The 55,585-nt window shown below is 64.9% G+C and carries 53 protein-coding genes and 1 pseudogene (2 of these 54 only partly in view); 34 read left to right on the top strand and 20 right to left on the bottom strand.

Annotation, left to right across the window (positions count from 1 at the left end; translation table 11 throughout):
- The 6 genes from ACVIYL_RS36980 to ACVIYL_RS36955 all read left to right on the top strand — a co-directional run.
- A protein-coding gene (locus tag ACVIYL_RS36980; protein WP_456780882.1) for an Mrp/NBP35 family ATP-binding protein crosses the window boundary here: on the top strand, positions 1-767 show its 3' portion. Its footprint begins 364 nt before the window's first position; only the last 767 of its 1,131 coding nucleotides appear in the window; the start codon falls outside the window, past its left edge; its stop codon occupies positions 765-767.
- 293 nt (positions 768-1,060) lie between these two features.
- Positions 1,061-1,210, top strand: coding sequence for a hypothetical protein (locus ACVIYL_RS36975; protein ID WP_229160782.1), 150 nt, complete (start codon positions 1,061-1,063; stop codon positions 1,208-1,210).
- A gap of 306 nt (positions 1,211-1,516) precedes the next feature.
- Positions 1,517-2,605, top strand: a complete 1,089-nt coding sequence (locus ACVIYL_RS36970; protein ID WP_092084399.1) for a TRAP transporter substrate-binding protein — start codon at positions 1,517-1,519, stop codon at positions 2,603-2,605.
- Between the two features lie 343 nt (positions 2,606-2,948).
- Positions 2,949-4,037: a TRAP transporter substrate-binding protein gene (locus ACVIYL_RS36965; protein WP_028334238.1), complete on the top strand. Its 1,089-nt coding sequence runs from the start codon at positions 2,949-2,951 to the stop codon at positions 4,035-4,037.
- A 383-nt stretch (positions 4,038-4,420) separates the two neighbouring features.
- Positions 4,421-5,095 carry a response regulator transcription factor gene (locus ACVIYL_RS36960; protein ID WP_057017251.1) on the top strand — a complete coding sequence of 225 codons (675 nt, stop codon included), beginning with the start codon at positions 4,421-4,423 and terminating at the stop codon, positions 5,093-5,095.
- A gap of 2 nt (positions 5,096-5,097) precedes the next feature.
- Positions 5,098-6,426, top strand: coding sequence for a sensor histidine kinase (locus ACVIYL_RS36955; protein WP_456780881.1), 1,329 nt, complete (start codon positions 5,098-5,100; stop codon positions 6,424-6,426).
- A 33-nt stretch (positions 6,427-6,459) separates the two neighbouring features.
- On the opposite strand, the gene ACVIYL_RS36950 is transcribed toward ACVIYL_RS36955, so the two are convergent.
- The 6 genes from ACVIYL_RS36950 to ACVIYL_RS36925 form a co-directional block, all read right to left on the bottom strand.
- Positions 6,460-7,740 carry a M20/M25/M40 family metallo-hydrolase gene (locus ACVIYL_RS36950; RefSeq protein ID WP_456780880.1) on the bottom strand — a complete coding sequence of 427 codons (1,281 nt, stop codon included), beginning with the start codon at positions 7,738-7,740 and terminating at the stop codon, positions 6,460-6,462.
- Positions 7,741-7,819: 79 nt separating this feature from the next.
- On the bottom strand, positions 7,820-9,421 hold the full coding sequence (locus tag ACVIYL_RS36945) for a TRAP transporter large permease (RefSeq protein ID WP_253609181.1): 1,602 nt from the start codon (positions 9,419-9,421) through the stop codon (positions 7,820-7,822).
- Positions 9,418-9,957, bottom strand: a complete 540-nt coding sequence (locus ACVIYL_RS36940) for a TRAP transporter small permease subunit (protein WP_028334243.1) — start codon at positions 9,955-9,957, stop codon at positions 9,418-9,420. Before ACVIYL_RS36940 ends, ACVIYL_RS36945 begins: the two co-directional genes overlap by 4 nt.
- 342 nt (positions 9,958-10,299) lie before the next feature.
- On the bottom strand, positions 10,300-11,334 hold the full coding sequence (gene moaA, locus ACVIYL_RS36935; protein WP_456780879.1) for a GTP 3',8-cyclase MoaA: 1,035 nt from the start codon (positions 11,332-11,334) through the stop codon (positions 10,300-10,302).
- A gap of 255 nt (positions 11,335-11,589) precedes the next feature.
- Positions 11,590-12,078 (bottom strand): PEGA domain-containing protein, encoded by a 489-nt coding sequence (locus ACVIYL_RS36930; protein ID WP_253609180.1) that lies wholly within the window; start codon positions 12,076-12,078, stop codon positions 11,590-11,592.
- Between the two features lie 161 nt (positions 12,079-12,239).
- Entirely contained in the window at positions 12,240-12,920 is a 681-nt protein-coding gene (locus tag ACVIYL_RS36925) for an HAD hydrolase-like protein (RefSeq protein ID WP_076826449.1), read from the bottom strand.
- 76 nt (positions 12,921-12,996) lie between these two features.
- Between ACVIYL_RS36925 and ACVIYL_RS36920 the strand changes: the two genes are divergently transcribed.
- The 6 genes from ACVIYL_RS36920 to ACVIYL_RS36895 all read left to right on the top strand — a co-directional run bounded on the left by ACVIYL_RS36920 (position 12,997) and on the right by ACVIYL_RS36895 (position 17,883).
- Positions 12,997-13,830, top strand: a complete 834-nt coding sequence (locus tag ACVIYL_RS36920) for an SDR family NAD(P)-dependent oxidoreductase (RefSeq protein ID WP_456780878.1) — start codon at positions 12,997-12,999, stop codon at positions 13,828-13,830.
- A 113-nt stretch (positions 13,831-13,943) separates the two neighbouring features.
- Positions 13,944-14,636 (top strand): ribose-5-phosphate isomerase RpiA, encoded by a 693-nt coding sequence (gene rpiA, locus ACVIYL_RS36915; protein ID WP_456780877.1) that lies wholly within the window; start codon positions 13,944-13,946, stop codon positions 14,634-14,636.
- Positions 14,637-14,659: 23 nt separating this feature from the next.
- Positions 14,660-15,190, top strand: coding sequence for a DUF2059 domain-containing protein (locus ACVIYL_RS36910; protein ID WP_057017260.1), 531 nt, complete (start codon positions 14,660-14,662; stop codon positions 15,188-15,190).
- Positions 15,191-15,405: 215 nt separating this feature from the next.
- Positions 15,406-16,791, top strand: a complete 1,386-nt coding sequence (gene gor / locus ACVIYL_RS36905) for a glutathione-disulfide reductase (RefSeq protein WP_456780876.1) — start codon at positions 15,406-15,408, stop codon at positions 16,789-16,791.
- A gap of 471 nt (positions 16,792-17,262) precedes the next feature.
- A complete protein-coding gene (locus ACVIYL_RS36900; RefSeq protein WP_092084379.1) occupies positions 17,263-17,472 on the top strand; it encodes a DUF2934 domain-containing protein in 210 nt (69 codons plus the stop codon).
- 57 nt (positions 17,473-17,529) lie between these two features.
- A complete protein-coding gene (locus ACVIYL_RS36895) occupies positions 17,530-17,883 on the top strand; it encodes a cupin domain-containing protein (protein WP_456780875.1) in 354 nt (117 codons plus the stop codon).
- 530 nt (positions 17,884-18,413) lie between these two features.
- On the opposite strand, the pseudogene ACVIYL_RS36890 reads toward ACVIYL_RS36895, so the two are convergent.
- Positions 18,414-19,341: pseudogene (locus ACVIYL_RS36890) on the bottom strand (alpha/beta hydrolase family protein).
- A 151-nt stretch (positions 19,342-19,492) separates the two neighbouring features.
- Between ACVIYL_RS36890 and ACVIYL_RS36885 the strand changes: the two are divergent.
- The 3 genes from ACVIYL_RS36885 (at position 19,493) to ACVIYL_RS36875 (ending at position 23,184) form a co-directional block, all read left to right on the top strand.
- The gene (locus ACVIYL_RS36885; protein WP_028334252.1) at positions 19,493-20,881 is read left to right on the top strand and encodes a class II 3-deoxy-7-phosphoheptulonate synthase; all 1,389 of its coding nucleotides are present in this window, start codon (positions 19,493-19,495) and stop codon (positions 20,879-20,881) included.
- 49 nt (positions 20,882-20,930) lie between these two features.
- Positions 20,931-21,284: a diacylglycerol kinase gene (locus ACVIYL_RS36880; protein WP_028334253.1), complete on the top strand. Its 354-nt coding sequence runs from the start codon at positions 20,931-20,933 to the stop codon at positions 21,282-21,284.
- Between the two features lie 148 nt (positions 21,285-21,432).
- Positions 21,433-23,184: an NAD+ synthase gene (locus ACVIYL_RS36875; protein ID WP_057017264.1), complete on the top strand. Its 1,752-nt coding sequence runs from the start codon at positions 21,433-21,435 to the stop codon at positions 23,182-23,184.
- Between the two features lie 7 nt (positions 23,185-23,191).
- Here the strand turns inward: ACVIYL_RS36875 and ACVIYL_RS36870 are convergent, their stop codons facing one another.
- Positions 23,192-24,358 carry a DUF2865 domain-containing protein gene (locus ACVIYL_RS36870; RefSeq protein ID WP_375167093.1) on the bottom strand — a complete coding sequence of 389 codons (1,167 nt, stop codon included), beginning with the start codon at positions 24,356-24,358 and terminating at the stop codon, positions 23,192-23,194.
- Between the two features lie 143 nt (positions 24,359-24,501).
- The gene (locus ACVIYL_RS36865; protein WP_253610037.1) at positions 24,502-24,825 is read right to left on the bottom strand and encodes a hypothetical protein; all 324 of its coding nucleotides are present in this window, start codon (positions 24,823-24,825) and stop codon (positions 24,502-24,504) included.
- Between the two features lie 294 nt (positions 24,826-25,119).
- Between ACVIYL_RS36865 and cysS the strand changes: the two genes are divergently transcribed.
- From cysS to ACVIYL_RS36845, 4 genes are all read left to right on the top strand, one after another.
- Positions 25,120-26,535: a cysteine--tRNA ligase gene (cysS, locus tag ACVIYL_RS36860; RefSeq protein ID WP_253609176.1), complete on the top strand. Its 1,416-nt coding sequence runs from the start codon at positions 25,120-25,122 to the stop codon at positions 26,533-26,535.
- Positions 26,532-27,038: a GNAT family N-acetyltransferase gene (locus tag ACVIYL_RS36855; protein ID WP_141340545.1), complete on the top strand. Its 507-nt coding sequence runs from the start codon at positions 26,532-26,534 to the stop codon at positions 27,036-27,038. Before cysS ends, ACVIYL_RS36855 begins: the two co-directional genes overlap by 4 nt.
- Positions 27,035-28,633 carry a citramalate synthase gene (gene cimA, locus ACVIYL_RS36850; RefSeq protein ID WP_253609175.1) on the top strand — a complete coding sequence of 533 codons (1,599 nt, stop codon included), beginning with the start codon at positions 27,035-27,037 and terminating at the stop codon, positions 28,631-28,633. Before ACVIYL_RS36855 ends, cimA begins: the two co-directional genes overlap by 4 nt.
- A 109-nt stretch (positions 28,634-28,742) precedes the next feature.
- A complete protein-coding gene (locus ACVIYL_RS36845) occupies positions 28,743-29,120 on the top strand; it encodes a VOC family protein (protein WP_253609174.1) in 378 nt (125 codons plus the stop codon).
- Positions 29,121-29,281: 161 nt separating this feature from the next.
- Here the strand turns inward: ACVIYL_RS36845 and ACVIYL_RS36840 are convergent, their stop codons facing one another.
- Positions 29,282-29,887, bottom strand: coding sequence for an LOG family protein (locus ACVIYL_RS36840; RefSeq protein ID WP_253609173.1), 606 nt, complete (start codon positions 29,885-29,887; stop codon positions 29,282-29,284).
- 213 nt (positions 29,888-30,100) lie between these two features.
- Between ACVIYL_RS36840 and ACVIYL_RS36835 the strand changes: the two genes are divergently transcribed.
- The 4 genes from ACVIYL_RS36835 to ACVIYL_RS36820 all read left to right on the top strand — a co-directional run bounded on the left by ACVIYL_RS36835 (position 30,101) and on the right by ACVIYL_RS36820 (position 34,896).
- A complete protein-coding gene (locus ACVIYL_RS36835) occupies positions 30,101-32,089 on the top strand; it encodes an ABCB family ABC transporter ATP-binding protein/permease (protein ID WP_253609172.1) in 1,989 nt (662 codons plus the stop codon).
- 53 nt (positions 32,090-32,142) lie between these two features.
- Positions 32,143-32,841, top strand: coding sequence for a phosphatidylserine decarboxylase (locus tag ACVIYL_RS36830; protein ID WP_016846296.1), 699 nt, complete (start codon positions 32,143-32,145; stop codon positions 32,839-32,841).
- A gap of 77 nt (positions 32,842-32,918) precedes the next feature.
- The gene (gene pssA, locus ACVIYL_RS36825; RefSeq protein ID WP_253609171.1) at positions 32,919-33,800 is read left to right on the top strand and encodes a CDP-diacylglycerol--serine O-phosphatidyltransferase; all 882 of its coding nucleotides are present in this window, start codon (positions 32,919-32,921) and stop codon (positions 33,798-33,800) included.
- Between the two features lie 376 nt (positions 33,801-34,176).
- Positions 34,177-34,896 (top strand): RraA family protein, encoded by a 720-nt coding sequence (locus ACVIYL_RS36820; RefSeq protein WP_028344569.1) that lies wholly within the window; start codon positions 34,177-34,179, stop codon positions 34,894-34,896.
- Positions 34,897-34,960: 64 nt separating this feature from the next.
- Here ACVIYL_RS36820 and ACVIYL_RS36815 read toward each other — a convergent pair whose 3' ends face one another.
- Positions 34,961-35,593, bottom strand: a complete 633-nt coding sequence (locus ACVIYL_RS36815) for a TerC family protein (protein ID WP_253609170.1) — start codon at positions 35,591-35,593, stop codon at positions 34,961-34,963.
- Between the two features lie 178 nt (positions 35,594-35,771).
- Complete coding sequence (locus ACVIYL_RS36810) at positions 35,772-36,065, bottom strand: hypothetical protein (RefSeq protein ID WP_229159760.1); 294 nt, start codon at positions 36,063-36,065, stop codon at positions 35,772-35,774.
- Positions 36,066-36,385: 320 nt separating this feature from the next.
- Here ACVIYL_RS36810 and ACVIYL_RS36805 point away from each other — a divergent pair, with 320 nt between their 5' ends.
- The gene (locus tag ACVIYL_RS36805; protein WP_253609169.1) at positions 36,386-37,213 is read left to right on the top strand and encodes an SDR family NAD(P)-dependent oxidoreductase; all 828 of its coding nucleotides are present in this window, start codon (positions 36,386-36,388) and stop codon (positions 37,211-37,213) included.
- Here the strand turns inward: ACVIYL_RS36805 and pdxR are convergent.
- Complete coding sequence (gene pdxR, locus ACVIYL_RS36800) at positions 37,191-38,645, bottom strand: MocR-like pyridoxine biosynthesis transcription factor PdxR (protein ID WP_253609168.1); 1,455 nt, start codon at positions 38,643-38,645, stop codon at positions 37,191-37,193. The two genes, ACVIYL_RS36805 and pdxR, sit on opposite strands and share 23 nt — an antisense overlap.
- Positions 38,646-38,733: 88 nt before the next feature.
- Between pdxR and ACVIYL_RS36795 the strand changes: the two genes are divergently transcribed.
- Together ACVIYL_RS36795 and ACVIYL_RS36790 are read left to right on the top strand one after the other, a co-directional pair.
- The gene (locus ACVIYL_RS36795) at positions 38,734-39,141 is read left to right on the top strand and encodes a cupin domain-containing protein (RefSeq protein WP_253609167.1); all 408 of its coding nucleotides are present in this window, start codon (positions 38,734-38,736) and stop codon (positions 39,139-39,141) included.
- Positions 39,138-39,608 (top strand): carboxymuconolactone decarboxylase family protein, encoded by a 471-nt coding sequence (locus ACVIYL_RS36790; RefSeq protein ID WP_168855732.1) that lies wholly within the window; start codon positions 39,138-39,140, stop codon positions 39,606-39,608. The genes ACVIYL_RS36795 and ACVIYL_RS36790 overlap by 4 nt, the downstream gene beginning before the upstream one ends.
- 15 nt (positions 39,609-39,623) lie before the next feature.
- On the opposite strand, the gene ACVIYL_RS36785 is transcribed toward ACVIYL_RS36790, so the two are convergent.
- Entirely contained in the window at positions 39,624-40,964 is a 1,341-nt protein-coding gene (locus tag ACVIYL_RS36785; RefSeq protein ID WP_092085594.1) for an MFS transporter, read from the bottom strand.
- Between the two features lie 92 nt (positions 40,965-41,056).
- Entirely contained in the window at positions 41,057-42,070 is a 1,014-nt protein-coding gene (locus ACVIYL_RS36780; protein ID WP_456780874.1) for a methyltransferase, read from the bottom strand.
- Between the two features lie 28 nt (positions 42,071-42,098).
- Here ACVIYL_RS36780 and ACVIYL_RS36775 point away from each other — a divergent pair, with 28 nt between their 5' ends.
- On the top strand, positions 42,099-42,359 hold the full coding sequence (locus ACVIYL_RS36775; protein ID WP_143029653.1) for a hypothetical protein: 261 nt from the start codon (positions 42,099-42,101) through the stop codon (positions 42,357-42,359).
- A 79-nt stretch (positions 42,360-42,438) separates the two neighbouring features.
- Entirely contained in the window at positions 42,439-44,052 is a 1,614-nt protein-coding gene (locus ACVIYL_RS36770; RefSeq protein WP_253609165.1) for a winged helix-turn-helix domain-containing tetratricopeptide repeat protein, read from the top strand.
- Between the two features lie 110 nt (positions 44,053-44,162).
- Here ACVIYL_RS36770 and ACVIYL_RS36765 read toward each other — a convergent pair whose 3' ends face one another.
- The 3 genes from ACVIYL_RS36765 to ACVIYL_RS36755 form a co-directional block, all read right to left on the bottom strand.
- Positions 44,163-44,759, bottom strand: coding sequence for a DUF2889 domain-containing protein (locus tag ACVIYL_RS36765; RefSeq protein WP_253609164.1), 597 nt, complete (start codon positions 44,757-44,759; stop codon positions 44,163-44,165).
- Between the two features lie 194 nt (positions 44,760-44,953).
- Positions 44,954-46,510 carry an acyl-CoA synthetase gene (locus ACVIYL_RS36760; protein ID WP_253609163.1) on the bottom strand — a complete coding sequence of 519 codons (1,557 nt, stop codon included), beginning with the start codon at positions 46,508-46,510 and terminating at the stop codon, positions 44,954-44,956.
- Positions 46,440-47,234 (bottom strand): TetR/AcrR family transcriptional regulator, encoded by a 795-nt coding sequence (locus ACVIYL_RS36755; RefSeq protein ID WP_141340558.1) that lies wholly within the window; start codon positions 47,232-47,234, stop codon positions 46,440-46,442. The genes ACVIYL_RS36760 and ACVIYL_RS36755 overlap by 71 nt, the downstream gene beginning before the upstream one ends.
- Positions 47,235-47,329: 95 nt before the next feature.
- Between ACVIYL_RS36755 and ACVIYL_RS36750 the strand changes: the two genes are divergently transcribed.
- The 5 genes from ACVIYL_RS36750 to ACVIYL_RS36730 all read left to right on the top strand — a co-directional run bounded on the left by ACVIYL_RS36750 (position 47,330) and on the right by ACVIYL_RS36730 (position 51,580).
- Positions 47,330-48,514: a lipid-transfer protein gene (locus ACVIYL_RS36750; protein WP_076826483.1), complete on the top strand. Its 1,185-nt coding sequence runs from the start codon at positions 47,330-47,332 to the stop codon at positions 48,512-48,514.
- 7 nt (positions 48,515-48,521) lie between these two features.
- On the top strand, positions 48,522-48,977 hold the full coding sequence (locus tag ACVIYL_RS36745) for a MaoC family dehydratase N-terminal domain-containing protein (protein ID WP_253609162.1): 456 nt from the start codon (positions 48,522-48,524) through the stop codon (positions 48,975-48,977).
- A complete protein-coding gene (locus ACVIYL_RS36740; protein WP_225641440.1) occupies positions 48,974-49,378 on the top strand; it encodes a MaoC family dehydratase in 405 nt (134 codons plus the stop codon). Before ACVIYL_RS36745 ends, ACVIYL_RS36740 begins: the two co-directional genes overlap by 4 nt.
- 216 nt (positions 49,379-49,594) lie before the next feature.
- Positions 49,595-50,422, top strand: coding sequence for an SDR family NAD(P)-dependent oxidoreductase (locus tag ACVIYL_RS36735; protein ID WP_253609161.1), 828 nt, complete (start codon positions 49,595-49,597; stop codon positions 50,420-50,422).
- 12 nt (positions 50,423-50,434) lie between these two features.
- Positions 50,435-51,580 (top strand): acyl-CoA dehydrogenase family protein, encoded by a 1,146-nt coding sequence (locus tag ACVIYL_RS36730; protein ID WP_057019698.1) that lies wholly within the window; start codon positions 50,435-50,437, stop codon positions 51,578-51,580.
- Between the two features lie 150 nt (positions 51,581-51,730).
- On the opposite strand, the gene ACVIYL_RS36725 is transcribed toward ACVIYL_RS36730, so the two are convergent.
- Complete coding sequence (locus tag ACVIYL_RS36725) at positions 51,731-53,221, bottom strand: methyl-accepting chemotaxis protein (protein ID WP_253609160.1); 1,491 nt, start codon at positions 53,219-53,221, stop codon at positions 51,731-51,733.
- A 595-nt stretch (positions 53,222-53,816) separates the two neighbouring features.
- On the bottom strand, positions 53,817-53,972 hold the full coding sequence (locus tag ACVIYL_RS36720; protein ID WP_253609159.1) for a hypothetical protein: 156 nt from the start codon (positions 53,970-53,972) through the stop codon (positions 53,817-53,819).
- 137 nt (positions 53,973-54,109) lie between these two features.
- Here ACVIYL_RS36720 and ACVIYL_RS36715 point away from each other — a divergent pair, with 137 nt between their 5' ends.
- Positions 54,110-55,585, top strand: partial view of a thiamine pyrophosphate-binding protein gene (locus ACVIYL_RS36715; RefSeq protein ID WP_253587145.1) — the 5' portion only. It continues 186 nt past the right edge of the window; only the first 1,476 of its 1,662 coding nucleotides appear in the window; its start codon is at positions 54,110-54,112; its stop codon lies off the right edge, out of view.

Raw genomic sequence — 55,585 nt, 5'->3', positions numbered from 1 at the left:
GCATCTCCGCCGTCATCGCCGTCGCCTCCGGTAAGGGCGGCGTCGGCAAATCGACCACGGCGCTCAACCTCGCGCTCGGTCTGCGCGACCTCGGCCTGCGCGTCGGGCTGCTTGACGCCGACATCTACGGCCCGTCGGTGCCGCGGCTGACCGGCATCCGCGAGAAGCCGCAGCTCAATGACGACAAGAAGATGGTCCCGCTACAGCGCTTCGGCCTGTCGATCATGTCGATCGGCTTCCTGGTCGAGGAAGACACCGCGATGATCTGGCGCGGGCCGATGGTGATGTCGGCGATCACCCAGATGCTGCGCGACGTCGCCTGGGGCACGCTCGACGTGCTCGTGGTCGACATGCCGCCCGGCACCGGCGATGCCCAGCTCACGCTGGCGCAGAATGTCCCGCTCAAGGGCGCCGTCATCGTCTCGACCCCGCAGGACCTCTCGCTGATCGACGCCCGGCGCGGGCTTGCGATGTTCAAGAAGGTCAACGTGCCGGTGCTCGGCATCGTCGAGAACATGAGCTATTTCCAGTGCCCGCATTGCGGCACCCGCTCGGATATCTTCGGCCATGGCGGCGCCCGCCACGAAGCCGAGAAGCTGGGGGTGCCGTTCCTCGGCGAAATCCCCCTGCACATCGCGATCCGCACCGCCTCCGATGCCGGCAACCCGGTGGTCGAGAGCGAACCGGACGGCCCGCACGCGGCGATCTACCGCGCGATCGGCGGCAAGGTCCGCGAGCAGCTGCAAGGCGTCATCGCGGCAGCCTGAGCCTGCGCTGCTGGGCCGATTGGTCGCGAAGCGTCGGGAGCCCGGCGGGCTTTCTTCACAGGCTCGTGGCCTTTGGACGATTGCTGAATCGGTTCCGGCCTGTATGTTTATGCAGGAGTGGCCGAATCGTACCACCCTTCGATCAGCGGAAGGCGGCCACGGGTGAAGCCAAAACTGCGGGAAGGGGCCGTGAGGCGACCATCGACATGGCAGCATCACGCGAAGCAAACAAGCAGCACCGCAAACATCTGACGCGGGAGAAGCGCGCAGAGGCCTCCCGGCTGGCGTTCAACATGGCCAAGAAATCCGACTCGATCGGCGAGGCCGCCGAGGTGATCGCCAAGACGTATGGTGTCAGCAAGACAACCGCGCAAAGCTGGATCCGGCGCGGGCGGTATTTGGCTGATCAAGCCAAGAAGGCGCGGGCGACGACGCGGCGCTGATTGCTCCCGTAACCCGGTGGTTGAGAGCGGACCGGACGGCCGCACGCGGCGATTTACCGCGCGGTCGGCGGCAGCTCCGCGGCCACCTGCCAGGCGTCATCGTCGCTGCTTGAAGGCGCATTTTCCGGCTGATTTCCAGCCTCATCAGACTTTCGTTTAATTGGCGCGGTCATGCCATTGTCGCGTTTCCGTGAAGCCACCTTCCGTGTTAAAGGGCCGACCCAGAGCGCCTCGGCAAGCCTTCATGCGCCTGCCGGAGAACTGCTTGCGGTCACTGGGAAACGCCCCTGAAGGAGAAGTCTTACGATGAAGCGTCGTGATTTTTTGAAAGTTTCTGCGGCCGGTGCTGCCGCGACGGCGGTTGCCGCGCCGGCGATCGCGCAGTCATCGCCTGAAATCAAGTGGCGCCTGACCTCGAGCTTCCCGAAGTCGCTCGACACCATCTATGGCGGTGCCGTCGAGCTGTCGAAGTACGTCGCCGAAATGACCGACAACAAGTTCCAGATCCAGGTGTTCGCGGCGGGCGAAGTCGTCCCCGGCCTGCAGGCGCTGGACGCGACCTCCAACGGCACGGTCGAGATGTCGCACACCGTCGCCTACTACTATGTCGGTAAGGACCCGACCTTCGCGATCTACGCGTCGGTGCCGTTCGGTCTCAATGCCCGCATGCAGAACTCCTGGTGGTATCAGGGCGGTGGTCAGGAGCTCGGCAACGAGTTCTTCAAGAAGTTCGGCGTGATCGGTTTCCCGACCGGCAACACCGGCACCCAGATGGGCGGCTGGTTCCGCAAGGAGATCAAGACCGTCGCCGACATGTCGGGCCTGAAGATGCGGATCGGCGGCATTGCCGGCCAGGTGCTGCAGAAGGTCGGCGTGGTGCCGCAGCAACTCGCCGGCGGCGACATCTATCCGGCGCTCGAAAAGGGCACCATCGACGCGGCCGAGTGGGTCGGTCCCTATGACGACGAGAAGCTCGGCTTCCAGAAGGTCGCCAAGTACTACTACTATCCGGGCTTCTGGGAAGGCGGTCCGACCGTGCACTCCTTCGTCAACCTGGAGAAGTGGAACGCGCTGCCGAAGAACTACCAGGCGATCCTGGCCAACGGCGCCGCCAACGCCAACAGCTGGATGGCCGCGCGCTACGACATGCAGAACCCCTCCGCGCTGAAGCGGCTGGTTGCCGGCGGCACGCAGCTGCGTCCGTTCACCAACGAGGTGCTTGAGGCCTGCCTCAAGGCGACCAACGAGCTGTGGGGTGAAATCTCGGCCAAGAATGCCGACTTCAAGAAGTCGATCGAGGCCATGCAGGCGTACCGCTCCGACCAGTATCTGTGGTGGCAGGTCGCCGAATACACCTTCGACAGCTTCATGATCCGCTCGCGCACCCGCGGCTGATCGGCGTCTAGAGCTTTTCCCGTTCCGATGGAATCGGAACGGGGCTCTAGATTCTTGTTTTGACGCGTTTTCTTCACGCGAACCGGTATCCACTTCGCTCGAAAACGCTCTAGCCTTTTGGACGAGCGTTCGCGCGACGCGAACGCATTGCCCGGCCTCCGCAAGGAGGCCGGGTTTTTTTGCGTCTGGCATTCGTGAAGGGGATGTTCCATGCTCGCATCCGAAGCCTCGGCACGAAGGCGGCGTGTGATCGGTCACCGGTCATGACGGCAAAAAGAAAAGCGGCGCGACGATCGAAAGCAGTCGACGCTCGGACAACACAATCGAACAGGGCAGGATTCAAATGAAGCGAAGAGATTTCATCAAGGTCACGGGTCTGGGCGTCGCCGGCGCCGCCACGGTCGCAGCTCCCGCGATCGCGCAGTCGATGCCGGAGCTCAAGTGGCGCTTGACGACGAGCTGGCCGAAGTCGCTCGACACGCTGCACGGCGGCGCCGAGCTGATGGCGAAGGCGGTCGGTGAAGCCACCGACAACAAATTCCAGATCCAGACCTTTGCCGCGGGCGAGATCGTGCCGGGCCTGCAGGTGCTCGACGCCGTGCAGAACGGCACCGTCGAGATGGGGCACACCGCGCCTTATTATTATTTCGGCAAGGACCCGACCTTCACCTTCGGCTCGGCGGTGCCGTTCGGGCCCAACATGCGCCTCAACCAGGCCTGGTTCATGCTGGGCGGCGGCAAGGACCTGCTCAACGAGTTCTACAAGAGCTACAACGTCACCTCGCTGCTCGCCGGCAACACCGGCTGCCAGATGGGTGGCTGGTTCCGCAAGGAGATCAACAGCGTCGACGATCTCAAGGGCCTCAAATTCCGCATCGGCGGCTTTGCCGGCAAGGTGATGCAGAAGCTCGGCGCGGTGCCGCAGCAACTCGCCGGCGGCGACATCTATCCGGCGCTGGAGAAGGGCACGATCGATGCGGCCGAGTGGGTCGGTCCCTACGACGACGAGAAGCTCGGCTTCTACAAGGTCGCGCCGAACTATTACTTCCCCGGCTGGTGGGAGGGCGGCCCCATGCTGGTGGCGATGATCAATCTCGACAAGTGGAACGCGCTGCCGAAGCATTATCAGTTCGTGCTTGAGCAGGCCGGCCATCTCGCCAACAACTGGATGATGGCGCGCTACGACCAGGCCAATCCGATCGCGCTGAAGAAGCTGCTCGCGGTCGGCACCAAGCTGCGCCCGTTCCCGCCTGCGGTGATGGAAGCTTCCTTCAAGGCCGCCAAGGAGCTGCATGCCGAGGTTTCCGCGACCAATGCCAACTTCAAGAAGGTCTATGACTCGCTGACCTCGTTCTCCAACAACGGCTATCAATGGTTCCAGGTCGCCGAGGTCGGCTACGACAATTTCATGGCGCGCCACTCGCAGGCGTGACCGCTGCGAGTTGGACAGGAAATCAGCCTCGGAGCGAAAGCGCCGGGGCTTTTCCATGCCGCGATCGCGGCCGCGGCGCGACTTGCGAAGACGCATGACCGCCGGTCGCTGGCCGTGGCGGCAGCTGCCAGTTCTCGATCTCCGGGCGCGAACGCGCAATCCGTTATGTTATCATGGCTAGCTGACGTCAGCCTTACACGGGCGCAATCAAAGGCGCCTGGCGTAGATTTTGATTGCAGCGGCGAGGCGGTATCTGTTTTCAGGGCAGTAACACGAGCTGGAGCAACATGCGCTTGTGTCGCCATCGAGACGTCACCTTCGCATGCGTCTTGTTTTGACGACAGCAAGCAGAAGATCGATTGAATGAAGTCAGGATTGCTGCGATGCGCCTTCTGATCGTCGAGGACAATGTCGAGCTCTCGCGGCTGCTGGCCAGCGGGCTGATGGCGGCGGGATATGAGTCCGATGTCGTCAACAGCGTTGCCGAGGCGCGCGATGCGCTGCGCAGCGTCAGTTATGCCGCCATGATCCTCGATCTCGGTCTGCCCGACGGCGATGGCTTGTCGGTGCTGTCGGAGCTTCGCCGCAAGACCGATCCGCTGCCGGTGCTGGTGCTGACCGCGCGGGGCGGCCTGCAGGATCGGGTCAGCGGCCTGCGCAGCGGCGCGGACGACTATCTGGCGAAGCCGTTCGCGCTGGAGGAGCTGGTGGCGCGGCTCGAAGCCATCCTGCGCCGGCCCGGCCAGCTGCTCGGCTCCTCGCTGAAGCTCGCCAATCTGGTCTACGACACCGAGAGCAAGCAGGTGTTCGTCGACGGCGCTCCACACGTGTTCTCGGCGCGCGAGACGTCGGTGCTGGAGATCCTGTTGCGACGGCAGGGGCGGGTGGTGCCGAAGAAGAATGTCGAGGACCACATCTTCGGCCTCGCCGGCGAGGTCGCCTCGAACGCGGTCGAGGTTTACGTGTCGCGGCTGCGCAAGCTGCTCACGGAGCACCGCGCCAGGGTCATCATCCATACCATTCGGGGCGTCGGTTATCTGATGGCGGAGGAGAAGTAGGCGTGTTCCGCTTCAAGTCGCTGACGTCGCGGATCGTGTTCCTGCACATCGTGGCGGTCGCGGTCGCGGCGATCTTCCTGCCGCTGCTGCTGCTGTGGCTGTTGAATTCGGAGATCAATCAGCTGCATCGCGAAGCGATGCGCGACCAGGCCGCCGATCTCGGCCAGAACCTCTCGGTCGATGCCGCGGGCAAGGTGCAGCTCAACCTGCCGGACAGCCTGAGGGGGCTCTATTCCGACGCCTATGGCCGCTATCGCTACGACATCTACGATGCCGACTGTCATCTGCTGTTTTCGTCGCATCGCGAGGCGCCGCGACTTCCGGCGTCCGCCAACCGGATTTCCGGTGCCAGTGTCACCAAGCTGCTCGGCGGCCAGACGCTGCGCATCCTGGTCGCCGAGGACCTGTCGCATCGCGACGTCATCATCGACGACATCGTCTCCAATTTCTTCCGGCGGGTTGGCTGGATCACCATCCCGATCCTTCTGATCCTGCTTGCCACCGATATCCTGATCTTCCGCCGCGCGGTGATTCCACTGTTGCGGGCCTCGGAGGAGGCGAGGAGCATCGGACCGGCAAGGACCGATATCCGCCTTCCGACGGAGGGGATTCCGAGCGAGATCCTGCCGCTGGTGACCGCCGTCAACCAGGCGTTCGATCGCCTTGAGGAAGGCTTTCACGTGCAGCGCCAGTTCACGGCCGATGCCGCGCATCAGCTGCGCACGCCGCTTGCGATCCTCAGGACCCGGATCGAGACGCTCGATGCGGCCAAGGGGACCAGGGAGTTGCATGCCGACATCGAGAGCATGAGCCGCATCGTCAGCCAGCTGCTGGAGATCGCCGAGCTCGACACGCTGGTGCTGGATCCCGGCGAGACCGCGGATTTGCGCGCGGTGTGCGCCGAGGTGGTCGGCTCGATCGCGCCCTATGCGCTGGCGCAGCAGAAGGACATCGCGTTGCGCGGCACTGACAGTCCGGTGCAGGTCAGGGGCAATGCGGAGATGCTGCAGCGGGCGATCTTCAATCTGGCGGAGAACGCCATCAAGTACACCGCCGAGAGGACCTCGGTCGATGTCGAGGTGCACGACAACGGTTCGGTGCAGGTGCGCGACTGCGGGCCGGGGATTGCGCCCGCCGAGCAGGGGCTGATCTTCCAGCGCTTCTGGCGCAGCGATCGCCAGCGCACCGACGGCGCGGGGCTCGGGCTCTCGATCGTGCGCGGCGTCGTCGACGATCACGATGCGACGGTGAGGGTGGAGAACCTGCCGTCCGGCGGCGCCCAGTTCACGCTGCGCTTCCGCCTCGCCAAGGCGGAGCCGGCGGCGTCCTGAGCCGGCCCGCGAACGTGCCGCGGCCTTGCCGGTCTACTTCACCTTGCCGTCGGACAGGTCCATGATCATGCGTGTGGTCAGCACCAGGCGCGGCACGATGCTGTTGATCTGCACGTATTCGGCATCGTTGGAGTGCGCGCCGAAGCCCGACAGGCCCATGCCTTCCACCACGGCGCCCTTGGTCTTGAGGGCGGCAAATGCGGCGTCGGTGCCGCCGCCGGTGGCCCGCTCGGCGACGTTCAGCGACATGCCGAGCTCCTGATAAATCGTCTTGCCGTGGCCGGCCACGCGGCGCGAGGCGTCGCTCGCTTCGAGCGGCGGGCGGCGCACCTCGAACTTCACGTCCACCCTGGAGTCCGGCAGCAGGCGATTCTTGATCTTGTCCTGCAGGGCTTTCTCGAGCTCGTCGAAATCCGCCACCTTGAGCGCGCGCGCGTCGGCCTGGGCGGTGGCTTCGGCTGGGATCACGTTGCGGTTGGTGCCGGACTTGGACACCGTCCAGTTCAGCTTCAGGCCCTGCTCCGGCTTGGACAGGTCCTTCATCTGCAGCACCTGGTGTGACAGCTCATAGAGCGCATTCACGCCGCCTTCGGGCCTGGCGCCCGCATGCGACGACTTGCCGTGCACCGTGAGATAGGCCGAGCCGATGCCGCTGGTGGCGAGGCGCAGCGTGCCGTCGGTGCCGCCGCCCTCGAACGAGAACACGGCATCCTGTTCCGCGGCGAGACGGGTGATGGTGCTGCGCCAGCCGGGCGAAGAGATCTCCTCGTCGCCATTGATCAGCACGGTGAGCGTGCCGTAATTTTTGAAGTTCAGCTTCTGCAGCAACGCCACGGCGTGGATGATGGTGGCGACGCCCTGCTTGTCGTCGGCAATGCCGAGCCCGTAGGCCTTGTCGCCATCGATGCGGAAGGGTTGGTCCTTCAGCATGCCCTTGAGATACACCGTGTCCATGTGCGCGATCAGCATGATCTTCGCGCTGCCGGTACCCTTGAAGACGGCCTGCACGGCGGGACCGATCTTCTCGGGCGTGTCGTCGAGGCGGTAAATATCGGTGGTCTGCAGGATTTCGACCGTGCCGCCGAGCTGCTTGAGCTGGCCGGCGACGCGCTCGGCGAGCTGGTTCAGGCCCTCGATGTCCTTGCTGCCGGATTCGATCTGCACGAGGTCGCGCAGGGTGTCGAGCAGCGGCTGCTGTTCCTGTTGCGCCAGCGCGCGAAGGTCGGCTGCATGCGCTGCGGGCGCGGCGAGCGCCAAACCAAACGACAGCATCAGCGGGCGAATGAACGAGCGGGCGGGACGCATTTGGGGCATGGCGGCGATCTGTGAGTTGGAGGACGATCCGTATCCCCGTCTTCACAGGCTCTGGGCACGCCGAATGCGCTGATGCCGGCTACTGCTTCGGTTGTCCGAAGTCGAGCGGCGGCAGGTCGATCTGCGGCACCTCGATCTTGACCTTGTTGAGGTCGACATCGAGCGGCTTGTCGAGCAGTCCGGTGACGACGACCGGGAACGCGATCACCAGCGCCACCATGATCGCCTGCAGGCCGATCCACGGCATTGCGCCCCAGTAGATGTCCGAGCTCTTCACTTCCTTGGGCGCCACGCCGCGCAGATAGAACAGCGCGAAGCCGAACGGCGGATGCAGGAACGAGGTCTGCATGTTGACGCAGAGCATCACGCCGAACCAGATCAGCGCGGCGTCGGGGCCGACCACCGGCGCCAGCACCTTCTGCGCGATCGGCGCGACCATCGGCAGGATGATGAAGGCGATCTCGAAGAAGTCGAGGAAGAACGCCAGGAAGAAGATGAACAGGTTGATGAAGATCAGGAAGCCCCAGACGCCGCCGGGCAGCGAGGTCAGATGGTGCTCCAGCCAGGTGCCGCCGGATACGCCGAGGAACACGACCGAGAAGCAGGTCGAGCCGATCAGGATGAAGGTGACCATGCAAGTGATCCGCATGGTGGTCTCGTAGCCCTGCTTGATCAGGTCGCGCAGGTCCGGGATCTTGACGGCCTCGAGGCAGATCCAGACCACCGCGGCGTAGGTGATCGCGAAGGCGAGCTTGAAGATCAGGTTCTCGCTGTAGAGCATCGCGATGATGGTGCCGATGCCGCCGGCGATCACGCCTGTTATCAGCACCTTGTTGCCGGTGGCGCTGAAATCCTTGTGGTGGATGGCGGCGAGCACGATGGCGCCGACCGCGCCCATGGCGCCGGCCTCCGTCGGGGTCGCAAGGCCCATCATCATGGTGCCGAGCACGACGAAGATCAGTACCGCCGAGGGGATGATGCCGAGCAGGCACTTCTTCCACAGCGCCCACCCGGTCAGCGTGCGCGCCTCGATCGGCACCGCGGGGACATGGCTTGGCTTGAAGATGCCGAGCAGGAAGGTGTAGCCGGCGAACAGCAGGATCTGGAACACCGATGGGCCCCAGGCGCCGAGATACATGTCGCCGACCGACTTGCCGAGCTGGTCGGCGAGCACGATCAGGACGAGAGAGGGAGGGACAAGTTGCGTGATGGTGCCGGAGGCGGCGAGCACGCCCGTGATGTAGCGGATGTTGTAGCCGTAGCGGATCATCACCGGCATCGAGATCAGCGCCATCGCGATCACCTGCGCCGCCACCGTGCCGGTGATGGCGCCGAGGATGAAGCCGACGATGATCACGGAATAGCCGAGGCCGCCGCGGATCGGGCCGAACAGCTGGCCCATCGAATCCAGCATGTCCTCGGCGAGCCCGCATCTCTCCAATATCGCGCCCATGAAGGTGAAGAACGGGATCGCCAGCAGCAGCTCGTTGGACAGCACGCTGCCGAAGATGCGGCCCGGGATCGCCTGCAGGAAGTTGAGGTCGAAGAAGCCGAGATAGATCGAGAGGAACCCGAACGACAGGCCGACCGCGGCGAGCGTGAACGCCACCGGATAACCGATCAGCATCGCTACGATCAGGCCGCCGAACATCAGTGGCGGCATCATCTCCAGCGTGATCATTGAGTCGGCCTCTCATACTTCGCGTCGATGGTCACGTAGCCCTGCAGCGCGGCGATCCGCTTGATCACCTCTGAGACGCCTTGCAGCGCAAGCATCACGAAGCCGGACGGGATAACGAACTTGATTGGCCAGCGCAGCAGGCCGCCGGCGTTGCCGCTCATCTCGCCGACCGCATAGGCCTGGTAGAAGAACGGCCACGACAGATATGCGAGCAGGAGGCAGGCCGGGATCAGGAAGAACAGCGTTCCGATCAGGTCGAGCCAGAGCTGGCCGCGTTCGGACAGCATCAGATACATGATCTCGACGCGGACATGCTCGTTGCGCTTGAAGGTGTAGGAGGCGCCGAACATCACGAGGATCGCGAACATGTACCACTGCGCCTCGAGCCAGCCGTTCGACGAGTAGCTGAACGCGTAGCGGATCATGGCGTTGCCGGCGCTGACCAGGCACGAGATCAGCACCAGCAGGTTGCAGATGTAGCCGATCTTCTCGTTGAGTTGGTCGATGGCCTGACTTAATGCCAACAATGGGCGCATCACGATCTCCACGGTCGCGCCATCCGCGCGCCGAATATCTCTTCAAGCATCATCTGGCCGCCGCGCGCATGCGCACGGAGCCACGGCCCACTTTCAGGAGCAGTTGCAAACGTTCGTCCTCCCCCGAAATCCGCTTCAGCCGTTCTTGGCTGCCGGGGATCGTCGGCAGGAGCCGACGGAGGGCAGCGGCCTATGCTGGCCAGACTAGCGTGAAAGCTGATTCACCAAATCAGCGCCGTGGAACGCCGTCAATCGGAAAATGGACAAATTGACGCCGCGGCAAACTGTTGTCCCGCCTTGGTAATCGGGGGACAGGCCGCGCGTCGGGAGGGAGCTTGAAGACTAGCCGCCGGTCACGCTCATGTGGCGGCTGACGCTCGGACGGTTGTGGCGGCGGTCGATGATGAAATCGTGCCCCTTCGGCTTCAGTCCGATGGCCCGGTCGATGGCCGCCGCCAGCAAATCGTTGTCGGCGGAGGCACGCAGCGGCCGGCGCAGGTCGGAGGCGTCCTCGTGGCCGAGGCAGGTGTGCAGCGTGCCGGTGCAGGTGATCCGCACCCGGTTGCAGGATTCGCAGAAATTATGGGTCATCGGCGTGATGAAGCCGAGCTTGCCGCCGGTCTCGGCGACCCGGACGTAGCGGGCGGGGCCGCCGGTGTCGTCGGACAGATCGGTCAGCGTGTAGTGTTTCTCGAGCCGCGCGCGCATCAAGGACAGCGGCACGTACTGATCGATCCGGCCTTCGCCGATGTCGCCCATCGGCATCACCTCGATCAAGGTGAGGCCCATGCCCTTGCCGTGCGCCCATTCCATCAGCGCCGGTATCTCGTCCTCGTTCAGGTTCTTCAGCGCGACCGCGTTGATCTTGACCGCGAGTCCCGCCGACCGCGCCGCCTCGATGCCCGACAGCACCTTGTCGATGTCGCCCCAGCGGGTGATGGCCCGGAATTTTACGGGGTCGAGGGTGTCGAGCGAGACGTTGACGCGGCGCACACCGCAATCGGCCAGCTCCTGGGCGAAGCGCGCCAGCTGCGAACCGTTGGTGGTCAGCGTCAATTCGTCGAGTGCGCCCGTGGTCAGATGCCGCGACAGCGAGCGCACCAAGCCCATCACGTTGCGGCGGACCAGCGGCTCGCCGCCGGTGAGGCGGATCTTGCGCACGCCCTTGGCGACGAACGCCGAGCAGAGCCGGTCGAGCTCTTCCAGTGTTAGCAGATCGGCCTTCGGCAGGAAGGTCATGTCTTCCGACATGCAGTAGAAGCAGCGCAGGTCGCAGCGGTCGGTGACGGAGACGCGCAAATAACGGATGGTCCGGCCGAACGGATCGGTCATCGGACGAAACAGCGTGTCGGAATGCGCTTGCGTGGATCCGTTCATTCAGTTCCGGCCTTGCAATCTGTTTCCTGCCTGCCGCGCCGTGATCGGCTCCGGCATCCGCAATCTATGCATGTTGGCGCGTTGTCACAATGCGTCCCAAGGGATGATCGTATGGATGATCCGCAACATGCAAAGCGATAGGCGAGGCATATCGCGCGATGCATGATCGCAATCGCGGATGTGTCTCGGCCAAATACAAAAACCCGGCTTTGGGCCGGGCTCTTGTGCAGTGCAAACGCGGTTCGGCCGCCCGCGCTAGCGCGACGGCGCGGCGGCCGGCGCCGGCGCAGCCGCGCTCGGGGCGGGGAACGCGGAGTCCGGAGCGGCGGCGGCAGGCGCCGCAGCGGCAGCCGGTTTCGGCTTCTTCTTCCGTATCGGCTTCTTCGCCGCGCGCGGCGGCGGTCCGGCCGGCTGCAGCTCGGCGAACACCGGACTCGGATCCAGCGTCGTGGTGGCCGGCGTGGTGAAGTCGCCGGGAACGCGGGTCACGGTGACCGGAACCGTCGCCGGCTGGAACTTCGGCATGTTGAAGGTGACGGAGAAGTTGGTCTCCGGCGCCGGGATCGACACGGTGCAGGGCGTCTTGCAGCCCGGTCCGAGCGAGGTCACCGCGTCGGCGCCCGGCGGGTTCGAATCCAGCTGCACCGGCATCGGCGGTGGCGCCGACTTGAACGAATCCAACGAGAAGGAGGAGCAGCCGGCCAGGCTCAGCCCGGCGGCCGCAATTACGATGATACGACGCATGATCCACACTCTACTGCGGCAATCAGCCACAATCCCCGGAGCGGACCATAGGTGCGTCGGAACAGAGGCGCAACAGCGGGGGCCCTGTTCGTTAGCGGATGGTTAATGGCAGAATCGCATGGCTGAATATTGCCTAGCGATATCAGTGCGTTGCGGAAAGTTTATGCCGCGCTCAGGCTGGCGACGGCGTCCGGCAGATCGCGCATATGGCTGATCAGCCGGTCCGGCTTCAGCTCGGTCATCGGAACGTCCGTATAGCCAAAATCGACGCCGATCACCGGGACCTGGGCGCGCCTTGCGACCCCGACATCGGGGCCGGCATCGCCGACCATGATGGCGCCGGGCAGCCGGCCGCCGGCGCGGGCCACCGTCTCGCGCAGGAACGTCGGATCGGGTTTTGCAATACCGAACGTATCGGCGCCGCAGATCGCGGCGAAGCGCTTGGTCAGGCCGAGCCGGTCGAGCAGCAGCTTCGACAGCCATTCCAGCTTGTTGGTGCACACCGCAAAGCGATGGCCCTTTGCCTCGAGCCGGTCTAGCGCGGCCTCGAGCCCGTCGAACGGGCGCGAGCCGTCGGCGATATGCTCGGCATAATAGTCGACGAAATCCGCGGTTAAGCGGTCAAGGTCACCGACGCTGACCGCGCGTCCTTCCACCTCGAGCCCGCGTTCCAGCAGCTTGCGGGCGCCGGCGCCGATCATGCTGCGCGCGGCCGCCAGCGGCACCGGCCGCAGGCCCTCGCGGTCGAGCACATGGTTCAGCGCGCCGATCAGATCGGGCGCGGTGTCGACCAGCGTGCCGTCGAGATCGAATACGACGATGGGGGGAGAGGCGGCGGACATGATGCTTTTGGCTATCGGGCCAGGCGCTGCGATGCAAGAGTAGATGTGGGCACGTCATGAGATAGGGGAGGCTGAGATGCGGGAACTTGCCGGAAAAGCCGCTTTTGTCACCGGCGCGGCCAGCGGAATCGGACTTGCGATGGCAACCGCCTTTGCTCGCGAGGGCATGAAGGTGATGCTCGCCGACATTGAAACCGGTCCGCTGGACAAGGCCGTCGATGCGCTGCGCGCAGGCGGTGCGGATGTTCACGGCGTGGTCTGCGACGTTGCCGATCCCCTAAGCGTCGATCGCGCGGCGGAGGCGTCGTTCCGCGCCTTCGGCAAGGTTCATGTCCTCTGCAACAATGCCGGCGTCGCGGCCGGCGGCGGCATTGACCCGATCTCGGTCGACGACTGGCGCTGGGTGATCGACGTCAATCTGATGGGCGTCGTGCACGGCATCAGGAGCTTCCTGCCGCACATTCGCGGGCACGGCGAGGGTGGCCATATCGTCAATACGGCTTCGATGGCCGGGATGAATGCCGGGCTTGGCTTGAGCCCGTATTCGGCGACCAAGTTCGCCGTCGTCAGCCTGTCCGAAGGGCTCGCCATGCAGCTCAGGCCGCTCGGGATCGGCGTCAGCGTGCTCTGTCCGAGCTTTGTGCGGACCCGGATCGGCGAGAGCGGGCGCAACCGCGGCGAGCAGTACGGCCCGACCCGTCCGCTCGATCCGGCAAGCCCGATGGCCGCTGTCGTCGCCGAGATCGCGCGACGCCTGGAGACCGGTCTCGATCCGGCGTCGGTTGCAGGACATGTGCTGGCCGCGATCCGCGACGACCAGTTCTACATTTTCACCCAACCCGGGATGCGGGCCGAGGTCGAACAGCGTTTTTCGGCGATTTTGGCCGCGATGGACGCCGTTTCGGCCTAAAGACTGGCCCGCTTGCCGCTATTCCTGCCTGCAAAACGACGCTAGATATGCGCCCGCCGGGCCACCCGATGGCGGCCCGTAACGGACAACCGAGGGGCTATCGGCACGTGGACATGGACGCACTGAAACGCCAGGCGGCGGCGCGCGCGCTCGAAGAGGTGCGCGACGGCATGAAGCTCGGGCTCGGCACCGGATCGACCGCGAAGCATTTCGTCGAGCTGCTCGGCGAGAAGGTCCGGTCGGGCATGAAGGTGATCGGCGTGCCGACCTCGGAAGCGACCCGCGCGGATGCGATCCGCTGCGGCATTCCGCTGACCACGCTGGACGAGATCGACCATCTCGACCTCACCATCGACGGCGCCGACGAGATCGACCCGGCGCTCAACCTGATCAAGGGCGGCGGCGGGGCGCTGCTGCGCGAGAAGATCGTCGCGGCCGCCAGTGATCGCATGATCGTGATCGCCGACGACAGCAAATGGGTCGACGTGCTCGGCCGCTTTCCGTTGCCGGTCGAGGTGATCCCGTTCGGGCTCGCCGCGACCCAGGCCGCGATGGCGCGGGCATTCGCCGAGGCCGGCGTGTCAGGCGAAATCCTGATCCGGAAAGGCAAGGACGGTCACGTTTTTGTCACCGATGGCGGCCACTGGATCGTCGATGCCCATCTCGGCCGGATCGGCGATCCGCCGCGTCTTGCCGGTTTGCTCAGCGTGATTCCGGGCGTGGTCGAACACGGCCTGTTCATCGGGCTTGGCAGCGTCGCCGTGCTGGCCGGCGCGCAGGGAATTCGGGTTGTTGAACGGCCATGAGGCCGCAAGCAAGGAGACTTGGAATGAATCGTTTTTCGGGACTTTTGTCGGCTGCGGCCCTGGCGGCTGGACTGGCGCTCGCACCGGCGATGGCGCAGCAGCCGCAGCTGCCTCCCATGCCCCAGGTCAAGCAGTCGACCCCCGCGGCGATTGGGTACGCCAAGGAAATCCTTCAGATGAAGAACGTGCAGGTGATGTATGCCGGCGCCGTTCCTGGAATCATCGAGAAGACCAAGACCGGTCTGCTCCAGCAATACCTCAACTACCAGAAGGACCTCAACGAGGTCGCGCTCGTCATCGCCAAGAACCTGGGTGGCAGTGAGAAGGAAATCGGCGAAGGCATGGCGCAGCTCTACGCCGCCGAGTTCACCGAGCAGGAGCTGAAGGATCTCGTGATCTTCTACAAGACGCCGCTCGGTCAGAAGCTTCTGACCTCCGAGCCCAAGGCAATCAACGATTCGCTGCAATATATGCAGCAGTGGGCGCAGCAGTTTGGCGTGATCGTCAACGCCCAGTTCAAGGCCGAGATGAAGAAGCGCGGCAAGGATATCTAAGCGACGCCTCAGCATGACGGGCGTCAAGTTGAGTGCGCCGCACTATCTACGTCATTGCGAGCGAAGCGAAGCAATCCATTGTCCCACAAGCGGAGAGATGGATTGCTTCGTCGCTATCGCTCCTCGCAATGACGGCGGTGAAAGACTAGATGCCCTCAAGATGAGGGAAAGCAGTTGATCAAGCCGAATTCCGGCGATTAGAGCTGAGATTTACCATGGCCGAGTTTGACGTCGACCTGTTTGTCATCGGTGGTGGTTCGGGCGGCGTTCGTGCCGCCCGCATCGCCGCGGGTTACGGTGCGAAGGTCATGGTCGCCGAAGAGTACCGGATGGGCGGCACCTGCGTGATCCGCGGCTGCGTGCCGAAGAAGCTGTTCGTGATCGGCAGCCACGTCCACGACGAGATCGAGGACGCGGCCGGCTTCGGCTGGAGCATCGGGCAGGTCTCGTTCGACTGGGCCACTCTCGTCGCCAACAAGGACAAGGAGATCGCCCGGCTCGAGGGCGCCTACACCACCAACGTCGAGAAGTCGGGCGCACGGATCGCGAAGACCCGTGCGGTGCTTGAGGATGCCCACACCATCAGACTCGCCACCGGCGAGAAGGTGACGGCGAAGTACATCCTGATCGCGACCGGCGGCGCGCCCAATCACGGGCCGATCGTGCCCGGCATCGAGCACGTGATCTCCTCCAACGAGGCTTTTCACCTCAAGGAGCTGCCGAAGCGGATCGTGATCCAGGGCGGCGGCTACATCGCGCTGGAATTCGCCGGCATCTTCGCCGGCTTCGGCTCCGACGTCACGGTGATCTATCGCGGCGACAACATCCTGCGCGGCTTCGACGAGGACGTGCGCAAGCATGTCCGCGCCGAGATGGAGAAGCGCGGCATCACCATCATCACCGGCTGCACGGTGGCGAAGGTCGACAAGCACGGCCGTGACTTCACCACGCATCTGTCGAGCGGCTCGAGCATCGCCACCGACCAGGTGATGTTCGCGATCGGCCGGCATCCCAATGTCGCCAATCTCGGGCTGGAGACCGCCGGCGTCGCCATCAATCCGGCCAATGGCGGCATCCAGGTCGACGGCTGGTCGAAGACCTCGGTCGACAACATCTACGCGGTTGGCGACGTCACCCACCGCACCAATCTGACCCCGGTGGCGATCCGCGAGGGCCATGCCTTCGCCGACACGGTGTTCGGCAAGCGCCCGGTCGAGGTCGACCACGCCACGATCCCGACCGCCGTGTTCTCGCAGCCGGAGGTCGGCACCGTCGGACTCACGGAAGAGGAGGCGCGGGCGCAGTTCAGCCACGTCGACATCTACAAGACCGATTTCCGCCCGATCAAGGCGACGATGTCTGGCCGCGACACCCGCGTGCTGATGAAGCTCGTGGTCGACGGCGCGAGCGACCGCGTGCTCGGCTGCCACATCGTCGGCGATGGCGCCGCCGAAATCACCCAGGCCGTCGCGATCGCCGTCAAGATGAAGGCGACCAAGGCCGATTTCGACGCCACCATCGCGCTGCATCCGACCGCTTCCGAAGAATTGGTGACGATGCGCACCCCGACCGCGCGTCACGTGCGCCAGGCGGCGGAGTAGCGGTAGCCCGCGGGCCGGCGCTGCCGTCCTGGTGCTCTCCTGGCGATGGGGAACGGGAATGAGCCCTGCCTGACAGCCCAACGCCGCCCGCTTAAAATGCATGCGGACGGCGCTGTCTCTAGCCCCAGGAAGGTTGGCAAAATCCTGATGAGTATTTGTCTGCGGAAGCGGGCAAAGGTTGCATACCTCAGAAGGGGTAGCGCGCCTCCGCAAGACCGGCGCCGACGGCCGCGCTTCGTGCCCGGGAATTAGGGCACCCTTGTTGACGTGCACATCCGCCCGGGACTTTTCCTCAGGGCCGCTTCGTGCCCTCAAATCGAACGCGGTTTCCGGCGAATGGTCTGCGCAACGGCGCTTGTGCACAGGCGATGCGCCATCGGCGCGCGGCCGTCTCGCGCACCCTGGAACCTTGCGCTATGCTGTCCGTTCCACTCTCAAACAGTTTGATGTCTCAAATTGAGGGAGCCGCGCATGAGAGGCCCAACCGAGCAGGAGATCCGGACCCGCGCCTACGAATTGTGGAAGGACGCCGGCGAGCCGCCGGGCAAGATGGATCAGCTCTGGTATCAGGCCGAAAAGGAACTGCTGGCGCGGCGGGCCACCAACGGCGAAGCGCCTTGCGACATCAATAGGCACAATGGGCCGAGTGCGTATCCGGAGAGGCTAAGGGGCGTGCATTGAGTGCGTCGCACGGCTGAGCTAACGAGTCCGGCAGGCTGGCCCGGACCCGGAGGCATCATGAGCGGCGCGATCGATCTTTCGCAGAAACTGTCGACATTCAGCGATCACTGGTCGCCGCGCACCGTGGCGCAATTCAATACCTGCGACGTGATGGTGGTGAAGGTGCAGGGCGAGTTCGTCTGGCACAAGCACGACGACACCGACGACTTCTTCCTCGTCCTGAAAGGCATCCTCGACATCGAGCTGCGCGACAGCACCGTGACGCTAACGCCCGGCCAGATGTACATCGTGCCGAAGGGCGTCGAGCATCGGCCTGTCGCAAGGGGAGAGGTGCATCTGCTGCTGATCGAACCGACCGGGACGCCGAACACGGGTGACGCTGCGACGGCTGCGCCGCGGAAGGTGGTGTGAGACTGGTAGGACGGGTGGAGCGAAGCGATACCCATCATCTTGACCGCGAATCCGAGTTGAAGAGCAAAGCTCGGGCGATTCATGTCGCGAGAATGCGAATGTATGACTCACCGGCAGCGCAATACATGCGGTGTCGTCCCTGCGAAAGCAGGGACCCATAGCCGCCGACGTCAGTTGGCTTGCAGCGCTGGAGCCACAACCTGTTTCAACAACGCAGCCCTGTGGTTATGGGTCCCTTGCTTTCGCAGGGACGACGTGTGGAAAGAGCAGCGACCTCTCATTGTGTCATCGCCCGCGCATGCGGACGATCCAGTACGCCGCGGCTTCTCGGTTCAAGATGAGCTACGCATCAGCGGTGCATCGCATCGCGCGAGAACCATCCTCATCGTCGTCCTGGCGCAGGCCAGGACCCATTACCCCAAATCTCAATTGTTGCGCGGCGCTGGAACGACGAGTCCCGACGACAACAAAGGCCGCGGCGTATGGGTCCCTGCTTTCGAAAGCAGGGACGACGCCGGAGAGTGCTGTGCTTACCCCTCCACCTCAATCCACTCCGCGGCGCCGCGCCACAGCGCATCGCGGTGGTCGCTGCGGAAGAAGCCGAGATGGCCGATCGCTTTTGCGCCGGCGTCGGCGGGACGGATCGAGATGATCTCCGGCGTGATCGACGTGAAGGCGGAGCACAGCAATTCGACCGCCGGCCGCGTTGCCCAGGTGTCGTCGGTCATGACAAGCGCGCGGAGCTTGCCCTTGAACTTCGGAAAATTCTCGCGCGCTGTCAGCGTGGCATCATCGAGCAGATAGCGCTCCCGCATCACCCAGCTCCGCCATTGCTCGAACGCGCCAATCGGCAGGTCCATGCCGACGCCGGCCCAGGCGGGGAGGTAGCCGAGCGTGCGCGCCAGCGGCAGGCCGACGCCGTTCATGAAGGCGATGACGCGGTAGCGTTCGGGCGAGGCCATCAGCTTCCAATAGGCAGCCTGCGATGCGATCAGGAGCGCGCGCGGGATCTCGGCATTGTTGGCAAGCAGCCCGAGCGCCTGGCCGCCGAAGGAGTGGCCGACATAGGCGAAGGGGAGGTTGCGGTATCGCTCGCGCATCCAGCTCACCGCCGCGGTGGCATCGAGCGAGGCCCAGTCGGCCATGGTGGCCTTGAAGCCGGCCAGCGATTTCGGCTTGTTGAGGCCGGTCGCCGCCATCGGCCGGCTATCGCCGGTGCCGCGGTAGTCGTAGGTCAGTACCGCGGCGCCGCGGCGGGCGAGGTAGCCGGCGAAACCACGATAGACCTTGCGGGGCACGGCGGTCGCCGAATTGATTAGCACGGCCTGGCGCCGCGTGCCGCGCGGGCAGGAACAACGTCGCGGCGAGCGGATAGCCGTCCGCGGCCGGCACGACGATGTCGTCGCTAAAAACGTCGTCCAGCGCGGCGGAGGCCACGGCGATTTCCCCGGCATTCATGCTATGCTCTACCAAATGCGAATTCGGATTTCCCTGCAAGGGCTTGACCAGATTGCAGGAATCCTTCTAGCGGGAAAGCGGGGGCCTGTGTATAAGCCGGGCTTTCCTCATGCCGTGATTAAGTCGCGGTTTTTGCTCAGGAGTTGACCTCATGTCCGAGCGGTGGACACCCGATAGCTGGCGCGCCAAGAAGGTGCTGCAGGTGCCGGATTATCCCGATGCCAAGGCATTGGCCGATGTCGAGGCCCAGCTGGCGACTTTTCCGCCGCTGGTGTTCGCGGGCGAGGCGCGCAGCCTGAAGAAGGCGCTGGGGCGGGTCGCCGCCGGCGAGGCCTTCCTGCTGCAGGGCGGCGACTGCGCCGAGAGCTTTGCCGAGCACGGCGCCAACAACATCCGCGACTTCTTCCGCGTCCTGTTGCAGATGGCGGTCGTGCTGACCTATGCCGGCGCGCTGCCGGTGGTGAAGGTCGGCCGGATCGCCGGCCAGTTCGCCAAGCCGCGCTCGTCGCCGACCGAGAAGCAGGGCGACGTCGAGCTGCCGAGCTATCGCGGCGACATCGTCAACGACATCGCCTTCACCCCGGAAGCGCGCATTCCCGATCCGCAGCGCCAGCTGATGGCTTATCGGCAATCCGCCGCGACGCTGAACCTGCTGCGCGCGTTCGCCACCGGTGGTTTCGCCAATCTCGGCAGCGTGCACCAGTGGATGCTCGGCTTCCTGAAGGATTCGCCGCAATCACGCCGCTACAAGGAGCTGGCCGACCGCATCTCGGATGCGCTGAACTTCATGCGCGCCTGCGGCCTCGATCTCGAGAGCCATCCCGAGCTGCGCGCCACCGATTTCTACACCAGCCACGAGGCGCTGCTGCTCGGCTACGAGCAGGCGATGACGCGGGTCGATTCCACCACCGGCGACTGGTACGCGACCTCCGGCCACATGATCTGGATCGGCGACCGAACCCGTCAGCTCGATCACGGCCATGTCGAATATTTCCGCGGCATCAAGAACCCGATCGGCCTGAAATGCGGCCCGTCGCTGAAGCCGGACGAACTGTTGAAGCTGATCGACATCCTCAATCCCGACGATGAGCCGGGGCGCCTCACCCTGATCAACCGGTTCGGCGCCGACAAGGTCGGCGACCATCTGCCAGGCCTGATCCGCGCCGTGCAGCGGGAAGGGCGCAAGGTGGTGTGGTCGTGCGATCCGATGCACGGCAACACCATCACCTCGACCTCGGGCTACAAGACGCGGCCGTTCGATCGCGTGCTGTCGGAGGTGAGGTCGTTCTTCCAGATCCACGCTGCTGAAGGCACCCATGCCGGCGGCGTGCACCTGGAGATGACCGGACAGGACGTCACCGAATGCATCGGCGGCGCGCGCGCCATCACCGATGAGGACCTCAACGACCGCTACCACACGGTCTGCGATCCCCGTCTTAATGCCGAACAGTCGATCGACATGGCCTTCCTGATCGCCGAACTCCTGAAGCAGGAGCGCGCCGGCAAGGTCAAGCCGATGCCGGCCGCTGCGGGGTTGTGATTGGGGCTGTGGCTTGGGCAGGCAGTGACTTGGACTTGGGGGCCGTGACTTGTTGAGGTTCTGGCGAGCCACCATCAACTCGCGCAACGGGCTGGCATTCGCCATTCGCTCGGAGCAGGCGATTCGCGAGGAGGTGGTGGCGCTGGCGCTGTCGCTGCCGCTGGCCTGGCTGGTCGGCGCCACCGTGATGCGCCGGGTCGAATTGGTCGCGACCGTGGTGCTGGTGCTCGTCATCGAGCTGCTCAACACCGCGATCGAGAAGCTAGCCGATCGCCTGACCATGGATCACGATCCGCAGATCGGGCGGGTCAAGGACATGGGCTCGGCCGCGGTCGGCGTCGCGCTCGTCATGGCCGGGCTGTTCTGGCTGTTCGCCCTCGCTGAACGCATGGGCGCGTTCTGATTCCCGAGCATGATCCGGAAACGTGGGACCGGTTTTCCGATCAGATCATGCTCAAAAGAAGCTCCCGCCGGTCATGGCGCGATTTCTGCAATCGCACCATGACTGGAAGGTGATTGAAGTTTGCTGTTGTGCAGGACAACTTAAGCGTATGAGCGAACAACAGATCAAGATTACCCTGGCGCAACTCAATCCGACGGTCGGTGACGTCACCGGCAACGCCGCGAGGGCGCGCGCCGCGCGCGAGAAAGCCAAGGCCGACGGCGCCGACCTCGTGGTGCTGTCGGAACTGTTCATCGCCGGCTACCCGCCGGAGGATCTGGTGCTCAAGCCGGCGTTCCAGTCGGCCTGCCGTGCCGCGATCGAGGAACTGGCGCGCGAGACCAGGGATGGTGGCCCAGCGATGCTGATCGGCACGCCGTGGGTCGAGGACGGCAAGCTCTACAATGCCTGCGCGCTGCTCGACGGCGGCCGCATCGCCGCGCTGCGCTTCAAGGCCAATCTGCCGAATTACGGCGTGTTCGACGAGAAGCGGCTGTTCGCGCGCGGCCCGGCGCCGGGCCCGGTGACGGTGCGCGGCGTGCGTATCGGCGTGCCGATCTGCGAGGACATCTGGCTCGAGGAGTCCGAAGAATACGAGAACGTCGTCGAATGTCTCGCCGAGACCGGCGCCGAGATTCTCGTGGTGCCGAACGGCTCGCCCTATGCCCGCGACAAGGCCGACCTCAGGCTGTCGATCGTCGTCGCGCGCGTCACTGAGAGCGGGCTGCCGCTGGTCTATCTCAACGAGGTCGGCGGCCAGGACGAGCTGATCTTCGACGGCGCCTCGTTCGCGCTGAATGCCGATCTTTCCGTCGCGGCGCAGCTTCCGGCGTTCGAGGAGAACATCACGACGCTGACCTGGCGCAAGACCGCCGACGGCTGGCGCTGCAACGGGCCGATCACGGCGCAGCTCGAGGGCGACAAGGCCGATTACGCGGCCTGCGTGCTCGGTCTGCGCGACTATGTCCGCAAGAACGGTTTTCCCGGCGTGCTGCTCGGCGTCTCCGGCGGCATCGACTCGGCGCTGTGCGCGGCGATCGCGGTCGATGCGCTCGGCGCCGACAAGGTGCGCGGCGTGATGCTGCCGTTCCGCTACACCGCGCAGGTGTCGCTCGACGATGCCGCCAAGCTCGCCGCGGCGCTCGGCATCCGCTACGAGATCCTGCCGATCGCCGATGCCGTGAACGGCTTCGAGACGATTCTGGCGCCGGTGTTCAAGGGGCTGGACCGCGACATCACCGAGGAGAATTTGCAGGCGCGCGCCCGCGGCACGCTGTTGATGGCGATCTCCAACAAGACCGGCGCCATGGTGGTGACCACCGGCAACAAGTCGGAGATGTCGGTCGGCTACGCCACGCTGTACGGCGACATGAACGGCGGCTTCAATCCGATCAAGGACATCTACAAGACCGAGGTGTTTCGCCTGTCGAGCCTGCGCAATGGCTGGAAGCCGGACGGCGCGCTCGGGCCGTCAGGCGAGGTGATCCCGGTCAACATCATCATCCGGCCGCCGACCGCCGAGTTGCGCGAGAACCAGACCGACCAGGATTCGCTGCCGCCCTACGACGTGCTGGACGCGATCCTCGAGCGGCTGGTGGAGCGCGAGGAGCCGCTGGCGACCATCATCGAAGCCGGCTTCGACCGCGACGTGGTGGCCCGGGTCGATCGCCTGCTCAACATCGCCGAATACAAGCGGCGGCAGGCGGCGCCGGGGGTGAAGGTGACGCGGAAGAACTTCGGCCGCGACCGCCGCTATCCCATCACCAACCGCTTCCGCGATTTCGGCAAGGCGCTGCCGGCGCCCGACGAGACGCTGGTGGCGCGCACCTCGCGCGCGTCGGCGGAAGCGTTCGAGGGCTGAACTCTTCTTACCGCTTGGGAATGAAGGTCGGGCCGACGGTGCGGATCTGGCCGTCGCTCGCCGGCGCGGCCGGTGCCGCGGCGTCAGCGGCGGCGGGCTGCTGTTGAGCTGCGGCTGCGGGCGCGCCCTTCTTGCCGGCGGCGGCCTTGGTCTGGGCGCGCTGCTGCATCTTCCGCGCGCTCTCCTCGGTGACGATGATGTCACCCTGCTGCTCGGCGGACGCCTTGTCGTCGACCGCCTTCAGCGCCTCGGCCCAGCTCTGGCCGGCCGGCTTGCAGGAGCAGGACGGATTGAACTCGGTGCGGTACTTGAAGGCGTTCGGCAGCGACGAGTAGGACACGCCGCTGATCGAGACCGCCTGGTTGATGTCCTCGCCGGGATTTCGGTAGGTGAACAGGCTGGCATCCGCGGCAGGGCACTGCGCCTTGCAGATCTGCTCGTCGGCGGCGAAGCGCGCCTGCACGGTCGCGAACGAGATCGGGAAATAGGCGCCGTCGCAGGTGCGGACGCAGACGGTGCGGAAGGTGCCGGACTGGGCGCCATACTGCGCATCGGGCGGGGGCAGCGGATTGTTGGGATTGCCGCCGCCACCGCCGCCGAACAGGTTCTCGAGGAAGTTGCCGGGGCCACGCGCGGCCGCGGCATATTGCGGGCCGCAATTATTCTGCGCCAGAGCGGTCAGGACCGAACGGCGCTGGTTCTCGCGGTCGGCGCCGCCGAGCCCGCCCGAGCGCAGCCGCTCGAGATTGGCGGTGATCTGGTCGAGATTGGCGCGCATCTGCTGGATCTGGGTGTTGACCGGACCGCACTGCGCCGAATTGTTGTTGAAGAGCGAGAAGAATCCGGAGCTGTCGCAGCCCATGCGCCGGGCCTGCGCCGTCACGCGATCGAGCTCGCCCTGCTGGCGGGTTGCCGCGTCCTGATAGCGGCGGATCTGCTCGTCCTTGGCCGGGTCGCCGGAGCCGCCGCCGCGGTCGATCGCCGCCAGCTGGCCTTCGAGCCGGCCGCACATCGGATTGGCCTGCGGATTGGGCTGTGGCGCGCCTTGCGGAGCCGGACCGGGCGGGCCGGGCGGCACTTGCGCCAGGGCATGCATGGCGGGCAGGGACATGCCGGCCAGCACGGCGCAACTCAGAAACCAGCGGGAGAAGCGAGAACGGGAGCTATTGGGCATATCCGGCCATTAAAACGACGCCGCGCGGCGATCAACGCCAAAGCGCGCGGGCAAGGCCGCTGCAATAGCCGTTTCTCGGGGCAGCGTCACGTCGTTTCCGGGGCGCCGGTGTGGCAATAACCCCGTCTGGCCAGCGGCTTGGCTCAGCGCTGGCAGGTGATGGCGACGAATTCACCACAGCTGTTGCCGTTGCATTTTTCATTCGCGGCGTGCGGAACCGCACCGGTGATCTCGTCGGGATCGACGCGGCGGTAATTGGTGGCCTGCGCAAAATCGCGTGACCGGCAATAGGCGCGGGCGGCGGAGGCACCGCAGCGATCGCCGCGGGCGAGGCACTGGTCGATGCCGTAGCCGTCGGCCTGGTTGGCGACGATGAAGACGCGGCTGTCGGCCAGCGCGGCCGAGGAAACAAGGAAGGACGGAGCAATAAAGAGCGTGCAGGCAATCAATGCTGAAACAGGCCGCATGGTGCACCAGTGAAAATGGCGGGGAATCCGCAAGCGACCGGATACGCCCAAATCCTTAATAATGATTAACCATGAGGGCGTTGACGTGATTTCGGTGCGGAGCGGGTGGCTAACCGCCCGAAAACAGCCCCTTGACGCAATAATGGGGCCGTGAGACATGGTGGAACCATGAACGGCCACCTCGCCATCTGCAGCATTTGCCGCGAGATTATGAGCTAGCGATTCGCTGGCTGAGGCCGTCTTTTCTCAACACATGAGAGCATTGGACCGCCCGGCCGCAAGGGAACGGTTTCCATGGATTTGCGCCTCTACGATACGCTGACCCGGGAGAAGCGGCCGTTTGTGCCGCTCGATGCCGACAACGTCCGCATGTATGCCTGCGGACCGACGGTGTACGACTTCGCCCATATCGGCAACGGCCGCGCCGCCATCGTTTTCGACGTGCTGTTTCGCGTGCTGCGCCATCGCTATGGCGCCGATCACGTGACCTATGTCCGCAACGTCACCGACGTCGACGACAAGATCAACGTCCGCGCCGCGCGGGATTATCCCGGCGTGCCGCTGAACGAGGCGATCCGCAAGGTCACCGAGCAGACCTATCAGCAATATCAGGACGACGTCACGGCGCTCGGCTGCTTGCCGCCGACCGTGCAGCCGCGCGCGACCGAGCACATCCCGGAGATGCGCGCGATCATCGAGAAGCTGGTTGCCGGCGGCTTTGCCTATGTCGCCGAGGATCACGTGCTGTTCTCGCCGCAGGCGATGAACGCGGCCAACTCGATGTTGCCGCGTTACGGCGCGCTGTCGAAGCGTTCGCTCGACGAGATGATCGCCGGCGCCCGGGTCGATGTCGCGCCCTACAAGCGCGACAACACCGATTTCGTGCTGTGGAAGCCGTCGAAGCCGGGCGAGCCGTCATGGCCGTCGCCGGCAGGCATCAAGGTCGAGGGCCGGCCCGGCTGGCACATCGAGTGCTCGGCAATGGCCTGGAAGCATCTCGGCGAGAAGTTCGACATCCATGGCGGCGGCATCGACCTGGTGTTCCCGCATCATGAGAACGAGCTCGCCCAGACCTGCTGCGCGTTCCACTCCGACCGCATGGCCAATGTCTGGATGCACAACGGCTTCCTGCAGATCGAAAGCGAGAAGATGTCGAAGTCGCTCGGCAACTTCTTCACGATCCGCGATCTGTTGGCCGATCGGCCGGGCGAGGTGCTGCGGCTTGCCATGCTGAAGACGCATTATCGCTCGCCGCTCGACTGGACCGCCAAGGCCACCGAGGAGGCCGCGAAGACACTCGACGACTGGTACGCGGTCGCGGCCGACGCCGATCCCGGCGCGCCGTCGCCGGCGATGGTCGAGGCGCTCTACGACGACCTCAATACGGCGCAGGCGATGGCCGTGCTGCACGGCCTGCGCGGTGCTGCGTCGAGCAGCGAACAGAGCCGCAGGGAGTTTGCCGGCTCGCTCCGGCTGCTCGGCTTCCTGTCGGAGAGCGCGGCCGCGTGGGAGGCCCGCAAGCAGCAGGCGAGCGGTGTCGATGCCGCCGCGGTGGAAGCACTGATCACCGAGCGCACCGCGGCGCGGGCCCGCAAGGACTTCAAGGAGTCGGATCGGATCCGCGATCAGCTCGCCGCGATGGGCGTGGCGATCAAGGACGGAAAGGATGCCGAAGGAAAGCCGATCACCACCTGGGAGGTCGCGCGATGAGCCGCTCCGCGCCCGCCTTGCGCCCGTATCTGCCCGACGACGCGCCGCTGCTGGCGGCGATCTTCGCGGCCTCGATCATGGACCTGACCGGCGACGACTACAGCGAGGCGCAGCAGGAAGCCTGGGCGATGGCCGCCGACGACGAGGCGGCCTTCGGCAAGAAGCTCGCCGGCCAGCTCACGCTGATCGCGACCTTGCAGGGCGCCCCGGTCGGTTTCGCCTCGCTGAAGGGCGCCGATCTCATCGACATGCTCTATGTGCATCCGAGCGCGGTCGGGCAGGGTGTCGGCAGCGCGCTGTGCGATGCGCTGGAGAAGATCGCGAGCGCCCGCGGCACCAAGACCCTGAAGGTCGATGCCAGCGACACCGCGCTGGAATTCTTCCGCAAGCGCGGCTACGTCGCCCAGCAGCGCAACTCGGTCACTATCAACGACGAGTGGCTCGCCAACACCACGATGCAGAAGCAGCTCGATGGTGTCGCGACCCCGGGAGGCCACGCGTGAGCCGCGAGCGCCTCTATCTGTTCGACACCACGCTGCGCGACGGCGCGCAGACCAATGGCGTCGACTTCACCCTGCAGGACAAGCAGGTGATATCAGGCATGCTCGACGCGCTCGGCATCGACTATGTCGAGGGCGGCTATCCCGGCGCCAATCCGACCGACACCGAGTTCTTCAGCAAGAAGCCTGCGTTCGACCACGCACGCTTCACCGCCTTCGGCATGACGCGGCGGCCGGGCCGCTCGGCGTCGAACGATCCCGGGCTTGCCGGCATCCTCGAGGCCAAGGCGGACGCGATCTGCTTCGTCGCGAAATCCTCCGCCTACCAGGTCCGCGTCGCGCTCGAGACCACGAATGAGGAGAACCTCGCCTCGATCCGCGATAGCGTCGCGGCCGCGAAGGCGCTCGGCCGCGAGGTGATGGTCGACTGCGAGCATTTCTTCGACGGCTACAAGGAGAACCGCGACTACGCGCTCGCCTGCGCCAAGGCGGCCTATCAGGCCGGCGCCCGCTGGGTGGTGCTGTGCGACACCAATGGCGGCACCATGCCGCATGAGATCGAGACCATCGTCGGCGAAGTCATCAAGCAGGTGCCCGGCGCCCATCTCGGCATCCACGCCCATAACGACACCGAGCAGGCGGTGGCGAATTCGCTCGCCGCGGTGCGGGCCGGCGCGCGGCAGATCCAGGGCACGCTCAACGGCCTCGGCGAGCGCTGCGGCAACGCCAACCTCTGCTCACTGATCCCGACCTTGAAGCTGAAGCAGGAGTTTGCCGACAAGTTCGAGATCGGCGTCACCACGGAGAAGCTGGCGACGCTGATGAAGGTGTCGCGCACGCTCGACGACATGCTGAACCGCGCGCCCAACCGCCATGCGGCCTATGTCGGCGAAAGCGCATTCGTCACCAAGACCGGCATCCATGCCTCGGCTGTCATGAAGGATCCGCAGACCTATGAGCACGTGCTGCCGGATTCCGTCGGCAACCACCGCAAGGTGCTGGTGTCCGATCAGGCCGGCCGCTCCAACGTGATGGCCGAGCTCGACCGTGCCGGCATCGCCTATGACAAGAGCGATCCGCGGCTGACGCGGCTGGTCGAGGAATTGAAGGAGCGCGAGGCCGCGGGCTTCGCCTATGAATCAGCCAACGCGTCGTTCGATCTCTTGGCGCGCCGCACGCTCGGCAAGGTGCCGGAATATTTCAAGGTCGAGCAGTTCGACGTTAATGTCGAGCAGCGCTACAACGCTAACGGCCAGCGCGTCACCGTGGCGCTCGCGGTGGTGAAGGTCGATGTCGACGGCGAGCGGCTGATCTCGGCCGCCGAAGGCAACGGCCCGGTCAACGCGCTCGACGTCGCGCTGCGCAAGGACCTCGGCAAGTACCAGAAATATATTGATGGCCTGAAGCTGATCGACTACCGCGTGCGTATCCTCAATGGCGGCACCGAGGCGGTCACGCGCGTCTTGATCGAAAGCGAGGACGAGACCGGCGAGAGCTGGACCACGGTCGGCGTCTCGCCCAACATCATCGACGCCTCGTTCCAAGCGCTGATGGATTCGGTATTCTACAAGCTGGTGAGGTCAGGCGTGCAGGCGTGAGTGATTGAGCCGTCATTCCGGGGCGATGCGAAGCAGCGAACCCGGAATCCCGATATTCCGGGTCTGGTCCTTCGGACCATCCCGGAATGACAACGGGGAGGGAGTATCCATGATCGACCACGTCTCCGTCGGTGTCCGCGATCTGGAACGGGCCGCACGGTTTTATGAGCCGACGCTGGCCGCGCTTGGCCTGAGCCGCCTCGTCACGCGGCCGGCGACGATCGGCTTCGGCAAGGCCTATCCCGAATTCTGGATCAATCTGCGCGCCATGATGGCGCAGGTGCCGCATGCGAGCGGCACCCATATCTGCCTGCGCGCGAAGACCACCGCGGAGGTCGATGCCTTCCACGTCGCCGCGCTGGCGTCCGGCGGCCTCTCCGATGGCCCTCCGGGCCTGCGCCCGCACGACCGCGTGCGCTACTATGCGGCCTTCGTCCTCGATCCCGACGGCAACCGCATCGAGGCCGTGACGTTTCCGAGCGAGTAGGGTGACTTCAAACGGACGCTTGGTTAGACCCGTCATCCTGAGGCGCTCGCGAAGCGAGCCTCGAAGGATCGACGGCCACCAGCGGGGCCGTCGTGCTTCGAGACGGCCGCTCTGCGGCCTCCTCAGCATGACGGTCATGGAGCCGAAAGTGCGGCGAACAGTTACAGCCGCCGCGCCACTTCGGGCGCGAGTTCCTTCGCGGCCTCGGGCATGCGTGCCACCGCCGAACGCAGCCGTGGCAGGATCTCATCGACGCGATCGGCCATCAGGACGTTGATCGGCAGCGTCGGGCGGATGAACTCGGTCATGCGCATGTGGTTGAGCAGCGAGAGCAGGGGCTCCCAGAAATTGTCGATGTTGGCGAGCAGGATCGGCTTGTGGTGACGGCCGAGCTGCTGCCAGGTCAATTGCTCGACCAGCTCCTCCAGCGTGCCGATGCCGCCGGGCAGCGCGACGAACGCATCCGAGCGCTCGAACATCAGGCGCTTGCGCTCATGCATGTCGGGCGTGACGATCATCTCCTGAACCGAAGTCAACGCGTTCTCGCGCGCGCGCAGGAATTCGGGAATGATGCCGGTGACGGAGCCGCCGTGATCGAGCGTCGATCTCGCGACCGCGCCCATCAAGCCGATCGAGCCGCCGCCATAGACCAGGCGCACGTTGTTTTCGGCAAAGCTCTTGCCGAGTGCGACGGCAGCTTCAACGAAACGGGGATTGTTACCGGGGCCGGAGCCGCAATAAACACAGACAGTCTTGATTTGGTTCATACGTTCCTTGTGGCACTGCAGCGTAAACAGGGTCAAGACTCCCATATGGGGATGGAGAGCCAAAAAATCCCGTAAATTCCCGCGAATCGCGAACAATTTTCGTCATAAGCCTGTACGCCGCGTTCAAACGATCTATATGACGGGCACAATGGCAAACCGTGGAAAAGATGTGGCAGCGGACCGCCGCGCCGTGACCGCGCGGGCGGGCGCCTGATGGTGCCGCCGCAACAGAGTGTGACCGGCGCCGCACAGCCCACGGCCACGTCGCCGGCCGCCGAGAAGGGGACGCTGCTCGGCACCCTCGTTCATCTCTGGCCCTATATCTGGCCCGGCGACCGCGCCGATTTGAAGACGCGCGTGATCTGGTCGGTGGTGCTGCTGCTGTTCGCCAAGCTTGCCACGCTGTCGGTGCCGTTCACCTTCAAATGGGCGATCGATGCGCTGAACGGCACCGGCTCTGCGCCGGTTGCGGCCTCGAACTGGGTGGTCTGGCTGATCGCCTCGCCGGTGCTGATGACGATCAGCTACGGCGCGGTGCGCATCATCATGGCGGTGCTGACGCAGTGGCGCGACGGCATCTTCGCCCGCGTCGCCATGCATGCGGTGCGGCGGCTCGCCTACATCACTTTCGTGCACATGCACGAGCTGTCGCTGCGCTTCCATCTCGAGCGCAAGACCGGCGGCCTGACCCGCGTGCTGGAGCGCGGCCGCTCCGGCATCGAGACCATCGTGCGGATGGTGATCCTGCAGCTGATCCCGACCATCGTCGAGGTCGCGCTGCTGGCGGCGGTGCTGCTCTGGCAGTTCGACTGGCGCTACGTGCTCGCGGTGCTGCTCACGGTCGTCGTGTTCATGTACTTCACCTATATCGCGACCGAGTGGCGGATTGAGATCCGCCGCAGGATGAACGATTCCGACACCGAGGCGAATACCAAGGCGATCGACTCGCTGCTCAACTACGAGACAGTGAAATATTTCGGCGCCGAGGAGCGCGAGGCGCGGCGCTACGACCGTTCGATGGAGCGCTACGAGCAGGCCAGCGTGAAGACCTACACCTCGCTTGCGGTGCTCAACACCGGGCAGGCGATCATCTTCACCGCGGGCCTGACCGCGACCATGCTGATGTGCGCGTTCGGCATCCGCAACGGCACCCACACCGTCGGCGATTTCGTGCTGATCAATTCGATGATGATCCAGCTCTACCAGCCGCTGAATTTCATGGGCATGGTCTATCGCGAGATCAAGCAGGCGATCATCGACATCGAGAAGATGTTCGACGTGCTGGCGCGCGATCCCGAGGTGAAGGACATTCCGGGTGCCAAGCCGCTTGCGGTGTCGTCCGGCAGCGTGCGGTTCGAGGATGTCCGCTTCTCCTACGAGGCGGACCGGCCGATCCTCAAGGGCCTGAGCTTCGAGGTGCCGGCCGGCAAGACGGTTGCGATCGTCGGCCCCTCCGGCGCCGGCAAGTCGACGATCTCGCGGCTGCTGTTCCGTCTCTACGACGTCTCGAGCGGCCGCATCCTGATCGACGGCCAGGACATCAAGACCGTGACGCAAGCCTCGCTGCGCTCGGCGATCGGCATGGTGCCGCAGGACACCGTGCTGTTCAACGACACCATCCGCTACAACATCCGCTACGGCCGCTGGGACGCCGGCGACGACGAGGTGGAGGAGGCGGCGCGCCTTGCGCAGATCGACGGCTTCATCCGGATGTCGCCGCAGGGCTATGAGACGCAGGTCGGCGAGCGCGGCCTGAAACTCTCCGGCGGCGAGAAGCAGCGCGTCGCGATCGCGCGCACGGTGCTGAAGGCGCCGCCGATCCTGGTGCTGGACGAGGCGACCTCCGCGCTCGACAGCCACACCGAGCATGAGATCCAGGGCGCGCTGGAGCGGGTCTCGCGCAATCGCACCTCGCTGGTGATCGCGCACCGGCTGTCGACCATCGTCGGCGCCGACGAGATCATCGTGCTGGACCAGGGCCGGATCGCCGAGCGCGGCACCCACGCGCGGCTTTTGGCCGCCGACGGCCTCTATGCCAGCATGTGGAACCGGCAACGCGAGGCCGAGGAGGCCCGCGAACGGCTCGCCCAGGTCGATGACGACGGCACCGCGCCGAATCGGCTGCCGCCGGCGGTCACCGAAACGTCGGAGGATTCCAGCCCTGATGCGGGTGAGAAACCCTTGCCGACCGCCGCGGAATAGTCGATTTAGGGCCTCTCCCGCCAAATGGGGCGGGGAAACGCAAGCGAGCTCTGATGTCGATCGCCAACTCCATCCGCGCGCAGATCCCGCCGATCCACCCCGAGGGCTATCCCTTTATCGGCGGCTTCGCTCTGGCGAGCCTGATCCTGTTCTGGATCTGGACCCCGCTGGGTTGGATCGGGACGCTGCTGACCGTCTGGTGCGCGCTGTTCTTCCGCGATCCGGTTCGCGTGACGCCGCTGCGCGACGGCATCGTGGTATCGCCGGCCGACGGCCGCGTCTCGATGGTGGTGCAGGCGCTGCCGCCGGCCGAGCTCGGGCTCGGCGACAAGCCGCTGCCGCGGGTCTCGGTGTTCATGAGCGTGTTCAACTGCCATGTGAACCGCAGCCCGGTGGTCGGCCGCATCGACCGCATCGCCTACCGGCCCGGCGCCTTCATCAATGCCGAGCTCGATAAGGCGAGCGAGGACAATGAGCGCAATTCGCTCGTCATCTCGACCTCCAACGGGCGCATCGGCGTGGTCCAGATCGCGGGCCTCGTGGCGCGGCGCATCGTCTGCTTCGTCAAGGAAGGCCAGTCGATCGGCGCCGGCGAGCGCTTCGGCCTGATCCGCTTCGGCTCGCGGCTCGACGTCTATCTGCCCGAGGGCACCAAGGCGCTGGTCTCGGAGGGGCAGACCGCGGTTGCCGGCGAGACGATTCTGGCGGATTTCCGCAACGCCGATCCGGGCCGGACCTACCGCGCCGATTAACTCTGTTTCGCCAGCCCCATCAGCCGGTTCCCGCCGCAATGGCGGAGCCGGGCGGCGCTTGCTATATTCATCAGGCCATGACGCCATTCGATCCGAATTCCACCGAGTATCGCCGCCGCCGGTTCCGCCCGATCCCAGTGCGGATGCTGGTGCCGAACATGATCACGCTGCTGGCGATCTGCGCCGGCCTCACCGCGATCCGGCTGTCGACGGAAGGGCGGATGGAGCTGGCGGTCGCCGCCATCGTGTTCGCCGCGATCCTCGACGGCATCGACGGCCGCGTCGCGCGCATGATCAAGGGCCAGTCGAAATTCGGCGCCGAACTCGACAGCCTCGCCGACTTCGTCAATTTCGGCGTCGCGCCGGGCCTGATCCTGTATTTCTGGCAGCTGCATGAATTGAACAATGGCGGCTGGATCGCCGCGATGGTGTTCGCGATCTCCGGCGGCCTGCGGCTTGCGCGCTTCAATGCCTCGATCGACGATCCGAACAAGCCGGCGTTTGCCGCCAACTATTTCACTGGCGTGCCGGCGCCGGCCGGTGCGATCACCGTGCTGCTGCCGATCTATCTCGCCTTCCTCGGCGTGCCGATGCCGCCGGCGACGCTGACGGCGTTCTACACGCTGTTGATCGCCTTCCTGATGGTGTCGCGGCTGCCGGTGTTCTCCGGCAAGACCGTGAAGATGCGCGTGCCGCCGGAAATGGTGCTGCCGGTGTTCGTGTCGGTGGTGTTCATCGTCGCGCTGCTGATCGGCTATCCCTGGCACATCCTGTCGGCGGGCTCGGTGCTCTATCTGATCAGCCTGCCCTGGGGCTGGAAGTCCTACCGCCACCAGGAGCGCCAGCTTGCAGCGCAGACGCAGGCTGCAAGCGCGCCGGTGGCGGCGCAGGCCGCTGCTCCCTATACGGCGCCGGTCGCGGAGAGTGACCACGACGATCGTCCGACGCATCTGCACTGAGTGCGCCCTCGGTAGTCGACCGTCATCCTGAGGTGCGAGCCTTGCGGCGCAATTGCGCCGCCGGGCGAGCCTCGAAGGATGTACGGCCCGGCTCCGAGATTGGGGCCGTCGACCCTTCGAGGGACGCTGAAGAAGCGGCCACCTCAGGGTGACGGTGATAGAGTGGTTTCATTCCAGCAAATATCAGCCATGAGCGTGCCTCGGTTGGGTTCGCCTGCGATCTCGGCTATAGGCTGAGACGGCCCGCTCGAGCATGATCCGGAAAAGTGGAGACCGGTTTTCCGAAAAGATCATGCTCAAACAAAGAAATGAGATCATGATGCGTTTCCCTGGAAACGCATCATGATCTGACGCCAAAAATCAGGAGAGAAACGCCGTGACGACATCCGCTTCCGCCCCGCTTCCTGCATCCGTCCTTGAAGCGTTGGCGCGCTATGACACGCCGACGATCTGCAACGCGATGGAGATCGTCGCGCCGGAGCGCCGTCTGATCGGCTACACCGTGAAGCCGCTGGTCTGCCCGTTCCCGACGCTGCCGCCGATGGTCGGCTACGCCCGCACCACGACGATCCGCTCGGTGCTGAAATCCGGCCTCTCGGCCGAGGAGCAGTCGAAGCGCCGCATCGAATATTACGAATATGTCGGCACCGGCTTCGGCCCGCGCATCTCTGTCATCCAGGACATCGACGGCCCGGACGTCGGCTATGGTGCGTTCTGGGGCGAGGTGCAGAGCAACGTGCACAAGGCGCTCGGCTGCCTCGGCGTCATCACCGACGGCTCGATCCGCGACATCCCGCAATGGGCGCCGGGCTTCCAGGCGCTGGCCGGCTCGATCGGCCCGTCGCACGCCTGGGTGCATGCCGAGAGCTTCGGCGGCGAGGTCCGCGTCGCCGGCATGACGGTGCGTTCCGACGATCTGATCCACGCCGACAGCCACGGCGCGATCGTGATCCCCTATGAAGTCGCGGCGAAGCTGCCCGAGGCCGCCGAACTCTGCGGCCGCCGCGAGACCCCGATCCTGGACATCGCGCGCAGCAAGGATTTCTCGCTCGAGAAGCTCAAGGACGCGCTGAAGCGTTCGGCGGAAATCCACTGAGGCAGCACGCTTTGTCGATTTGCAGAACGGCGGGCCGGAAGGGCCCGCCGTTTTGCTTTCGATGTCAGGCCGGAGCCACCTTCGCGATCTCGTTCGCCCCGCGAACCGTCATGTCGATGGCGACATAGAAGATCACGGCGAGGCCGACATAGGCGATCCAACGGTGGTTCTGCAGCAGCCGCGCGATGAAGGAGGCCGCCGCGCCCATCATCGCGATCGAGAGCGCGAGGCCGAACACCAGCACGATCGGCTGCTCCCGCGCCGCACCCGCGACCGCCAGCACGTTGTCGAGCGACATCGAGACGTCGGCAACGATGATCTGCGTGGTGGCCTGCCACAGCGTCTTGCGCTGCCCCTTTGCGCCATCGGCATGTTCGGCCACGGTCTCGTGCGCGTCGGCGCGCAGCTCGCGCCACATCTTCCAGCACACCCACAATAGGAGGATGCCGCCGGCCAGCAGCAGGCCGACGATCTGCATCAGCTGCGTGGTGACCAGGGCGAACATGATGCGCAGCAGTGTCGCGGCACCGATGCCGATCAGGATCGCCTTGCCGCGCTGTTTCTCCGGCAGGCCGGCCGCGGCAAGGCCGATCACGACGGCGTTGTCGCCGGCCAGCACGAGGTCGATGACGACGACTTGCAGCAATGCGCTGAGGGCGTCGAGTGAGAACAACTCGGGCGAAAATAGTTCGGACATGGGTCATGTTCCCCTTGAGGTCGGGGAGCGGACCCTTTCGACGAAACCGGCTCTTGCCGTCATGCAGATGGCAAATCCACCGCGACGCCTACCGCGTCACGGGTCGAAGCAGGGCCACTCCAACTGAGTTCCAGTCCGACATCGCAGCTTGTGGCTGCCAGAGGGGCCCGGCCTGGGATTACGGTCGTGACACCGGACGCATTGCTGCTTCTTCCTCGAAGAACAGCGCCGCCTGATCCGGTTCGCCGAGGATCGCCGCTGCGCACCCCATGAAGGTGAACGCGCCGGCAAAATCCCACAGCGTGAGGTTCGCCACGGTTGAGCGCACGTGGATCACGCGCGCGGCAATCGCAGCAATGGCTGCCTGGACGAACAACAACAGGCTGAGCACGGGCAGCACGAGTGCAGGCTCAACCAGGCGGAGCGTCAGGACGATCGGCAGCGCGGTCAGCGCGCCGAACAACAGCAGCATGCCGAACGGCTCCAGCGAGGGAGTCTTTCGCAGCATCGTGTCTGGAATGATCGAGGACATTCCGGTCCTTTACCGATCCTGACTTGTCGTTCACGTCGAGGATATCAGAACGCGATCTCCTTGACGCGCGACGCGGCGCCGCGCGACCGCCGGCCGCGCGACAAGATGTACGTATGCGGTTCCGGAGAAGGCCCGAGCCCCCGGGGGTGATCTTGGACGCCATTTTGGCGCCGCCGGCGCGGTGGCATGCCATGGCAAAGTCCGCTCGGCGCCTTTATCTTTGCTGACAGCGCTGGGCGAACGATCGAAAGGCAATTTCGATGAATATGGCAGGCAAGACGGTGCTGATCACCGGTTCCACCGATGGCGTCGGCCGCTACGTCGCGATGAAGCTGGCGTCGGCCGGCGCCCGGGTCCTGATCCACGGCCGCGATACCAAGCGGGCGCAGACGCTCGCCGACGAGATCAAGCGCCTCAGCGGCCGCGAGCCGATGTTCTACCAGGCCGATCTGTCCTCGCTCACCGAGGTCCGCGAGTTCGCCCAGCTGGTGCTCGACGATCAGGAACGCCTTGATGTGTTCGTCAGCAACGCCGGCATCGGTTCGCAAAACGAGGGGCCGGCGCGGCAGACCAGCAAGGATGGCCACGAGCTGCGCTTCGCTGTCAACTATCTCGCCGGTTTCCTGCTCGCGCATCTGTTGCTGCCGCGGCTCAAGGCGAGCACGCCGGCGCGCATCGTCAATGTCGCGTCGCTCGGCCAGCACCCGATCGATTTCGGCGACGTGATGATCACGAAGAACTACAGCGGTGCGCGCGCCTATGCGCAGAGCAAGCTGTCGCAGATCATGTTCACCATCGACCTGGCCGCGGAGCTGGAAGGCTCCGGCGTGACCGTCAACTCGCTGCACCCCGCGACCTACATGAACACCACGATGGTGCGCGCCAGCGGCGCGACGCCGATCTCGACCGTCGAGCAGGGCGGTGATGCCATCCTGCGTCTGGTCCAGGACGACGATGTGGCAGGCCGGAGCGGGCTGTTCTTCGACGGCAAGCGCGAGGCGCGCGCCCATGCCCAGGCCTATGACGCCGAGGCGCGCAAGCGGCTCAAGGCGTTGAGCCTGACGCTCACCGGGCTGCGGGCTTCCTGATCCGGCGCGAGACCGGCGCACTTTGGACGCGACCTTGGGCGCGGATCGCCTCGAACAGGCGCTTGCATGCGGCCGGAACGCCGCGATCCGGCACCGTCGCAATGCCGAGCAAGAGACCCGGCTGCGCGCGCTTCGGTGAGAAATACCAGGGCGAGAGCGGGGCGGGCGCCAGCCCGTGCGCGAGCAGTGCCCTGACGATCTCGACATCGGCGGTCTTGTCCGGCAGCGTCAGCATGACGGCGAGGCCGGCAACCTGCACGTCGTTGCTCCAGCTCCGTAGCGCCGTCGTTAGCGCATCGCGGTTGTTGCAATAGGCCCGCTTGGTTCGCCTGAGATGGCGGATGTAGTGACCATCGCGCATGAACTCCGCGGTGGACAGCTGCACCGCTGGGCCGGGAGCGGGGACCAGGCACGTCGCGACATCGGCGAACTGCGCCGCCAATGGCTCTGGCGCAACCAGGAAGCCGAGGCGCAGCGTCGGCGAGATCGTCTTGCTGAAGGAGCCGAGATGGATCACCCGGCCGGCGCGATCGAGCGAGGCGAGCGCCGGCGCGGCACGGCCATCGAGCTGCAATTCGCCGAGATAGTCGTCCTCGATGATGAAGGCTCCGGTTTGGGCGGCCCAGTCGAGCAGCTGCGCGCGACGTTGCGGCGACAGCGGCGGGCCGAGCGGCGCCTGCTGGCCCGGGGTCACGACCGCGAGCGCCGCGTCGGGGGCGTGCTTGAGACCGTGCTCGACATCGATGCCGTTGGCATCGACGGGGATCGGGACGACCTCCAGCCGGCCGAGCTCGAGGCCCTTTCGCGTCAATGGAAATCCCGGGTCTTCCATCCACGCGCGGCGGCCTTCGAGGCCGAGCACGCGCATCGCGAGGCCGAGTCCTCCGCTGAATCCCGAGGTGATGACGATCTGCGCGGGCGAGCATTCGAGCCCGCGCGCGATCGCGAGATGCGCCGCGATCTCGCGTCTCAATTCGAGCTCGCCGCGTGGATCGACATAGCGCATCACCGCGCTCAATTCCGCCCGGACGGCGCGCGCGCGGATTCGCGCCAGCAGCTTGGCGGGGAGGCTATCCTGCGCGGGGACGCCCATCCGGAAGTGTCCCTGACCGCTCAGATCGCGAAACATCTCCACGACCGATCCGGGAGCGACCGGCGCATCGGGCTTGGCGGCCTTCCTGGGCCGCCTCGCGACGGTGGTGCCGCCCGCCTTCGACGACACGATGTGCTGGGCGTCCGACAGCTTGTCATAGGCCGCCCGCACGGTGCCGCGCGCAACGCCGAGCTGCGCGGCAAGGTCGAGCCACGATGGCAGCCGGGCGCCCGGCACCAGCACGCCGTTGTCGATCGCCGCCGCGATCGCCTTGCGGATCTGCTCGGAGAGCGGCGTCCTGGCCGACCGGTCGAGCGCGATGGGAAGCGGGTTGGACATGGCCCGTGGTACACCAATTCGGTTCATTCTTGGTGCTTCTTTTTGGCCATGCGTGCCCGCATCTATCCGGTAGCAATGGAGGCACGAGATGAAGACCTTGATGACGACGCTGCTGGCCTGCGCGGCGCTTGCGACCCCGGTGATGGCGCAATCGGTGACGCCGAAGTTCGAGCACATGATCACGAACATTCCCGGCAAGTCGCTGATCGCGGTCGAGGTCAACTTTCCGCCCGGCGAGCCGTCGGCGCCGCATCATCACGCCAAATCGGCGTTTCTCTATGTCTACGTGCTCCAGGGCGCGATCGAGAGCCAGCTGGAAGGCGAGGTCGCGCATGTCTATCGGGCCGGCGACAGCTTCTTCGAGCCGCCCGGCGCGCATCACGTGCTCGGGCGCAACGCCAGCGCGACCGAACCGGCGAAGCTGCTTGCGGTGTTCGTCGTCGACAGCAACGACAAGGCGCTGACTGTGTTCGACAAGGAAGGACACAAGCAATGAGCATGCGGATCGACTACAACAAGGTCGCGCCAGCGGGCATCAAGGCGCTCGGCGGCGTCTATGGCTACATCACGCAAAGCGGGCTTTCCGCGCAGCTCGTCGAACTGGTCTATCTGCGGATATCGCAAATCAACGGCTGCGCCTATTGCCTGGACTCGCATACCCGCAGCCTGCTGAAGATGGGCGTCAAGGTCGAGAAGCTTGCGGTGCTGCAGGTCTGGCGCGAGGCCGAGGCGCTGTTCGACGCCGAGGAGCGCGCCGCGCTGGCCTGGGCCGAAACCGTCACCCGCGTGGCGGAGACCGCGATTCCGGATGCCGATTACCAGGCGGCCCGCGAGGTGTTCAACGAGAAGCAACTGGTCGACCTGACCATCGCGATCGGCCTGATGAATACGTACAACCGCATCGCAATCGGCTTCCGCAACCCGCCGCAGGCCGTGGTCGAGCATTCGGCTGCGGCGGCTTGATCTTGGCAGGATGGGTCAACTCCTCGACAGGAGCAACTCATTCGTTGCGGGCCGCATGCTCAGCAGCAGGAGTGCGCCGGAGAGCAAGTACAGCGCCATGACGAAGTACATGCCATAGATGTTGTCGCCGGTGTTCCGCACGATGAACCCGGTGATCGACGGGCTTACCGCCGGACCGAGGTTTCCGAGGCTGGTGACGAGGGCAAGGCCGCCGGCCGCCGCGCCTGCTGAGAGATACTCACTGGTCAATGCATAGAAAAGCGGCGGCGCTGACACAAACCCGATGACGGCGAAGGAGAGAGCCAGGATCGAACCAACAAAAGTGCCGTGGAGCAACATGAGAAAGAACAAGCCGCCGGCGGCAATCGTGACGCAGGTCGCATAGTGCCAGCGACGCTCATGCCGCTTGTCCGAATGACGACCGATCAGGATCATGCAGACGATACCCGCAGCGTTGGCTACTGCGTGATAGACGCCGACCAGTAGCGGATCCTTTACTCCCCAGCTATGGATCAGGGTCGGCATCCAGAATACCATCGTGTAGTTGGCGCCCAGCAGACAAAAACAGGCCAGCGACAACAGGTAGACCTTCGGGTCTCGCAGCAGCTGCCGGAACGTCCCCGAGGTCGCCTTCACGATGTTCTCTTCGTCATGCTGTAAAGCATCGTCCAGCAGCGCCTTCTCCCCCTTCGAGAGCCACGCGGCCTGGAACGGCTTGTCCTTGAGCAGGTAATACACGAGAACGCCGAGGATTGGCGCGGGCAACCCCTGGATCAGAAACAGCCATTGCCAGCCGTAAAGACCGCTGACGCCGTCGAAATACTTCAGGATCGAACCACACAGCGGACCAGCGATGAACATCACAATGGGGGGCGCCGACGCGAGGATCGCGATGACCTGCCCGCGCCTTACCGACGGGTACCAGTACGTCAAGTACAGCAGCACGCCCGGGGCGAAGCCGGCCTCAAAGACACCAAGGAAGAACCTCGCCGCATAGAACTGGAGCGGCGTCGATACGAACATCATGGCGGTCGCCGCCAATCCCCAGAGCACCATGATCCGCAACAGGGTCTTGCGCGCGCCGATCCTTTCCAGAAGAAGATTGCTGGGCACTTCAAACAGGAAATATCCGACGAAGAAGATGCCCGCGCCGAGCCCGTAGACTGCATCATCAAACGGCAGTGTCTGCTTCATCTGAAGCTGTGCGAAGCCGATGTTGATGCGGTCGAGAAAGGCGACCATGCTGGCGATCAGTAGCAAAGGTATAAGGCGCCAGTCGACCTTCGCGAACACGGCCTTGTACGCCGGGTTCTCCAATATCGGCGACGATGACTTGTTTGCAGCAGGCAGATGCATTCTTGTTCCTTCCAAAATATGCTTTTGCCTATGATGTCCTTCAAACCAGTCGCTGCTCCATTGCGCGCGAGTAATGGTCTGACCTCGAAAGCTCAGGTGACCTTTGCCTCGATGACGCTGAGACGCCCGGCCGGATAGGTCGCGGTGTGAGTAAAGCCGGATTCGCGAAACAGCCAGACGTACTGCTTTTCCGTTCTTTCGAGACCGCCAGGCCCGCGAAGCATGAGCAGATCGGTCAGCGTCTGTTCCCTGTGCGCATCGCTTACGCTCGGGAATTCCGGCATGATCCGTTCGATAAGCAGGAGCACGCCACCTCCGGGGAGCGCCCTTCGACAGTTTGCGAGGATGACCATGCTGCGCTCATCGCTCCAATCGTGAATAATGTTCTTCATGACGATGGCATCCGCGATCGATGGAATCGTCTGGAAGAAATCGCCGGCCATGAATTCGATGCGATCACTGAGCCCGCTGCGCCTCAGGTGGCCAGTCGCGGATTCGGCGCAGCGCGGAAGGTCGAAAATAGTCCCTCGGATATGCGGATGCTGCCCGGCTATGGCGCCAACGAGTTCGCCGGAGCCGCCGCCGACATCCATGAGATGAGCGAACGCACCGAAGTCGTAGGCCCCCAGGATATCCGGAATCGCCAGACGGGTCCCCTCCGTCATAGCCGCATTAAATATGCTGACCATCTCCGGATCGCGCGCCATCAGATCAAAGCTGTTTTCATGGTCAAGCAGTTGCGCGGCGGTCTTGCCGGTCATGATCGAGTCCTGTAGCCCGGTCCACGATTCGGTCAGAAATTGGCCTTCAAAGATCGTCCAGTTCTTGAGGGACTGGGTTGCGGCCCCGTCAAGGCAAGCCCCCAGTTCGGTCAATGCGTATCGCTCTTCAGCGACCGTGCAAATGCCTATGGTCGAAAGCGCGGTCAGCAGGCGGCGGAGCGCCTGCTTGTTCGCACCGGTCGCCTCGACGAGTTCGCCAAGGGGCCGCGATCCATCGCGCAGGAGCTCGGCGATCCCCAGCTTCGCGGCGACATAGATGACCGCGGTCACGCGCTGCGACTGAATAAGGTGCAGCAATCTTGCGGATGCTTGGACAGAGGCCATCGATCATTCCCCCTCATGTTGCTCGTTGGTGCCGGTCCAGCACTCCCGGGCAAACCTGCTCAGGCTCGAAAGCGGCGCGCTGCGCGGCATTGATTGGCCGATCCTGATCTCGGTGTCGGTGACGCCGGGACCGCATCGCCGGTCCGTCCCCGCAACTGGGGAAGGGTTGAAACCTGAAATACTTAGCGCAGTATGGATGACAGAACTGATCATGGAGGCCTGCCTGGCGCTGACCGCTTTTGGTGGATCGCTGCTCGGGACGGTTTTGCTATCCCGCGCCGCAAGATGATGCTGTACAATTGCCGCCAGGTCCCGAAACCTCGCCGATATTCTGCCGATATTTTCCGAAATGGCCCAACGAGGCGTTCTTGCTTAAGTCATCGCAGCCTTCGATTGTGATCGGCGACCGGACCTTGGACCTGGCCCGCGAATTGCTGCTCGACGGGCGCGGCGACATCGTGCCGTTGCGTCCTCAAGCCTGGGCGGTGCTGCGGCTCCTCGCGCAACGCGTCGGGCGCCCGGTGCATAAGGACGAGATATTGGATGAGGTCTGGTCGGACTGCGAGGTCACGGAAGACTCGCTTGTCCAGGCCATCGGCGACATCAGGCAGGCCTTGGGAGGGGCGGGCCGATTGGCCCTGAGAACCTTGCCTCGCCGCGGCTACATGCTGGTCGTGGATGGCGAGCAGGCCGACCGCCCGGCTTCTGCCAGTGTCACGACCTCGTCGATGCCGGACAACGCCGGAAGGCCAGCGGGTTCATCTTCGATCCCACACCTGTCCATTGTTGTTCTACCATTCACAAATATTGGCGGCGATCTGGAGCAGGAATATTTTGTCGATGGCGTGACTCACAGTCTGACTACCGACCTGTCGCGCATCGCCGGCGCGTTCGTCATCGGCCGGGGCACTGCGTTCACCTTCAAGGGAAAGGCGGTGGACGTGAGGGAGATCGGTCGCGAATTGAATGTCCGTTACGCGCTGGAAGGGTCGGTGCAACGCGGCGGCAATCGCTTTCGCCTGAACGTTCAGTTGACTGACACGGAAACCGGAGCCCATGTGTGGGCCGAGCGCTTCGACAAGCCCGCTGCCGACTTGCTGGACATGCAGGATGAGATCGTATCCCGGCTCGCCAATACATTGAACGCCGAGCTTATCAAGGCCGAAGCACGACGGGCAGAACGGTTGCCCCAGCCGGACGCGATGGATCTCTATTTTCAGGGCAGGGCTGTCCTGAACAAAGGAATAGCGCCTGCAGTTATGGCGCGAGCAAGGGATTTCTTCATGCGCGCCCTCGCGCTTGATCCCGACAATATTGAAGCAGCGGTTGCCGCGGCTCAGGTCGATTTTGCGATCGGTTCTTCCTCCATGGCCGATGACGGACCGGCATATTTCAGGGCCGCGGAGAAGGCGCTGAATGGCGTATTGTTGCGTGCGCCCAATCACCCCAGAGCCCACATGTTGCTCGGCGCGGTTCAAATTCGGACGCACCGCGCTGCAAAGGGTATCGCTGAATGTCGCCAGGCGCTGGCGCTCGATCGGAATTTGGCCGATGCGCATGGGTTCATTGGCCTCGGGAAGCATGCGCTGGGGCGTGGTGAGGAAGTCGAGGGGCATATTCAAGAGGCGTTACGACTGTCCCCTCGCGATACGCGTGCCTTTCTCTGGATCATGGTTGTCGGGATGGCCAAATTGATGTCCTGCACCAACGCAGACCTCGAGGCGCTGGACTGGCTTCGCCGGAGCATTGAGGCTAATCCCAATTTTGCGCTCGCTCACTTTCACTTGGCTGGCGCGTTGGCCATGATGGGAGACCTCGAGGAAGCACGATCCAGTGCCAAAGCCGGACTGGCACTTGATCCCAACTTCAGCATTCGTCGATACGACGTCAATGTCGTCTTCCTGTCCGACAATCCGGTATGGCTCGCCAAGCGTAAGCGCTTTTATGAGGGAATGCGCATGGCCGGCGTGCCGGAGAGCTAGTGCCGCGTTCGATCATCTGCGTGAATGGGATAGAGCTGCGACGAGGAGCTGCATTTGAGCTCCAGCAGCGGCGCACCATGCACTCGCCTTGGCCAGCGGCGGGGCACCGCTCACGAACTGTGCTTCGCCTCGGTCGACTTCTGCGCGAACTGCGGAAAGGTCTCGGCCACGACAGGCCCATCCAGCCGCCATGAATAGCAGCCGCCGACGAAGAATGGCGGCTCGGTGACATCGCGCTGGTGATCGAGCGCGCCGCGGCCCTGCGGGTCCTTGCCGGAGGTTGCGGTCTGGAACAGCGTCGTCACCGCCGGACCCAGCAGCTCGGCGAGATGGGTGCAGGTTTCGAGCTTGCCAATCTTGCGACGGACCAGTTCGCGCCAGCCCTTGCCGATGCGTTCGCCGACCAGGCGCTGCAAGATGCCCTCGACGTCGAGGCAGGACGGGTAGGGCGTTGAGGCCATCGTGGTGCCGGTCTCGCGGATCGTAAAACTGTCGTCGACCGCGAGCCGCAGGCGGATGTCGTGCACGGGATCGTCGGGCTGCTGCAGCCCGCGATGCTTGTCCTGTCGGGCATAGGGTTTGGTGTCGACCAGCCGCGCCTCGACTTCCCACAATCCGTCGTCACGGAGATAGCCGAGACATTCGACGGAGCGGCGGTGCATCAGGCGGCGGGGCTTGCCGTCGGTATTGGTATCGGGTGCGGACATCGGAACTCGCTGGATTGAATCTCGAACCGATCCAATCGGCCGTGCGCTCCGATGTCAACGCTCGCGGTCGAATGGCGTCATGAGACATCGTCATTCCGGGATGGCGCGTTAGCGCCAGACCCGGAATCTCGAGATTCCGGGTTCGATGCTTCGCATCGCCCCGGAATGATGGGGGTGACGTTGAGAGCTGTCCCTCAGCTCACCCGCCGTTCGCGGTTCTCCCAATACGGCTTGCGCAGCTCGCGCTTTAAAATCTTGCCGGCGCCGGAGAGCGGCAGCGGCGTCGCGGTGATGTCGACGCTGCGCGGGCATTTGTAGCCGGCGATCAGCGCCTTGCAGTGCTCCATCAGCTCTTCTGGCGTGGCGCTGGCGCCGCTCTTCATCACCACGACGGCGTGAACCTGCTCGCCCCAGCGTTCGCTCGGGATGCCAATCACGGCGCATTGCGCCACCGCCGCGTGCTGGGCGAGCGCGTTCTCGACCTCGGCCGAATAGACGTTCTCGCCGCCGGAGATGATCATGTCCTTGACGCGGTCGACGACGTAGACAAAGCCGTCCTCGTCCATGTAGCCGCCGTCGCCGGTGTGCATCCAGCCGTCGATCACGGCGCGCGCGGTCTCCTCCGGCCGCTCCCAATAGCCCATCATCACCATGTCGCCGCGCACCGCGATCTCGCCGACGGTACCCGTCGGCACGACCTTGTCCTCCGCATCGACGATCTTGACCTCGGCGCCAAGCGTCGCCCGGCCGGCGCCGCGGTGCCGGCCCTTGGCGCGGCCGTCGCCGATATGCTCCTTCCAGTGCAGCAGGGTCGCGATCGGCGACAGCTCGGTCATGCCGTAGGCTTGCGTGAACTCGACATGCGGCAGCGCCTTCATGGCGCGCATCAGCACGGCGTCGCTGATCACAGAGGCACCGTAGGAGATCCGCTTCAAGGACGACAGGTCGTAATTGCCGAGCGTCGGGTGATCGACGAACATCTGGATCATGGTCGGCACCAGCAGCACGTCGGTGATGCGCTCCTTCTGCACGGCGGCCGCGACGCCGTCAGGCGTAAAGCCCTGGATTACGACGTTGGATCCTCCGGACAGCAGCACCGAATACATCGCCGCGCCATTGGCGAGGTGGAACATCGGCGCCGCATGCAGATAGATCGTGCTGCTCGGCCATAGGCCTTCGCCGAGCGCGTTGAGCGCGTTGGCCATCAGATTGCCGTGGCTCAGCATCACGCCCTTGGAGCGGCCGGTGGTGCCGCCGGTGTAGAAGATGCCGGCAAGGTCGTCGCGGCTGCGCATCGCATCCGGAACAGGCGCGCTGCGCGCGATGAGCGTCTCGTAATTCTCCATGCCGGCAGGCGTGTCGCCCTCGTCGGCATAGACCAGCCGCAGGCCGGGGACGGCGCCTGCCAGCGCCGTGCCGACCGGCGCAAACGCCCTGTCGACGAACAGGATCGTTGCGCGGCAGTCGCGCAGCGCGTCCTCGTTCTCGATCGGAGACCAGCGGATGTTGAGCGGCACGATCACGGCGCCGGCCCAGCCGACGGCGAGGTAGAGCTCGAGATAGCGGTCGGAGTTCAGCGACAGGATCGCGACGCGGTCGCCGTCCTGGGCGCCGAGGCCGCGGATCGCGGCGGCGAGGCGGGCGACGCGTTCGCCGACCTCGCGCCAGTTGCGCCGCCGCTCACCGCAGACGACCGCGAGCCCGTTTGGATTGACCTGCAGCGCGCGCCGCAGTCCGTGCGTGATGTTCACTCGTCTCCTCCCTTGATGCGTTTCCCTTGCGAGGCGGTTTGTCCGCCTTCTCGTGCGCCGTTGTCTTGCGCGTTGATGTCATTTGCGTTGTTGTTTTGGCGATGCCTTCGGTGAGGCGGATCGCGAATTCCTCAGCGACGGCACGTCCGCTCAGCTCGCCGCCCGGCTGGAACCAGTGGCCGATCCAGTTCAGCGAGCCGGCAATGGCGAAAGCCGCGAGCTTCGGGTCGCACGGTTTCACCGAACCGTCTTCGACGCCCTGTGCGATATAGTCGCGGAAGGCGCGGTCGATCCGCCGCTTGGCAGTCTGCACGATCTTGCGGTTGTCCTCGCTGAGATCGCGGATGTCGAAGCGGACCAGGCTCTTGCCGTAGTCCGCGGTCATCAGCTCGGCATAGCGGACGGTGAGCTTGCGCAGCTTGTCGAGCCCCGAGCCGCCGCCCGCCGACGTCTCGGCAATGCATTCGTCGACCAGCTCATTGCCGATCGACCAGCACTCGAACAGGATCTCGTCCTTGCCGCGGAAGTAGTTGTAGAGCGCCGGCTTGGTGATGTTGAGCCGCTTGGCGACGTCGTTCAGCGTGGCACGGTGATAGCCCTGTTCAAGGAACAGGGCTACGGCCGTGCGCAGCACTGCCTCGCGCTTCTCGTCGCGGGCGCGGCGCCGGCTTTCGAATGGCAGCCATGGCGACTCGTTGCTGGAAGAGGGGGAGTGGGCGTCCATCGCGTCGGCTGTTGTCGCATTGACTCCGGAAGATCGCCCGTATATTACCCATGGGTAACAAATAGTCCAGTGGGTAATTTCCGGGAGGACACGCGATGACGTCACGCACCTATATTGCCGGGGTCGGCATGATCCCGTTCGTCAAGCCCGGCGCCAATGCGCCGTATCACGTGATGGGCGCCGAAGCGGCGAAGCTGGCGCTCGCCGACGCCGGGCTCGACTACGGCCGCGTGCAGCAGGCCTATGTCGGCTACGTCTATGGCGACTCCACCTGCGGGCAGCGCGCGCTCTATCCGGTCGGCATGACCGGCATCCCGATCGTCAACGTCAACAACAACTGCTCGACCGGCTCGACCGCGCTGTTCCTGGCGCGGCAGGCGATCGAGTCGGGCGCGGCCGATTGCGTGATGGCGCTCGGCTTCGAGCAGATGAAGCCCGGCGCGCTCGGGGCCGTGTTCACCGACCGTCCCAGTGCGTTCGACGATTTCGACGCCGCGGCCGACAAGCTGGTCGACGCGCCCGGCGTGCCGCTGGCGCTGCGCTATTTCGGCGGCGCCGGCCTCAGCCACATGAAGAAATACGGCACGCCGCTCTCCGCCTTTGCAAAAGTGCGCGCCAAGGCGAGCCGTCATGCCAAGAACAATCCGCTGGCGCTGTTCCGCAAAGAGGTCACCGCCGACGACGTGATGAACGACCAGGTGATCTGGCCCGGCGTGATGACGCGGCTGATGGCGTGCCCGCCGACCTGCGGCGGCGCCGCCGCGATCCTGGTCTCGGAGAAATTCGCCGACCAGCACGGCCTCAACAAGCAGGTCCGCATCGCGGCGCAGGCGATGACGACCGACACGCCCTCGACCTTCGGTGCGTCAGACATGATGCAGGTGGTCGGCTACGACATGGCGCGGGATGCCGCGCGCAAGGTCTATGAGGCCGCCGGCATCGGGCCTGATGATCTCGACGTCGTCGAGCTGCACGACTGCTTCGCGCACAACGAGCTGATCACCTATGAGGGGCTTGGCCTGTGCGGCGAGGGCGAGGCCGCGAAATTCATCGACGACGGCGACAACTCCTATGGCGGCAGGATCGTCACCAACCCGTCCGGCGGGTTGCTGTCGAAGGGCCATCCGCTCGGCGCCACCGGGCTTGCGCAGTGCTATGAGCTGACGCGGCAACTGCGCGGCACCGCTGCGGCGACGCAAGTGGAAGGCGCGCGGATCGGTTTGCAGCACAATCTCGGCCTCGGCGGCGCCTGCGTCGTGACGCTCTACGAACGCGCCTGAGGTCGTCATGGTCGATCAATCCGCTGTCGGGCGTACATTTACGCCTGTGACCGCGCGCGTCGAGCCGGGGCGGCTGCGCTTCTTCCTCGATACGCTCGGCGAGACGAATGCCGTCTATCGCGACGAGGCGGCCGCACAGGCGGCCGGCTTCACGGCAGCGCCAGTGCCGCCGACCTATCTGTTCTGCCTCGAGATGATGGATGCACCTGACCCGTTCGAGTTCCTCACGGCGCTCGACATCGATCTGGCCCGCGTGCTGCACGGCGAGCAGCGCTTCGACTATCACGCTCCCGTGGTCGTCGGCGACACCTTGACCTTCCATCCGCGTGTCACTGGCGTGACCGACAAGAAGGGCGGGGCGATGACGCTGATCGTGGTCGACACCCCGGTCACCAACCAGAACGGTGTCCATGTCGCCGATGTCTCGCGCACCGTCGTGGTACGCAATGCGAGGCCGTCATGAGCAGCTCTCCCTCTGTCGGCGACCGCATCGTCCACAAGGAGTTTCCACCGATCACCCGCCATCGCCTCGCGCTGTATTGCGGCGCCTCCGGCGATCACAATCCGATCCATGTCGACATCGATTTCGCGAAGGCGGCCGGCTTCCCCGACGTGTTCGCGCACGGCATGCTGGTGATGGGCTATCTCGGCCAGGCGCTGACCGACGCGGTGGCGCCGTCGCGCATCCGCTCGTTCTCGACCCGCTTTGCGGCGATCACCCAGCTCGGCGCGAAGCTGACCTGCGAGGGCACGGTGACCGAGCTGGTCGAGCAGGGCGGTGAGAGGCGCGCAAAACTCGCGCTGACCACCAGGGATCAGAACGGCGAGATCAAGCTCGCCGGCGAGGCGGTTATCGCGCTGTAGCGCGAAAGTCTCGCCACGAAGGATTGTGCGCTCCCTCGCCCCGCTCTTGCGGGGAGAGGGTTGGGGTGAGGGGCTGCTTCCGCGCACTCTGGAGGTGGTGAGACCTGTACCCCCTCACCCGGAACGCATCTGACGATGCGTTCCGACCTCTCCCCGCAAGCGGGGCGAGGTGAGGCGGGCATACCGCAGAGATCACGTTGTTTGAGGGAGGTTTGAATGTCAAAGCTGCAAGGCAAAGTCGCGCTCGTCTCAGGCTCCGGCCGCGGCATCGGGCGCGCGATTGCGCTGAAGCTCGCGAACGAGGGCGCGCGCGTCGTGGTCAACGACCTCGATGCCGAGCCGGGCGATGCGGTCGTCGCGGAGATCAAGGCCATGGGCGGCGAGGCGATCGCGGTCAATGGCAGCGTGACCGAAGCCGGCTTTGCCGATCGCTTCGTCGGCGCCGCGATCGAGCAGTTCGGCGGTCTCGACATCATCGTCAACAATGCCGGCTACACCTGGGACTCGACGATCCAGAAGATGACCGACGAGCAGTTCCAGGCGATGCTGGACGTCCATCTGGTCGCCCCGTTCCGCATCATGCGCGCGGCGTCGGAGCCGATCCGAGTGATGGCGAAGAGGGAGGCCGAGGCGGGCCGCGAGGTATTCCGCAAGGTCGTCAACATCTCCTCGATCGCGGGCCTCTACGGCAATGCCGGGCAGGCGAGCTATTCGTCCGCCAAAGCCTCGCTGATCGGGCTAACGCGCACGATGTGCAAGGAGTGGGGCCGCTACAAGGTCAACGTCAATTGCGTGGCGTTCGGCCTGATCAACACCCGCCTGACCCAGCCGATCGAGACCCAGCAGAAAACCATCGACGTCGCCGGCCGCGACATTAAGGTCGGCGTCCAGCCGCAGATGCTGGAGGCGATGGGCCGCATGATCCCCCTCGGCCGCGGCGGCACGCCGGAGGAGGCGGCCGATGCGGTCTATCTGTTCTGCGCTCCGGAATCGAATTACATCAGTGGTCAGGTGATCGTCGCCGGCGGCGGTCTTCTGATTTAACACGAGGGCAGAATGCACTACCGATCGTCCTGGATGACCGAGGAGCTGGACACTTTCCGAGACCAGTTCCGCAAATTCCTCGCCAAGGATCTGGCGCCGCACGCCGAAAAATGGCGCGAGCAGAAGCTGGTCGATCGCTCGGCCTGGCGCGCGCTCGGCGAGATGGGCGCGTTGCTGCCGAGCGTGCCCGAGGCCTATGGCGGCTTAGGGGCCAGCTTCGCCTATGACGCCGCCGTGCTCGATGACCTCGAGAGCACGGTGCCGGAGCTGACCACCGGCGTCTCCGTGCACAGCGCGATCGTCGCGCATTACATCGTCAACTACGGCTCGGAGGAGCAGAAGAAACGCTGGCTGCCGAAGATGGCGTCGGGCGAGATGGTCGGTGCCATCGCGATGACCGAGCCGGGCACCGGCTCCGATCTGCAGGCCGTCAAGACCACGGCGAAGAAGCAGGGCAATTCCTACGTCATCAACGGCCAGAAGACTTTCATCACCAACGGCCAGGCCGCCGATCTCGTCATCGTGGTGGCGCGGACCGGGGCTCCGGGCGCCAAGGGCATCTCGCTGATCGTGGTTGAGACCGCGGGCGCCGAGGGGTACCGGCGCGGGCGCAACCTCGACAAGATCGGGCTGCACGCATCAGACACGTCGGAGCTGTTCTTCGATAACGTCACGGTGCCGCCGGAGAACCTGCTCGGCGCCGAGGAGGGCAACGGCTTCGTACAGCTGATGCAGCAATTGCCGCAGGAGCGGCTGTCGCTCGCGATCGGCGCGGTCGCCTCGATGGAGCGCGCGGTCAGGATCACCGCCGAATACACCAAGGAGCGCACCGCGTTCGGCAAGCCGCTGCTCGAATTCCAGAACACCGCCTTCAAGCTTGCCGAGCGCAAGACCGAGGCGATGATCGCCCGCGTGTTCGTCGACTGGTGCGTCGAGCGCCTGGTCGCCGGCGACCTCGACACCGTGACGGCGTCGATGGCGAAATGGTGGTGCTCGCAGAAGCAGGTCGAGACCGCCGACGAATGCCTGCAGCTGCATGGCGGCTACGGCTACATGCAGGAATATCCGATCTCGCGCATGTTCATCGATTCCCGCATCCAGAAGATCTATGGCGGCACCAACGAAATCATGAAGCTCCTGATCGCGCGTTCGCTGTAGGCGGGCGCGTCTTTGGCCGTCATTCCGGGGCACGCGAAGCGTGAACCCGGAATCTCGAAGTTGCGGCTTGAGATTCCGGTTCGATGCTCGCGCATCGCCCCAATGACGCGGAGGGGTGAGTGCGCGCTCATCTCCTTCGGCCGTGCGCCGCTACATCGCCCGCACGTTCTTGAGGAACTTGTCGACCTGAACTTCCAGCTCTGAGGCGTTGCTGGCGAGCTCTCCGGAGGCCGCCAGCACGTTCTCAGCGGCCTTGCTGGCATCGTCGATCGCCTTGGTCGTGCCGTTGATGTTTGCGGTGACCTCCTTGGTGGCCGCGGCCTGTTCCTCGACCGCGCTGGCGATCACGGTCGAGATCTCGCTGATCTGGACGATGACCTGCGAGATCGCCTTCAGCGCCGTGGCGGTGTTGCCGGTCGCGGCCTGCATCTCGTTGATCTGCGCCGAAATGTCTTCCGTGGCCTTGGCGGTCTGGTTGGCCAGCGCCTTCACCTCGGAGGCGACGACGGCGAAGCCGCGTCCGGCCTCACCGGCCCGCGCGGATTCGATGGTTGCGTTGAGCGCAAGCAGGTTGGTCTGGCCGGCGATCTGGCTGATCAGGGCGACGACGTCGCCGATCTTCTGCGCCATGGTCACGAGACCCGCGACCAGCTTGTCGGACTTCTCGGCTTCGTCGACCGCCATGCGGGCAATGCGGCTCGCCTCGGCCACCTGGCGGCTGATCTCGTTGACCGAGGACGACAGCTCCTCGGACGCGGACGCCGCGCTCGCCGAGCGCTGATTGACGAATTCGGCGGTCGTCGTCAGCGATCGCGCCGTGCCCTGCATTTGCGTCGACGCCGACGCCAGCATCCCGGCAAGGCCCTTCACGTCTTTCTCGAAATCGTCCGCCAGCTTCACATTGCCAGTCACGACCGACCAGCTCAGCATCGCGCCGGTGTAGTTGCCGCGCTTGTCGGTCAGCCCGGAGACCCGCAGGTCGAGCGTTTCCGGACCGAGCTTGATCTTGGCCGCATGCGGCAGGTTCTTGGGATCGCCGACGATGCGGCGCTGGTGCGCCGGGTTCTTGTGGAAGATGTCGAACGAGTTGCCGAGGATCTTGTCCGGCGCCATCGGAAGCAAGTGCTTCACGGTGTCGAGCGTCTTGAGGCTGGTCTGGTTGATGTAGGTGATGTTGAAGTCGGTGTCGCACATCATGATGTTGATCGGCATGTTGTCGAGCATTTGCAACAGCCGTTCGGTCTGCGTTTCAAGCCGCGCCTTCTCGGTCGCTAGCTCCCAGGTCAGCATCGGGCCGGTGTAGCGGCCGCGCGAATTGGTCATGGCTGTCACGGTGAGATCGAGCGTCTCGCCGCCGATGGTGATGCGCGCCTTGTGCGGCAGGTTCTTCGGGTCGGACAGCAGCCGGCGCTGATGCTGCGGGTTCTTGTGAAAGATGTCGATCGATTGCCCGATCAGCGCGTCGACCTTCACCGGCAGCACATGCTCGATCTTCTTCAGGTTCTGCCGCGTCGACTCGTTGATGTAGGTGATTTTGAAATTGTCCAGCTCGCAGAGCATGACACTGATCGGCATGTCGTCGAACAGCCGATACGAACTGTCCGAGCCGATCACGCTTGCGACGCTCTTCATCCCCAACATGCATTGCCTCCAGCCTTGATAATGATCTTGGTGAATTGAAACGGTGCACCTGATCGGCGACGGAATGCCTTCCACCGCCGGCCCCACGCAGGTGCGCTACACGATTTACAATTTCTGACTGCGTGGAACGGTAGGCGATTCGAGTTCCACCAAGAAGGGCGCGCAATGCGCCGCGTGCACTCGCGCAGGTCGAACGCGCGATGCTCGCGATGAGCGCAGCCGAAAACGTTGCGCAACACCGCGATTTGCCGTGAAATCCACGCGATCCGGCGACGAAGATGCGAAGCGGCCGATCGCTGCACCGTAATCATACGGAAGCAGAAGCGTGCGCTCCTAATGATTGTTATCGTGCACATAACGCGGTGGCTCATGCAGATTGTGCCACGCCATCGCGCGCAGCGGAGAGTTCTTGACTGCAATCTTCTCGGCGGCCACGCGCTGTCGGTCTTGGCAACGTGGCGTGCGAGCATTCTTTCGCCTGCGCTCTGTTGCGTCGGTCGGCGCCTCCGTGATGACAGGCTGCCGCATCGTCGATGCGGGTGTTCGTGAAAGGAGCCCGCGCAGGTTGATCATGCCGCGCGAGACCCGATCGGGGTCACAGACCGGCGTCGTGACATCGGTCCCGCTTGAGCGCGGTGAGATCGCGCTGGAGCCGGCCGACGGTGACCTGCGCTGCTTGCCGGCCGGCGGCTTCAATCCTGCCGGCGATCGTCCGCTCTGCGGAAATCGATGACGAAACGGCGTTGCCCATTGCCTACCGCATGGCTTGGCGCCGCTGCGCGCGGGAGACGCAGCTTCGGCCTTGCACCCCATTTCCGTCTATCATACCCCGTGGGACCACGATCCGAGCGAAGCCCAAACGCGCGCCAGTACTTGCAGGGAGCCCTCATGACCAAAAGCAATGCCCGCACCGGAGGCCAGATCCTGATCGACCAGCTGGTCGCGCAAGGGGTGGAGCGCGTCACCTGCGTGCCGGGCGAGAGCTATCTGGCGGCGCTCGACGCCTTGCACGACAGCCCGATCGACGTCGTGATCTGCCGCGCCGAGGGCGGGGCCGCGATGATGGCGGAGGCCTATGGCAAGCTGACGGGACGTCCGGGCATCTGCTTTGTCACCCGCGGTCCGGGCTCGACCAATGCCGCCCATGGCGTGCACATCGCGATGCAGGACTCCACCCCGATGATCCTGTTCGTCGGCCAGGTCGACACCGGCATGCGCGAGCGCGAGGCATTCCAGGAACTCGACTACAAGGCGGTGTTCGGCACGATGGCGAAATGGGCGGTCGAGATCGATCGTCCGGATCGCATTCCGGAACTGGTCGCGCGCGCCTTCCGCGTCGCGCTGCAGGGCCGGCCCGGTCCGGTGGTGATCTCGCTGCCGGAGAACATGCTGACTGAAACCGCCGCGGTCGCCGACGCGCCGAAGGTCGAGCCTGCGGCGACCTGGCCTGCGCCGGCCGATCTCGAGCGCCTCGGCAGCATGCTCGCCGGCGCCAAGGCGCCGATCGTGGTGCTCGGTGGCTCGGCCTGGACCGCGGAGGCCGCCAAGGGCATCGCGCGCTTCGCCGAGCGCTTCGACCTGCCGGTTGCCACCTCGTTCCGCCGCGCCTCGCTGTTCGACGCCGACCACTCGCATTATGCCGGCGATCTTGGCATCGGCCCGAGTCCGAAGCTCAGGGATCGCATCACCGGCGCCGACGTCATCCTCCTGATCGGCGGCCGCATGTCGGAAATGCCGTCCTCGTCCTACACGCTGCTCGACATTCCGGTGCCGAGCCAGAAACTGATCCATGTCCATCCCGGCGCCGAGGAGCTCGGCCGTGTCTACCAGCCGGCGCTGGCGATCCAGGCGACGCCTGCGGCCTTTGCCGCCGCGGTCGAGACCATGATGCCGGCGGCAGTGCCGGCCTGGAAGGGCGAGGCGGCCAAGGCGCACGCGGATTACCTCGCGTGGACCGACAAGCCGCGCGAGCTGCCGGGCAGCTTCCAGTATGGCGAGGTCGTGACCTGGCTGCGCGATCGCCTGCCGAAGGATGCCATCGTCTGCAACGGCGCCGGCAATTATGCCGGCTGGATTCACCGCCACCATCGCTTCCACGCTTTCGCCGCGCAGCTCGCGCCGACCTCGGGCTCGATGGGCTACGGCGTGCCGGCGGCTGTGATGGCCAAGCGGCATCATCCGGACCGGGTCGTCGTGGCGTTCGCCGGCGACGGCTGCTTCCTGATGAACGGGCAGGAGTTCGCCACCGCCGTGCAGTATGACGCGCCGCTGATCGTCGTCGTCATCGACAACGCGCAATACGGCACCATCCGCATGCATCAGGAGCGCGACTATCCGGGCCGCGTCGTCGGCACCCAGCTCAAG

It is taken from the genome of Bradyrhizobium sp. USDA 3315 (genome assembly GCF_054056795.1).
Note: the sequence above shows the minus strand (reverse complement) of the source record. Positions and strands in the feature narration are given on the sequence as shown.

What these genes read in the sequence shown, in the direction of transcription:
- pssA (WP_253609171.1), top strand. Translation starts at nt 32,919, where the DNA reads ATGACGCCATTCGATCCGAATTCCACCGAGTATCGCCGCCGCCGGTTC.
- ACVIYL_RS36845 (WP_253609174.1), top strand. Translation starts at nt 28,743, where the DNA reads ATGATCGACCACGTCTCCGTCGGTGTCCGCGATCTGGAACGGGCCGCA.
- ACVIYL_RS36765 (WP_253609164.1), bottom strand. Translation starts at nt 44,759, where the DNA reads ATGTCCGCACCCGATACCAATACCGACGGCAAGCCCCGCCGCCTGATG.
- ACVIYL_RS36730 (WP_057019698.1), top strand. Translation starts at nt 50,435, where the DNA reads ATGCACTACCGATCGTCCTGGATGACCGAGGAGCTGGACACTTTCCGA.
- ACVIYL_RS36755 (WP_141340558.1), bottom strand. Translation starts at nt 47,234, where the DNA reads ATGGACGCCCACTCCCCCTCTTCCAGCAACGAGTCGCCATGGCTGCCA.
- ACVIYL_RS36740 (WP_225641440.1), top strand. Translation starts at nt 48,974, where the DNA reads ATGAGCAGCTCTCCCTCTGTCGGCGACCGCATCGTCCACAAGGAGTTT.
- ACVIYL_RS36940 (WP_028334243.1), bottom strand. Translation starts at nt 9,957, where the DNA reads ATGCGCCCATTGTTGGCATTAAGTCAGGCCATCGACCAACTCAACGAG.
- ACVIYL_RS36720 (WP_253609159.1), bottom strand. Translation starts at nt 53,972, where the DNA reads ATGGGCAACGCCGTTTCGTCATCGATTTCCGCAGAGCGGACGATCGCC.
- ACVIYL_RS36895 (WP_456780875.1), top strand. Translation starts at nt 17,530, where the DNA reads ATGAGCGGCGCGATCGATCTTTCGCAGAAACTGTCGACATTCAGCGAT.
- ACVIYL_RS36855 (WP_141340545.1), top strand. Translation starts at nt 26,532, where the DNA reads ATGAGCCGCTCCGCGCCCGCCTTGCGCCCGTATCTGCCCGACGACGCG.
- ACVIYL_RS36885 (WP_028334252.1), top strand. Translation starts at nt 19,493, where the DNA reads ATGTCCGAGCGGTGGACACCCGATAGCTGGCGCGCCAAGAAGGTGCTG.
- ACVIYL_RS36835 (WP_253609172.1), top strand. Translation starts at nt 30,101, where the DNA reads ATGGTGCCGCCGCAACAGAGTGTGACCGGCGCCGCACAGCCCACGGCC.
- ACVIYL_RS36750 (WP_076826483.1), top strand. Translation starts at nt 47,330, where the DNA reads ATGACGTCACGCACCTATATTGCCGGGGTCGGCATGATCCCGTTCGTC.
- ACVIYL_RS36970 (WP_092084399.1), top strand. Translation starts at nt 1,517, where the DNA reads ATGAAGCGTCGTGATTTTTTGAAAGTTTCTGCGGCCGGTGCTGCCGCG.
- ACVIYL_RS36925 (WP_076826449.1), bottom strand. Translation starts at nt 12,920, where the DNA reads ATGTCCGCCGCCTCTCCCCCCATCGTCGTATTCGATCTCGACGGCACG.
- ACVIYL_RS36745 (WP_253609162.1), top strand. Translation starts at nt 48,522, where the DNA reads ATGGTCGATCAATCCGCTGTCGGGCGTACATTTACGCCTGTGACCGCG.
- ACVIYL_RS36875 (WP_057017264.1), top strand. Translation starts at nt 21,433, where the DNA reads ATGAGCGAACAACAGATCAAGATTACCCTGGCGCAACTCAATCCGACG.
- ACVIYL_RS36965 (WP_028334238.1), top strand. Translation starts at nt 2,949, where the DNA reads ATGAAGCGAAGAGATTTCATCAAGGTCACGGGTCTGGGCGTCGCCGGC.
- ACVIYL_RS36975 (WP_229160782.1), top strand. Translation starts at nt 1,061, where the DNA reads ATGGCCAAGAAATCCGACTCGATCGGCGAGGCCGCCGAGGTGATCGCC.
- ACVIYL_RS36920 (WP_456780878.1), top strand. Translation starts at nt 12,997, where the DNA reads ATGCGGGAACTTGCCGGAAAAGCCGCTTTTGTCACCGGCGCGGCCAGC.
- ACVIYL_RS36830 (WP_016846296.1), top strand. Translation starts at nt 32,143, where the DNA reads ATGTCGATCGCCAACTCCATCCGCGCGCAGATCCCGCCGATCCACCCC.
- ACVIYL_RS36910 (WP_057017260.1), top strand. Translation starts at nt 14,660, where the DNA reads ATGAATCGTTTTTCGGGACTTTTGTCGGCTGCGGCCCTGGCGGCTGGA.
- ACVIYL_RS36900 (WP_092084379.1), top strand. Translation starts at nt 17,263, where the DNA reads ATGAGAGGCCCAACCGAGCAGGAGATCCGGACCCGCGCCTACGAATTG.
- ACVIYL_RS36945 (WP_253609181.1), bottom strand. Translation starts at nt 9,421, where the DNA reads ATGATCACGCTGGAGATGATGCCGCCACTGATGTTCGGCGGCCTGATC.
- ACVIYL_RS36930 (WP_253609180.1), bottom strand. Translation starts at nt 12,078, where the DNA reads ATGCGTCGTATCATCGTAATTGCGGCCGCCGGGCTGAGCCTGGCCGGC.
- ACVIYL_RS36795 (WP_253609167.1), top strand. Translation starts at nt 38,734, where the DNA reads ATGAAGACCTTGATGACGACGCTGCTGGCCTGCGCGGCGCTTGCGACC.
- ACVIYL_RS36780 (WP_456780874.1), bottom strand. Translation starts at nt 42,070, where the DNA reads ATGGCCTCTGTCCAAGCATCCGCAAGATTGCTGCACCTTATTCAGTCG.
- moaA (WP_456780879.1), bottom strand. Translation starts at nt 11,334, where the DNA reads ATGAACGGATCCACGCAAGCGCATTCCGACACGCTGTTTCGTCCGATG.
- ACVIYL_RS36805 (WP_253609169.1), top strand. Translation starts at nt 36,386, where the DNA reads ATGAATATGGCAGGCAAGACGGTGCTGATCACCGGTTCCACCGATGGC.
- ACVIYL_RS36815 (WP_253609170.1), bottom strand. Translation starts at nt 35,593, where the DNA reads ATGTCCGAACTATTTTCGCCCGAGTTGTTCTCACTCGACGCCCTCAGC.
- rpiA (WP_456780877.1), top strand. Translation starts at nt 13,944, where the DNA reads ATGGACGCACTGAAACGCCAGGCGGCGGCGCGCGCGCTCGAAGAGGTG.
- ACVIYL_RS36865 (WP_253610037.1), bottom strand. Translation starts at nt 24,825, where the DNA reads ATGCGGCCTGTTTCAGCATTGATTGCCTGCACGCTCTTTATTGCTCCG.
- ACVIYL_RS36870 (WP_375167093.1), bottom strand. Translation starts at nt 24,358, where the DNA reads ATGCCCAATAGCTCCCGTTCTCGCTTCTCCCGCTGGTTTCTGAGTTGC.
- ACVIYL_RS36790 (WP_168855732.1), top strand. Translation starts at nt 39,138, where the DNA reads ATGAGCATGCGGATCGACTACAACAAGGTCGCGCCAGCGGGCATCAAG.
- ACVIYL_RS36810 (WP_229159760.1), bottom strand. Translation starts at nt 36,065, where the DNA reads ATGCTGCTGTTGTTCGGCGCGCTGACCGCGCTGCCGATCGTCCTGACG.
- pdxR (WP_253609168.1), bottom strand. Translation starts at nt 38,645, where the DNA reads ATGTCCAACCCGCTTCCCATCGCGCTCGACCGGTCGGCCAGGACGCCG.
- ACVIYL_RS36785 (WP_092085594.1), bottom strand. Translation starts at nt 40,964, where the DNA reads ATGCATCTGCCTGCTGCAAACAAGTCATCGTCGCCGATATTGGAGAAC.
- ACVIYL_RS36840 (WP_253609173.1), bottom strand. Translation starts at nt 29,887, where the DNA reads ATGAACCAAATCAAGACTGTCTGTGTTTATTGCGGCTCCGGCCCCGGT.
- ACVIYL_RS36950 (WP_456780880.1), bottom strand. Translation starts at nt 7,740, where the DNA reads ATGCCCCAAATGCGTCCCGCCCGCTCGTTCATTCGCCCGCTGATGCTG.
- cysS (WP_253609176.1), top strand. Translation starts at nt 25,120, where the DNA reads ATGGATTTGCGCCTCTACGATACGCTGACCCGGGAGAAGCGGCCGTTT.
- ACVIYL_RS36960 (WP_057017251.1), top strand. Translation starts at nt 4,421, where the DNA reads ATGCGCCTTCTGATCGTCGAGGACAATGTCGAGCTCTCGCGGCTGCTG.
- ACVIYL_RS36725 (WP_253609160.1), bottom strand. Translation starts at nt 53,221, where the DNA reads ATGTTGGGGATGAAGAGCGTCGCAAGCGTGATCGGCTCGGACAGTTCG.
- ACVIYL_RS36735 (WP_253609161.1), top strand. Translation starts at nt 49,595, where the DNA reads ATGTCAAAGCTGCAAGGCAAAGTCGCGCTCGTCTCAGGCTCCGGCCGC.
- gor (WP_456780876.1), top strand. Translation starts at nt 15,406, where the DNA reads ATGGCCGAGTTTGACGTCGACCTGTTTGTCATCGGTGGTGGTTCGGGC.